The sequence below is a fragment of the Devosia psychrophila genome (assembly GCF_000971275.1).
Lineage (GTDB): Bacteria > Pseudomonadota > Alphaproteobacteria > Rhizobiales > Devosiaceae > Devosia > Devosia psychrophila.
On sequence record NZ_LAPV01000141.1, the window covers coordinates 57,104 to 113,603 of the forward strand.

Below are 56,500 nucleotides of genomic sequence, written 5' to 3' on the forward strand. Positions count from 1 at the left end.
GCAATCGTTCGCGCTGAAGGGAAGGCATCATGACCACCGAAACCGCTCCAACGAGCACGCCAGCACAGAACCAGGAACTCACCGTCCTGGGCGCGCTCAAGGCCAATATGCGGGACTATGGCCTGCTGCTTGCGCTGATCCTGATCATGCTGTTCTTCCAGTGGTCCACTGGTGGCGTGCTGTTCAAGCCGGTCAATCTGACCAATATCATCCTGCAGAACAGCTACATCATCGTGATGGCGCTGGGCATGCTGCTGGTGATCGTCGCCGGCCATATCGACCTTTCGGTCGGCTCGGTTTCGGGCTTCATCGGTGCGCTTGCAGCGATGCTGATGGTCGGCTGGCGGTTTCCGCCGGAATTTGCCTTCCTGGCCAATCCATTCGTGGCCGGCGCTATCTGCATCGTGGTCGGCGCGGCGATCGGCGCGGCGCAGGGCTACCTGATCGCCTATCACCGGATCCCGTCGTTCATCGTTACGCTGGCCGGCATGCTGATCTTCAAGGGCCTGTCGCTGGCACTGCTGGCCGGCAAGTCCGTTGGTCCGTTCCCGGCTGAATTCCAGCTGCTGTCGGCCGGCTTCATCCCGGACTTCATCGGGCCCACCACGCTGGTGCCCGCTGTCGCAGCCGTGCCCGCAAGTGACGGCGTGGCCGCAATCGCTGCCGTGCAGCCACTGGTGCTGCATACCACCACCCTGGTTATCGCCATCGTCGGCATCGTCGCCATGATGTTCTTCGCCATTCGTGGCCGCCAGCGTCGCAAGGCGCGCGGTTACGAGAGCGAGCCCTTCGTGCTGTTCGTCGCCAAGAACCTGGTGATCGCCGTATTGGTGCTGTTCTTCGTCTACATGCTGGCGTCGTATCGCGGCCTGCCGAACGTGCTGGTGGTGATGGGCCTGCTGATTGCAGCCTTCGTGTTCATCACCAAGCGCATGACCTTTGGCCGTCGCATCTATGCACTGGGCGGCAACCTCAAGGCGGCGGCGCTCTCGGGCATCAAGACCGAGCGGATGACCTTCTATGTGTTCGCCATCATGGGCGCGCTGGCGGCTCTCGCCGGCATGATCTATGCGGCCCGCCTCAATTCGGCGACGCCGAAAGCCGGCCAGGGCCTTGAGCTCGACGTTATCGCGGCCGTGTTCATCGGCGGCGCTTCGGCGCTGGGCGGCGTCGGCGCGGTTGCCGGTGCGGTGATCGGCGCCTTCATCCTCGGCGTGATGAACAACGGCATGTCGATCATGGGCATCAACATCGACCTGCAACAGATGATCAAGGGCGTCGTGCTGCTGGCAGCCGTGTTCTTCGATCTCTACAACAAGAACCGCGCCTGAGTTTATCAGGGCCGGAATGACGAGGCCGTCGGAGCGATCCGGCGGCCTTTTTGTTTGTCGGGGAGGTTGGAGAGGGTGCCCGCATTAGTTGACCTTGGCTTCCACCCGCTTCTTGAGGGCCTGGTTGAAGGATGCATATCCGCCGCCATCGCTGCCCTTTCCGTGCTTGAAAAAACCCTCGAACGGCCGCAGCAGCCAACCGGAAAATGTCTCGGTATTGGTGAGACGCGTCGTGCCATCCGGGTTGGAGGTGAGGGTGAAGGTGTGTGCGCCATTGAAGACGCCTGCATTGAACAGCTGGGCGGACCATTCCAGTTCCTCATTGGGCCGTACCGTGGTGACCGTGGAGCCAAAGTTAAAGCCCGGCATGCGCATGGCCAGCTTGCTGCCCATGGTGGCGATGCCGTCGACTTTTGAAAAAGTGCTCCACTCGCCATAAGTGGGGAAGTCGGTGAGCACGGCCCACACGTCGCTGGCGGGAGCTTGGATATCGATCGCAGTGCTGAGGATAACGCTCATGATTCAATCCTTTGAATGGTGGGTGGTGGGCGAGTGGGGACGTGCTTTGAATTAGGGCGCTGCGGCCAGCTTGATGCTGGGGCCATTGCCGGCCAGTTCGCCGAGGAATGACAGGATGCGCGGCGACACCAGGTCGGGCATTTCGGTGTGAGGATAATGGCCTGCGCCATCGACGATCAGGGTTTCGGCGTTGAGCTTGCCGGCCAGCATGCGGGCTTCTTCGACGGCATCGGTGAAGTCGGGATCCCTAGTGCCCATGACGATCAGGGCAGGCACCTTGGTCTGGTCGAGAATGGCGGCAGTATCAGCCTTGGACAGGCCGAGCATGGCGATCAGGGCGTCCATGCGGCCGGGCTCGCGCAGGTTCTCGGTGATGGCGGCCTCTACCTGCGCATGATCCGCAGGCTTTTTGGTGGGAAACAGGGTATCCCAATAGATGGTCCAGAAGCCGACGCGCCAAGGGCCGGCAAAGCCGATTTTCAGCGAGAGCTTCTGCACGAAAGTCGGTTCGAGATCGCGGACGATGGGTCCAAGCAGCACCACGCCATTGACCTGTTCGGGTGCATCCTGCGCTGCCCACAGGGCAGAGCCGGCGGCGAATGAATTGCCCATGATGGTGGCCGGACCGGCGCCAAGGTGCTTGAGCACGGCGACAGCGTCACGGCCGACTGCACGGGCCGAGTAGTCGTTCCAGGTCGCGCTGGTTTCGCCATAACCGCGGGCATCCATGGTGATGACGCGATAGCCGGCCTGCTGCAAAGCGGGGCGCAAGTAGCGGTATTCCGAGCGCAGGTCGCCCATGCCGGGGATGGCGAGGATTGCTGGACCATTGCCGCCCGTGTCCTCAAAAGCGATCTGGCCGCCCTCAGTGGTGATGAACTGCGTCTGGTTGGTGATGTTCATGATGCTACCCTTGGTTTGCTGTTCACGTCGCTGGTCTGGGCCGCGATCTGTGGTTGACGCTCACAAGGTAGCTGTCTTAATTTCGAATGGTAATTGAGCAAGAAACGATAACGTCGTTCCAAAAATGAATAACCTCGACTGGACGCTGGTTCGATCCTTTTTGGCCGTCGTTGAGGGCGGCTCTCTGTCTACAGCGGCTAAAAACATTGGCGCGACGCAGCCGACGTTGAGCCGGCACATTCGGGAACTGGAAACCGCGCTCGGGGTCATCCTGTTCACGCGTTCGGCACGAGGGCTGGAGCCGACCAGCCCGGCGCTCGGCCTGATCGAGGATGCGCGGGCCATGGGTGCCGCAGCCGAGGCGCTCAACCTCAAGGCTCAGGGACGCTCGCAGCAACTGCTCGGCAGTGTGCGGATCACCGCATCGGTCATCGTCGCCAACCTCATGCTGCCCCCGATTGTAGCGGCCTTGCGGCAGGCGGAACCGAGCATACAGTTCGAGATCGTGGCTTCGGACACCAACCAGAACCTGTTGCGCCGCGACGCCGACATCGCCATTCGCATGGCAGATCCGACGCAGAACGCCCTGATTGCCCGAAAGCTCGGGGAGACGCCGATCGGCCTGTTTGCCACCAAGGCCTATTTCGATCGCCGGGGGCGCGTGGCGTCAAAAGCTGATCTGCAGCGGCACGACCTGATCGGGCTCGATCGCGGCGATTTCCTGATCCGCGCTTTTTCAGCCTATGACATCGACCTGGCCCGCGAGCAGTTTGCCTTCCGGACCGATGATGGAATGCTGACCTGGAACCTGCTGCTGGCAGGCGCAGGCATCGGCGTCGGCCAGGTTATCCTGGCAAGACGTCATCCGGAACTCGAGCAGGTGGATAGCGGGATTGCCCTTAATCCACTGCCGGTCTGGCTGGTGATGAGCGAGGAAGTCCGCACCAACGCGCGCATTCGGCGGGTTGCAGATTTTCTGACGACGGCCCTCGGCGAGGTCCTGCGGGGCTAGGGTATCAGACCGATCAGGTCTCGATATCGGCGTCCTTGCGGCTGCCCCATTCGGTCCAGGAGCCGTCATAGACGGCGACGTCTTTGGCACCGGCAAGCCCGAGCGCCAGCGCCAGCGTCGAGGCGGTGATGCCCGAGCCGCAGGAGGTAATGATGGGCTGGGCGAGATCGAGGCCGCGGTCGGTGAACAGTTGCTGCAGCTCGGCAGCGGGCTTGATCTGGCCGGCTTCGGTGAGAAGGCTGACCGGAACGTTGAGGCTATTGGGGATGTGACCGCTCCGCAGGCCAGCGCGTGGTTCGGAGACCTCGCCGTGAAATCGCGGTGCGGGCCGGGCATCGGCTATCTGGGCCTGGCCGTCGCGGCTGCGGGCCCGGACTATTTCGAAATCCGCGACGCGCGCCGGATCGAAACTGGTTTCGAATATCTGGCGCGAGCGAGTGACCAGACCCGGCTCGGTGGCGCGGCGTTCGGCACGCCATTTGGGACCGCCGCCGGAGAGGATGCGGACGTCGGCGGCGCCCATGGCCTTAAAAGTCCACCACACGCGCGGCGCGGAAAACAGGCCGAGCTCATCATAGACCACGATGGTCATGCCGTCGGAAATGCCCAAGGCGCCGACCATGCGGGCGAAATCGCTGGGCGCGGGCAGCATATGGGGCAGCTCGGAAGTGTTGTCGGCCACCCCGTCGATGTCGAAAAACACTGCGCCGGGTATGTGGCCGTCGAGATATTCGGCCTGGGCGTTGCGCGCGGCATTGGGCATGTGCCAGCTGCCATCCAGCACGACCACATTGGGGTCGCTGAGATGGGCTGCAAGCCACTCGGTGGTGACGAAGGGGGATTCCATCGGGCGTCGACTCCTTCGGTGGGTCGTCAGTGGTAACGGCCTTTCGCCGTCTGCCGCAAGGGGGAGTGTGGTCCACACCACGTCCCTCCCTAAACTACCCCCACCCTTGTCCCCTCCCCACAAGGCGCGAAGCGATCAGAGAACCAGCAGGTCCTTGCTGGCGAGGCTGATGGTAATGGGTTCGTTGCGGGCGGGCGGGGCGGTGCGCTGGTCGTTGAAGGTGTCGAGGCTGATGATGTTGCGGCCGAGGGCGACGCGGAGGCGGATGACCGAGCCGAGGAAGGTGACGTCGGAAATGGTGCCGGTCAGCGTGATGTCATTGCCATCACGCGGGCCGACGGCCAGCACTTCTGGACGGAGGGTCAAGGAGATCGGGGCAGCGCTGGCTGCAGATGCCGGGAGGGCGCTGACGGTGACTGTCTGGCCATCGATCGCGACGGTGCGCGCGGCGGCATCGAGCACGGTGGCCTCGATGGTGTTGAGGTGACCGACGAAGGTGGCGACAAAGCGGGTGGCGGGCTTGTTGTAGATTTCGTGTGGGGCGCCGAGCTGTTCGATATTGCCGTTATTCATGACCACGATGCGATCGGAAATCGACAACGCCTCTTCCTGGTCGTGGGTGACGAAGACGGTGGTGATGCCCAGCTCAAGCTGGATGGCGCGGATTTCTTCGCGCAGTGAGACACGGATCTTGGCGTCGAGAGCAGAAAGTGGCTCATCGAGCAGGAGCATGCGGGGACGCGGTGCGATGGCGCGGGCGAGGGCGACGCGCTGCTGTTGGCCGCCAGACATTTCGTAGGGGTAGCGTTTTTCGAAGCCGGGCAGGCCGATCAGCTTGAGCATTTCATCGACGCGGGCACGGCGCTGTTCGGCGGGCATGCCGGCAATCTTGAGGCCGAAGCCGATATTGTCGCCGACGTTGAGATTGGGGAACAGGGCATAGGCCTGGAACACCATGCCCAGCTGGCGCTGGTTTGGCTTGAGGCCGGTGATGTCCTGGCCATCGACTTTGATCGATCCCGAGGTGGGGTGTTCGAAGCCGGCGATCATGCGCAGGATGGTAGTCTTGCCGCAGCCGGAAGGTCCGAGCAGGGAAATGAACTCGCCCTTGTCGAAGGCGAAGTTGACCGACTTGACCACGGTGGTGGTGCCGAAAGTCTTGGTGAGATTGTTGACTTCGAGAAAGGCGGCCATGATCAATCGGTACTCTCTCAGTCGGTTCTGGCAGAAGTGCGGGGGGCGAAGCGGCCGAGCACGTTGATCATGCCCATGGCGCCCCAGGTGATGATGAAGGAAATGATGGCAAGCGCCGCCGGCTCATAAGCCTTGTTGGTGCCGATGCCCACGAGATACGGGCCGAAAGCCGGCCGGTTGAGCAGCGACGCGATGGTGAATTCGCCGATCACGATGGCGAAGGTCAGGAAGGCGCCGGAGAGGATGGCGACCAAGATATTGGGCAGGATGATCTGGCCGATGATCTGGAGCTGGTTGGCGCCGGCGATCTGGGCCGCTTCAGTGAGCGTACCGATGTCGATGGTGCGCATGCCGTTGTCGACGGCGCGATACATATAGGGCAGCGCCAGCGTCACATAGGCGCCGGTGAGCAGGATGTCGGTGCCAAAAGCGCTGCTGGTGAAGGGGATGATCGAGCTGGAATTGTACAGGCGGATATAGCCGTAGACCAGAACCAGCGCCGGAATGATCAGCGGCAGCAGGGTGACGAATTCCATGACGGGGCGCAGCCAGGGCATGCGCAGGCGGACGAAATACACCGCCGGCACGACGACAAGGACCCCGACCACGATGGTGACGGCGCCGATGGCCAGCGAATAGCCGAAAGTGCCGTAAAAGCGCGGGTCGGAGAATACTGAGACGTAGGCGTCAAAGCTCAGCTCATTGCGGCGCATGCGCAGCGAGAAGATGAAGGTGGCGAGCAGCGGCACCAGGAAGTAGGCCGCGCCAAGGGCAAAAACCAGCCAGGCCCAGAACTTGTTGGGCTTCATTTCATCCACCTCTCGGCGCGTTTGGCGACAATCAGATAGATGACATTGGCCAGCGAGGTGATGACGATCATGCCAAGCGCCAGCGCGGCGCCGAGGCCAGGATTCTGCAGCGCATCGCCGCGGATCTGGTTGTAGAGCAGCACGGTAACGATGTTGAGGTTGGAGCCGGTGAGGGCCCAGGCGGTGGCGATTGCGCCGAAGGCATTGGCAAACAGCAGGCTGAGCGTGCCGAGGAAGCTGGGCCACAGGATGGGTAGGCCGACATAGCGCCAGAACTGCCACTGATTGGCGCCAAGCATCTGGGCGGCCTCGCTCCATTCCTTCTTGAGCCCGTCGACGGCTGGCGCAATGGTCAGCATCATCAGCGGGATCTGGAAGTAGAGATAGGTCAGCGTCAGGCCCCAGAAGCTGAACAGGCTGAAGCCGGCGCGGTAAAGATCGAGGTGGAACACATCACGCAGGACGATGGTGACGAGACCGATGCGACCGAGCGTGGCGATGAAGGCAAAGGCCAGCGGGACGCCGGCAAAATTGCTGGCGACGCCGGAAAAGGTCATAACCGCGGAGCGCAGGGGTGCCGGCAGGCGACCCCGGATGATGGCAAGCGTGATGGCGAGGCCGATCAACGCACCAAGAATGGCGGAAGCGCCGGAAACTCGGATGGAAATCGAGTAGGCAGCGAGAATTTGGTCGGTGAACAGGCCGCCGATATTGTCAAAGGTGAAATTGCCGGCCCTGTCGGTGAAAGCCGTGCCGATCAACGAGAGTGTCGGCATGAACAGGAACATCACCGCGAAGATGACGAAGGGCGCAACGGCCAGGTAATCCCAGGGGATGCGGCGGCGGGTCGGTCGGGATGTGCTGTCGGTCATGTTGCCCGTCGTGGCCCCAGTGTCGTCTATTCAGACAGTCCCCGGGGTTTGACCCGAGAACCATTGCAGCACCTGCCGCGCGGCGAGTGGCCCTCGGCTCAAGTCCGAGGGAGAAGCTGTGGGCGGGACAAGATTGCGCCCAAAACTGGATGCAGCAGATCCCCCTCGACGGGGGAGGTTGGGAGGGGGAGCGTGAGCCCCGATATTGGGCCAAACTTCCCCTCCCCTTAGCCCTCCCCGCAAGGGGGAGGGCGTCGACTGAAAACTCAGTCGCAGGTCAGACTACTGAACCGATGCGCCGACGGTGGTGTCCCAGCCGGTGGTGATGGTGGTCTTGTTGGCGTTCTGCTCTTCGATCGTGGGGAACACGGCCTTGGCGTAGTTGTCGGCAGCCGGCAGCTTGGCCATCAGTTCGGCTGGCAGGGTGCCGGCTTCGGACATGGCGTTGAAGCGGATCGGGTGGCAATAGCCAGCCAGCCAGCCGTTCTGGCCTTCGTCTGAATAGAGGTATTCCATCCAGAGCTTGGCAGCGTTCGGGTGCGGTGCATGAGCCGAGATGGCCTGCACGTAGACGCCGGCAACGACGCCGTCAGCCGGGACGACGACTTCGATTGGCGGGTTGCCATTGAGGTTGTCACGAGCGGCCAGCAGGTTGTAGTCCCAGTTGATGGCGATTGGGGTGGTGCCCTGGGCGATGGCAGCGGCTTCGGCGTCGACGGGGACGAAGTTGCCCTTGTCGTTCAGCGCCTTGAAGTACTCGAGACCTGCCTGGGCGCCGCCAGCGGCATCTGCGCCGGTCGACAGACCTGCTGCATAGACCGACAGGATGGCGTTGTTGGCAGTGCGCGGATCGCCAGCCAGAGCGACCGAGTTCGCGAATTCGTCCTTCTGCAGGTCAGCCCAGGACGCCGGGTTTTCGCCGGTGATGATGTCCTTGTTGATGCCGAAAGCCAGCACGCCGTAATAGTCGCCGTACCAGAAGCCGTCGGCATCCTTGGCGTCGGCCGGAATGTCGTCCCAGGTCGAGACCTTGTAAGCCTGCAGCAGGCCTTCTTCCTTGGCCTGGGGGCCAAAGGCGAGACCGACGTCGAGCACGTCGGGAGCCTGCGGACCGGTATTGCCGATATTGGCGCGGACGGCTTCGAGCTCGTCGGCCGAGCCGGCATCGGGGTTGAGTTCGTTGACGGTGATGTCGGGATACTTGGCCTTGAAGGCTTCGATCACGCCGCCGTAGTTGCACCAGGAGTGGGGCAGGGCGATGACGGTGAGCTGACCTTCGGTCTTGGCGGCTGCGTAAAGCGCCTCGAGATCGGCCTGGGCGAATGCGGGCGCAGTCACGGCGAGCACGGCTAGCATCGACACCGATGCGCCGAGCATATTCTTGATGGACATGTTCAGTCTCCCTGAAAAGTCGTTCGCGGTGCCCCATTGAGGGCATTCGGGCGAACTGAGCGGGAAGTAGAGAGGCAGTGTGACAGTGCAATGACGGTTTGCGGTAAGGCACATGACAGTAACAACTGCCGTGATATCAGCCGCTTATGTCTTGCTCATTGCCCCTATGCGTCCTCCCCAGTTGCAATTGTGACAGTGCCTGTTTGTGACAGTCTCGTCCAGATGGTCAAAAATTGACAAATCGACGTCTCAAAGAGCTGGGTAGCGCCTCTCGAGGAGCCGTGGACTGCCGCGAAACAGCAAGTGGGAATTGCTTTTTAAAGATGACAGGCGTAGTCCGGTTCGCAATTCATTCGGGAGTTTCGTCCATGTTCTCGCTCGGCAGGCGCTCGCTGCGCACTCTGGCTATTGCACTTACTTTGTCGGTTGCGCCGGTTGCAGCTTTTGCGCAGGCACCGGCTGATGCCGATGTGCTGGACAATTATGCCGATCTGGCGCTGGCCGGTTACGAAGATGCGTTGAGTACGACGAAGGCGCTTGATGCGGCGATTGACGCGTTGATCGCTACGCCGAGCGAAGCGACTCTGCAGGCGGCCAAGGATGCCTGGAAGGCGGCGCGCATTCCCTATCAGCAGACCGAGGCGTTCCGCTTCGGCAACCCGATCGTCGATGAGTGGGAAGGGCGCGTGAATGTCTGGCCGCTGGACGAAGGCCTGATCGACTATGTCGACGCAAGCTACGGCAGCGAGAGCGACAGCAACGCGCTTTATGTGGCCAATGTCATTGCCAACCCCAAGCTGCTGATCGACGGCGTCGAGCTGGATGCGACCAACATCACCCCGGCGCTGCTGCAGGACAACCTGCAAGAGGCGGCGGGCGTCGAGTCAAACGTGGCGACGGGCTACCATGCGATCGAGTTTTTGCTGTGGGGCCAGGACCTGAATGGCACCGGGCCGGGCGCCGGGGCGCGGCCGTTCACCGATTATTCGACGGCAGATCATGCCGACCGTCGCGGCGCATATCTCAAGGCGGCGTCGTCGCTGCTGGTCAGCGATCTCGAGGAAATGGTGGCCAACTGGACTGCCGATGGTGCTGCCCGCGCGGCACTGCCGGAACTGGGTATCTCGGCCATTCTTACTGGCATGGGCTCGCTGTCTTTCGGCGAAGTGGCTGGCGAACGCATGAAGCTGGGCCTGCTGCTGCATGATCCCGAAGAAGAGCAGGACTGCTTCTCGGACAACACGCATGTGTCCCATCTCAACGATGCGGTCGGCATTCGGAATGTCTATCTAGGCAAATATGTGCGCGTCGATGGTCGTGTGGTCGATGGACCTTCGCTGTCGGACGTGATCGCCGCCAAGGATGCTGCGCTCGACACCGAAATCAAGGCGCTGCTCGACGACACGGTGGGCAAGATGAACGTGATGGCCGACCGCGCCGAAGCCGGCGAGGCCTATGACCAGCAGATCGGCGAAGGCAATGTCGAAGGCAATGCCGTGGTGCAGGCCGCCATCGACGGGCTGATTGCCCAGACGCGCGGCATCGAGCGCGCCGTGGCGCTGCTGAAGCTGGGCGATGCCGTGACCATTGAAGACAGCGACAGCTTGAGCAATCCGGACGCGGTGTTTCAGTAATCGACAGACGTACTCCAAACCCGATGTCACCCCCGGCCTTGAACCTGGGCCTATCGTGAGATCGTGCCCCGACTGCGGGTCGCTCGTCCGAGCTATCTGGCGGCAAGACTGCTATCTCAGGGAGCATCCCGGCTTACGGCCCGGATGGCACCGAGTTTGTTGGTCGTTTGGCAAAAAAACCGGTAATAGCAACGCCCATGAAAACTCGCTTCACCATAGCTCTCGTCGCGCTGCTTGCCGGTGGGATGGTGTTTGCGCAGGACAGGGCGGTGCGCAGCGACCTGACCGCCGAAGATCTGGCGCGGGTGCAGGCTGTGACCCGGTCTACCACGGATTTTACCAAGCCCGAGGGCTCGGAGAAGAACTCGGCGGGCAAGGGGACTACGGACTTTTCGGTCAACGCGGACTCATTCAGCCATTTTCTCGATAATCTGAGTTTTGAGCAGGAAGAGCAGTTCAAGCTCGGCAATGCGCTGTTCCGCAAGATCTGGGTGTCATCGCCGAGTTCGACGCAGGCATCGGATGGGCTGGGGCCGCTGTTCAATGCGCGGGGCTGTCAGAGTTGCCATATCAAGGACGGGCGCGGCCACCCGCCATTTGAGGGCCAGTCCGAGAATGTCTCGATGTTCCTCCGGCTGTCGGTGCCGCCGGGCGAGAATGACACGCCGCTGGCGCTGGACGGGGTGGTTGCTGGCGAAGTGGGCGATCCGGTCTATGGCACGCAATTGCAGGATTTCGCAGTGCCGGGGTTGAAAGCCGAGGGGCGCATGGTGATCGACTATACGGACCTGCCCGTGACGCTGGGCGATGGCACGGTGGTGACGCTGCGGCCGCCAAGTTATTCGGCCGCTGACCTCAACTACGGCCCGCTGGCGGACAATGTGATGATATCGCCGCGCATTGCCAGTCCGATGATCGGGTTGGGGCTGGTAGAGCAGGTCCCGGCCGAGGATATTCTGGCGCTGGCTGATCCCGATGACCGGGATGGCGATGGTATTTCGGGCAAGCCCAATTTTGCGATAGAGCCTGTGTCCAAGTCAGTGATGCTGGGGCGGTTTGGCTGGAAGGCTGGAATGGCGAGCATCCGCAGCCAGTCGGCTTCGGCCTTTGCAGGCGACATCGGCGTTTCGACGCCGCTGTTCGACCTGCCGCATGGCGACTGCACCGAAAACCAGGCCGAATGCCTTGCCATGCCAACCGGCGAGCAGGCGCGGCTGGGGGTGTCGGAAGCGCCGGACCCGGTGCTCGACCTGGTGACGTTTTATGCGCAGACGCTGGGCGTGCCGGAGCGGCGCGATGTCGATGCGCCAGCGGTCTTGCGTGGCAAGGCGGCGTTTTATGGGGCCGGCTGTGCCAGCTGCCATATGCCAAAGTTCGTGACCAGCCGGGCGGCGGAGAATCCGGCGCATCGTTTCCAGCTGATCTGGCCGTATTCGGACTTTTTGCTGCATGACATGGGCGAGGGACTGGCGGATCACCGGCCCGAAGGGCTAGCCGATGGTTCGGAGTGGCGCACGCCGCCGCTGTGGGGCATCGGGCTGACGCAGACAGTATCGGGACACACATTTTTCCTGCATGATGGGCGGGGGCGCAGCCTCGTCGAAGCCATTTTGTGGCATGGCGGGGAAGCGCAAGCGTCGCGCGACGGGTTTGCCAAAATGTCCCAATCGACACGCGATGATGTTATCGCCTTTCTGGAATCGCTGTGATGCGCAAGCTGCTCGCTCTATTGCTGATGGTCTTGGCGCAGCCGGCATGGGCGCAATCGCCGACACCGGGCACGGTGCTGGATGCGGCGGTCAATCAGGTGATCCGGCCTGCGATGGCCGAATTCAAGCGTAGCGCCAGCGGGCTGGAAAGCGCCATGGGCGGGTTATGTGTGCTCCCCTCGGTGGACACGCTTGCCGTTGCGCATCGCCAGTTCGAGCAGGCGGCGCTGGCCTACGGGGGGATCGAATTCATTCGCATCGGGCCGCTGATGGAAGAAAATCGCGTCGACCGGCTGCTGTTTTTTCCCGACCGCAAAGGGATCGGGCTGCGGCAGGTGCAGGCTATCCTCGCCGAGAAGGATGCGACGGCATCCAGTGTGACGAGTCTGCGCGAAAAAAGCGTAGCGGCGCAGGGGTTTGGCGCGCTGGAATTTGTGCTGTACGGCACCGGCGCAGAGGAATTGTCGACGGTCGAGGGGCAATTCCGCTGTCGTTATGGGCAGGCGATTGCCGCCAATGTCAGTTCCATTGCCGATGAGCTGGCGATGGGCTGGTACCGCTATGACGGGGTGGCGGCGCATCTGACGCGGCCCGATCCGAGCTATGCGGATTACCGGACGCCGATCGAGGCGTTGGAGCAGATCGTCGGGCTGGTGTCGCATGGCATCGAGGGGACGCGGGACGCGCGGATCAAGCCGTTTATTGCCAATGGCGATGCGGCGGCCAAGCCCAAGCAGGCGCTGTTTTGGCGCTCTGGGCTGACCATGGCGATGATCGAGGCCAATGTGGAGGGCATGCGGCGGCTGATCGAGGTGTCGGGCATAGCGCGCGAGGTCGAGGAGAAGGACAAGGCACTGGACAACTCAATTGCGTTCGAATTTTCCAATGCCCAGAGGGCGATAGACCTGGTGACGCTGCCGGTCGAGCAAGCGGTGGCGGATGAGAAACAGGCGCATGCGCTGGATTATCTGGTGCTGGTGACCGGGTCGTTGCAGAACCAGATCGGCGAGCAACTGTCGGCGGCGCTCGGATTGTCGGTGGGCTTTTCGTCGCTGGACGGAGACTGATCATGTGGCAGCGCAGGGCGTTTTTGAAGGCTGCTGGCGTCGGTTTTGCTGCAAGTTTGTTGCCCCGGCAGGCGGTGGCGCTGGAGCGGAGCGAGTTGGTGTTTGCCAGTTCGGTGCAGACGGCGACGGGCGGTTATGGTGCGGTTTTGTTAGGCGAGCGGGGCGATTTGATCGCGTCGATTGACCTGCCGGACCGGGGGCATGACATCACAATCAGCCCGCAGGCCGGGCGCGGCGTGGTGTTTGCGCGGCAGCCGGGGACGTTTGCGGTGGTGTTCGATCCGGCCGGACGTGAGGCGCCGGTGACGCTGACCAGCGTTGAGGGACGGCATTTTTTCGGGCATGGCGTGTTTTCACCTGACGGTAGCCTGCTTTACGCCACCGAAAGCGATTTTGAGGCGGCTCAAGGGGTTATCGGCGTCTACGATGTCACCAACGGTTACCGTAGGATTAGCGAATTCCTCACGCATGGCACCGGGCCGCACGAGATGCTGCTGATGCCCGATGGCATCACTTTCGTGGTGGCCAATGGCGGGATCGAGACGCATCCTGACTTCGGGCGGGCCGAGCTCAATCTTGAGACGATGGACCCGTCGGTGGTGTTTATCGACCGACGCGACGGCAGGTTGATTGGGCAGCTACGGCTCGATGCGGGACTGCACCAACTGTCGATCCGGCACATGGCGGTGGATGCGCGTGGGCGGGTATGGTTCGGCTGCCAGTACAAGGGGACGCCGACCGACAGTCCGCAACTGGTAGGCTATGCGACGATGGATGGCGAGATCAGCCTCGTCGAACTGCCGCCGGGGACGCTGGCTGACCTGCGCAATTATGTGGGGTCGGTCGCGGTTTCGGCCGATGGCAAGACGGTTGCCGTTTCGTCACCCGAGGGCGACTTGCTGGTGGCGATCGATGCGGAAGGGAAGCGGCCGGTGCTGGTGGAGACTCTGCGCAATGGCTGTGGTCTCGCCGCCGATGGCATTGGCTTTGTCGCGACGAGCGGCGAAGGCGCGATGATCGGTATTGCCGGGGCCGAACGCGAAGTTCAGAAGTTCGACTTCCTGTTCGATAATCACATGTTGCGCGTCTAGACGGGCTCAGCCGCGGTCGATGGGCCGGTAGAGGCCGATCATGGTCTGGCGGGCGCTTGCCAGCCACTGGCTGACGATCTCGATGGTTGTCGGGGGGTCGCGGAAGTTGCGCATCATGTGCTCGGCGATGCGATACCCCTCGCGTATGATGAGGCGCTCATCGAGTTTCAGGCCTATCGATGGAACCCGCATGACCGCCTCCCGCGTATGGTTTATGAAACCTTAACGCGGAGCTGGGCGATGAGTCCGGGGCTAACTGAAATTATGGTTTATGGCGCAGGGGCCGGGCCGGAGCTTTCGCGAAGGACGAGTTCGACGGGCCAGAGTTCGTGGACGTCCTCGATCTTTTTGCCGGCCAGGATTTGCAGGATCAGTTCGGCGACGCGGGTGCCGGCCTGGCGGATCGAGGAGCGCGTGGTGGACATGCTGGGAAACATGTTGTCGGCGTTGAGATAGGGGAAGACGTCGTCATGTGCGATCATGGAGACTTCCTTGCCCAGTGTCAGTTCGGCCTGGCGGATGGCGCGGAATACGCCGAGGGCGGTCATCATGGAGCCAGCTATAAAGGCTGTGGGGCGGGGGCGCAGCTCGAGCATCGCCTGGGCGAGCCGGAACGCCACTTCATCGGTGAAAACCGAATTGCCCATCAGGGCCGGATCGAAGGGTACGCCGCGCGCCGAAAGTGCCGCAAGGTAGCCGATTTCGCGGTGTTCGGCGAAGGTGCGTCCCTTGATGCCATTGAGCAAGGCAATGCGACGGTGACCCAGATCGAGCAGGTGGCTGGTGGCGCGCTCGACGGCGCCGGTATTGTCGATATCGAGCCAGGCGACGGTCTCGCCGATATTGGTGCGGCCGTGCAGCACGAAGGGTATGTCGAGGTCCTTGAGCAGCCTGACGCGCTCGTCGACGATCTTGGGCGAGTGCAGCACGATGGCGTCGACCTTCTGGCTGGCGGCCAGGCGGCGATAGGCGGCCACTTCGTCCTGGTAGGAATCGACGGTGGTGACAAGGATATCGATTTCCTCGGTGGCCATGCGTCCGCCCATGCCGGCGAGAAATTCGCTCATGTGGGGACCCAGTTCCTCGGCGCCACGCAGCACGAGGCCGATGGCGCCGGAGCGACCGGTGGCAAGGCGCAGGGCGCTTGCATTGGGTCGATAGCCCAGCCGCGCCGCGGTTTCGGCGACCCGCAGGCGGGTGGTCTCATTGACTTCGGGATAGCCATTGAGTGCCCGGCTCACAGTGGTTTGCGACAGGCCGAGATGCTCTGCCAAATCTTTCAGTCTCATCGCTGCCAACTTGCCCCAGGCACGGCATGACCAGCGCGCATGGACAGCGCGCAAAAATAGCGGCGCGAAGCCCGGTCAGGCTTGCCTTAGGGCATGCAGGCCGCCTTGAACAGCGGTTCCTGCTTCCTCCTCCGTGGATCATTCAAAGCGATTTCAAATTTTGATGCAAGGCCCGAATTTGATGGCAATTTTCTGAGGTGCGTACATCGGGTCGAACAGATCGGTCCCTGTGCGACTTAGAACGGATTGGTCCATAAGCTATTGAGGGGGTTAGAATATCCGTACGGCGCATATAGAATTCCTAACAAGACGTTCACGAGGTCCTTGACAGAAATTCTCCGCTCTGGTTCTTTTTCATTCAAAGCGCTTTGGAAATTAGGCGGAACAGCCGCCGAAACGGAGTGCTTTTGTAGGGAGGGGTTATGTCCAAGGCTGGCGTCTGAGCGCCGGCGGGCATTTTTGCCTCCCTTGCAGTTGGATCATTCGGGAGGAAATCTAATGAAAATCAATAAGTTGCTCGTCGGGCTTTTGACGAGCGTGACTTTGGTAGCAAGCGTAGCCCAAGCGGCCGAACTGTCGATGGTGTCGGGCGATACAGGCACTGGCCTCGCCTTCCTGCGCAGCCAGCTCGACAAGTTCGAGGCTGAAACCGGCAATACCGTCACCGTGGTGCCGATGCCCTCGTCCACATCCGACCAGTTCGGCCAGTACAAGCTTTGGCTTGCGGCCGGCAATTCTGACATCGACGTGTACCAGACCGACGTGATCTGGGCTCCGCAGCTCGCCGATCAGTTCCTAGACCTTACTGATGCGGCCAAGGACGTCGTGGGCCAGCATTTCCCCTCGATCATCGAGTCGCAGACCGTTGACGGCAAGCTCGTTGCGCTGCCAGCCTTCACCGATGCGCCGGCCCTGTTCTACCGCAAGGACCTGCTTGATAAGTATAGCAAGCCCATTCCCACCACTTGGGACGAAATGGCTGCTACCGCGAAGGAAATCATGGACGCGGAGCGCACTGCCGGCAATGCCGAGATGTATGGCTTCGTGTTCCAGGGCAATGCCTATGAAGGCCTGACCTGCAACGCCCTTGAATGGGTGAAGTCCAACGGTGGCGGCCAGATCGTCGAGGCCGATGGCACGATCTCGATCAACAACCCCCAGGCTGCTGCCGCCATCGAGCGCGCAGCATCATGGATCGGCACCATCGCTCCTGAAGGCAACCTGGCCTACCAGGAAGAAGAAAGCCGTGGCGTCTGGCAGCTTGGCAACTCGGTGTTCATGCGCAACTGGCCTTACGCCTATGCACTCGGCGCTGGCGACGACTCGGCCGTGAAGGGCCTGTTCGACGTGGCTCCTCTGCCTGCCGGTGACGGAGAAGGCTCTGGTTCGGCAGCAACGCTGGGCGGCTGGAACGTCGCCGTTTCCAAGTATTCCTCCGATCCGGAAGAGGCGATCAAGCTCGCGCTCTACCTTAGCTCGACGGAAGTGCAGAAGGAACGCGCGATCAACCAGTCGAACCTGCCCACAATCGAAGCGCTATATGACGACGCCGACGTACTGGCCGCTTCGCCGTTCATGGCAAACTGGAAAGAAATCTTCCAGAACGCCGTGCCGCGTCCATCCGCTCCGACCAAGATCAAGTACAATGAGGTCTCCTCGCTGTTCTGGAGCGCCGTGCATAGCACCCTGTCCGGCAATGGCACTGCTGCCGAGAACCTCGAAGGTCTCGAAGCCGACCTGACCGACCTCAAGGGCGACGCCTGGTAAGTCCTCCCAGCGCCCAATGTCGGGCGGACGATCGGAGTTTTCCCGTCGCCCGCCTGGCATAGTGATCATAGAAAACTGGAGGCGGCTACGATGGCCACGGATGTGATGGCGGAGCCGGTCGCTGCGACTGGTGTGAAGATCAAGTCGGAGCTGATGCAGCAGCGCGTCCGCGCAGCGCAGTTATTCCTCTTGCCGATGTTGCTGGCACTTGCCGTCGTGGCCGGGTGGCCGCTGCTCCGGTCGATCTATTTTTCATTTACCGACGCTTCACTGAACGATCTTGACGGCGCCCAGTGGATCGGTTTTGGCAATTATCTGCGCTGGCAGACGCTGGAAAGCGGCGCCGTGCGTTATAGGGGCGTGCTTGCCGACCCGGCGTGGTGGAACGCGGTGTGGAACACTATGCGCTTTGCAGTAGTGTCGGTCAGCCTTGAGGCCGTGCTCGGCATGGGCGTGGCTTTGGTGCTGAACGCCGAATTCAGGGGCCGCGGCATCGTGCGCGCCGCCATTCTCATTCCATGGGCTATTCCGACCATCGTCTCGGCCAAGATGTGGAGCTGGATGCTGAACGACCAGTTCGGCATTCTAAACGACCTGGGCATGCGCTTGGGCCTGCTGAGCCAGAAGGTGGCATGGACGGCAACGGCGGAGACCGCCATGCAGGCGGTTCTGGTGGTCGATATCTGGAAGACGACGCCATTCATGGCGCTGCTAATCCTTGCCGGCCTGCAGATGGTGCCCAAGGATATCTATGAAGCGGCAGACCTCGACGGGGTGCATCCGGTCAAGCAGTTCTTCCGCATCACGCTTCCCTTGGTGCGGCCCGCCCTCATGGTCGCGATCATTTTCCGACTGCTCGATGCGTTGCGTATTTTCGACCTGATCTATGTGCTGACGCCCAATAGCTCTGCGACCAAGACCATGTCGGTTCTGGCGCGTGAGAACCTGTTCGACTTCGACAAGTTTTCATACGGCTCGGCAATGTCGACACTGCTGTTCCTGATTATTGCCATCCTGACCATTCTCTACATCTGGCTGGGCAAAGTTCGATTTGACGGGGGAGACCGCTAATGGGCGCGACAATCGATCTCTGGAAAATCGCCAAGACGATCATGTTCTATGCGGTGGTGGTGTTCATCGTCGTGGTCTCGGTGTTCCCGTTTTATTACGCCATCCTGACCAGCTTCAAATCCGGCACCGACATCTTCCGGGTCTCCTATTGGCCTGTGTCGTTCAGCTTCGACAACTACACCGCCGTGTTCAACCAGGGCAGCTTCCCGCGCAATCTGCTGAACTCGGTATTCGTGGCGTCGGTTACCGTGATCCTGGCGCTGTTCATGGCTGTCACGGCAGCGTTCGCGCTGAGCCGCGTGCGGTTCAGGGGGCGTGGCTTCCTGTTGATGGTTATCCTCGCCGTGTCGATGTTCCCGCAGATCGCGGTGCTGGCAGGCCTGTTCGAGGTGATCCGGTTTCTCGGCATCTACAACACGCCCTGGGCACTGATCTTCAGCTACACGATCTTCACGCTGCCGTTCACCGTGTGGGTGCTGACTACCTTCATGCGTGACCTGCCGATCGAGATCGAGGAAGCGGCCATCGTCGACGGGGCAACACCGTGGGTGATTATCACTCGCGTGTTCATGCCGCTGATGTGGCCGGCGCTGGTGACGACCGGCCTGCTCGCCTTTATCGGCGCGTGGAACGAGTTTCTGTTCGCGCTGACCTTCACCTCATCGAATGATACCCGCACGGTCCCGGTGGCCATTGCGCTGCTGTCGGGCGGATCTCAATATGAAATTCCGTGGGGCATCATCATGGCTGCCTCGGTAATCGTCACTGTGCCGCTTGTCGTCCTGGTGCTGATATTCCAGCGTAAAATCGTCAGCGGTCTGACCGCCGGCGGCGTCAAAGGTTAGGACTGATGTCCATTCGGGCCGGGCTGGCCTGCAAATGCCAATTTGCTGCGCTTCCGGTCCTCACGTACCAAAAGTACGCTCCGGTCCGGTTCTCTCAGATCGACATTTTCGTGTCAGCCTAACCAGAATGTCCAATCGGTCGGAAAAGGGAGAAAAACATGGCAAGCATCGAGCTTCGCAATATCCGCAAGGCCTTTGGCGCGGTCGAAGTGATCAAAGGCGTCGACCTGCAAGTTCGTAAGGGGGAGTTCATGGTGTTTGTCGGCCCGTCGGGTTGCGGCAAGTCCACGTTGCTGCGGCTGATTTCGGGGCTGGAAGACATCACCTCGGGCGAAATGCTGTTTGACGGCAAGGTGGTCAATTCGCTGGCACCTTCCAAGCGCGGCATCGCCATGGTGTTCCAGTCCTATGCGCTCTACCCGCACATGACGGTGTATGAGAACATGGCCTTCGGGCTGACGCTCGAAAAGGGCACCAGCAAGGATGAGATCCGCAAGCGCGTCGAGCGGGCGGCCGACATGCTGCAGATTGGCCAGTATCTCGATCGCCTGCCCAAGCAGCTTTCGGGCGGGCAGCGCCAGCGCGTGGCCATCGGGCGCGCCATTACCCGCGATCCGAAGGTGTTTTTGTTCGACGAGCCGCTGTCCAATCTCGACGCTGCCCTGCGCGTAGCGACCCGTATCGAGATCGCCAAGCTGCACGAGGAAATGAACAACGTCACCATGATCTACGTGACGCATGACCAGGTGGAAGCCATGACGCTGGCTGACCGCATCTGCGTGCTGCGCGATGGGCTGGTTGAGCAGGTGGGCACGCCCATGGAGCTCTACGAGACGCCAAACTCGGTGTTCGTGGCAGGCTTCATCGGTTCGCCCAAGATGAACTTTATCTCCGGTGACAAGGCCAAGCCATTCAATGCCGAAACGGTCGGTATCCGTGGCGAGCACATCACCATCGTGCCCTCGGGCGGCACCTGGAGCGGCACGGTTATCCATACGGAAAACCTTGGCGCCGACAGCTACGTCTATCTCGAAATGGGCACGGAAGAGCCGGTAGTTGTGCGCCTCGAAGGGGCTAATAGCTACAAGAGCGGCGACACGGTCCACATCTCGCCGATGGAGGGCAAAATTCATCGCTTCGACGGAGCCGGCAAGCCGATCCTATAGGCGATCACACTGTCAGTGACGGCCATATGGTCGTCACGATATCAGCCACAGCGTCATTCCCGCGAAAATGGGTATCTCTCCTGCAAAAAGGAGGGATTTCCGCTTTTGCGGGAATAGCGCAGAAAACCGCAGAACGGCTGGTGCCTCCCCACCGAGCCAATCAAACCAGGAGACTAAAATGGCTATCCGTACGCTTGTGTGGGGCGAGAACGTCCACGAGCAGAAGAACAAGGTCGTGGCGGAGAACTACCCCAACGGCATGCACAACCAGATCGCCAAGCTGCTGTCGGAAGACAGCAATCTGTCGATCAAGACCACGACGCTGCAGGAGCCCGAGCACGGCCTTACGGATGCGGTGCTGGCTGAGACCGACGTGCTGCTGTGGTGGGGCCATGCCGCGCATGACAAGGTCGATGACGTCGTCGTCAAGCGCGTCATGGAACATGTGTGGCAGGGCATGGGCCTGATCGTGCTGCATTCGGGACATCACTCCAAGGTGTTCAAAGGCCTGATGGGTTCGCCGGCAAACCTGCACTGGCGCGAAGCCGGTGAGCGCGAGCGCCTGTGGGTGGTCAATCCGGGGCATCCGATCGCCAAGGGCCTGCCGCCGTATTTCGAGCTCGAATACGAAGAAATGTATGGCGAGCCCTTCAGCGTGCCGGAGCCGCTGGAAACGGTGTTCGTGTCGTGGTTCCAGGGCGGCGAAGTGTTCCGAAGCGGCCTGACCTATCGTCGCGGCGCCGGCAATATCTTCTATTTCCGCCCAGGCCATGAAACCTATCCGACCTATCACGACGCCAATGTCGGCCAGGTGCTGCGCAATGCGGTAAACTGGGCCTATGACGGGACGCGCCATGCACATCTGATGAAGGCACCGAACACGCCAGTCGGCGAGGCGATCGAGCCGATCGAAGAGCGCGGTGCCAAGCTGAGCTCGTCCGATCATGCCGGCGAAGTGAAAGAATAATAGCGCGCATCAGGGTGTCGCCCCGACGCAGGCCAGGGTGCATCCCAGGGTGGCTACAGGCGGCTGATATCTTAGGATGGTTTCCGGCCTGCGCCGGAAAAACATCGCGTGTTTTGGAACATTGGGCCTTCGGGCCGACACAGGATTATAGAATATGCGGCTGCTCATTCTGGGTACCGGCGGCATGGCCAATCAGCATGCCAAGCATTTTGCGGCTATCGAGGGCGTAACATTGGCAGGCGGCGTCGACGTCGATCCGGCGCGCGTCGAGGCGTTTTGCACCACGCATAATATCGAACGGGGTTTTGGCTCGCTCGATGCGGCACTGGCCTGGGGCGAGTTCGACGCGGTGGCCAACGTGACGCCGGACAGCGTGCACCACCCGACGACGATGGCGGCGCTCAAGGCCGGCAAGCACGTGTTCTGCGAAAAGCCGCTGGCGACAGACCATGCCAAGGCCATGGAAATGACCGAGACGGCGGAAGCGGCGGGGCTGATCAACATGGTCAACCTTACCTATCGCAATGTCAGCCAGTTGCAGAAGATGCGCGAGATCGTGCAGTCGGGCGCGGTCGGCAAGGTCAAGCATTTCGAGGCGAGCTACCTGCAGAGCTGGCTGGTCAGCAAGGCCTGGGGCGACTGGCGCACTGAGTCGCAATGGCTGTGGCGCCTGAGCAAGAAGCACGGCTCCAATGGCGTGCTGGGTGATATCGGCGTGCATATACTCGATTTTGCGGCCTATGGCGCGGGCAGCGACTTTTCCAAAGTGTTCTGCCGGCTGGAGACGTTTGAAAAGGCCGAGAACAACAAGATCGGCGAGTATGACCTCGACGCCAACGACAGCTTTGCCATGACGGCGCAGCTGGAAAACGGCGCGTTGGGGGTGATCCATGCGACGCGCTGGGCGACGGGCCATTTCAACGAGCTGCGCCTGCGCGTATATGGGGAACTGGGTTCGGTGGAAGTGCAGCATCGCCATGATTGGTCCAAGCTGGTCACCTGCCTTGGTGCCGATGCCGAGACTGGAACCTGGACCGATGTCGAGGTCGATGCGGTGCCGACAAACTACATGCGCTTCGCCGATGCGGTGCACTCGGGCAAGAACATGGAGCCGAGCTTCCGCCACGCCACCAATATCCAGAAGGTGCTGGATCTGGCAACGGTGACGGATCGGGACCGGATGGAACATACGGTTTGATTTTTTGGCATTGAAGAGAAGAAGGCCCGCAGCGATGCGGGCCTTTTTGGTTTCAGGGCCGGATTTTTTCCAGATCTTCCAGAAGGCTAGGGTGCCTGGGCGCCCAGTTCAGCGCCTGCCTTGTATGGGCGCTTGATGCCGGCTGGTCGGCGGCAAAGATCGGGCCGAGTGGGCCATAGGTTTCCGGAGCCACCGACTGGACCGGTAGACCGAGGCGTCGGCCGATAATCGTGGCGATGTCGCTGACCTTGTCCCCTTCGTCGGCCACCGCGTGCCAGGCGGTTCCGGCCTCTGCGCTTTCCAGGGCGAGCCGGAACAACACTGCGGCGTCTAGCGCGTGAACTGCCGGCCAGCGCTGCTCGCCGTCGCCGGCATAGCCCGACACTCCAGACTGACGGGCAATGTTGGTCAGAAGGCCGGCAAAACCACCCATCCCGTTGTTATGAACGGTGCGCGGCAGGCGAATGGCCGAGCTTCGGACGCCACGGGATGCCAGGGCTAGAGTGGCGCTTACCGTGCGACCACGGCCGCCTACCGGTCCATCGATGGGGAGTGGATCGGTTTCCGTGGATGGGCGGCCCGCAATCCAGGGCGTCCCTGACACAGTTACCAGCGGACGATCGCTGCCGATCAGCGCTTCCCCCAAGGCCATCAGCGCCGCCGTCTCCTCGGCAATGGCTTTGTCCAAGGCGTCGGAGCTGCTGAAGTCGTTGCTAAACGCAAGATGGATCACGCCGTCTGCCTGCGCGGCGCCAGCCCGAAGCACGTCGAGATCGGCAAGCCCACCAGACAGCGGCTCGCCCCCGGCTCTTCGGACTAGCTCCATCGATGCTTCAGAGCGGGCAAGTGCGAGCACGGCGTGTCCGTGTCGAAGCAGTTCGGCGATGACGGCAGACCCGATCAGGCCCGTTCCGCCAGTGATAAAAACGCGCATCATTGTATTCCTTTTTAATGTCAGTGACTGACATATAACAATGATGACAGTGGCTGACAATGCCTCTATATCGACCTGATGCCTCCTAATTCAGAACATGCCCGCAAGCACCTGCGGCTCGCAGCTTTGGAGCTGTTTGCCGAAAATGGCTTTGACCAGACTACAACTGCCCAAATCGCAGCGCGGGCGGGACTGACCGAACGGACGTTTTTTCGGCACTTTCCCGACAAGCGGGAGGTGCTGTTCGAGGGCCAGGAGATTTTGAGCGCGGCCCTGTCGGACGCCACTATGCGAGCGCCTGCGGAACTGTCGCCGATGCAAACGCTGCATCTGGCCTGTGCCTCGGTCACCCAGTTGCTCGAGGATAATCGACCGTTTTCCGAGCCTCGCCAGCACATCATTGCGGCATCGCCGGCGCTGCTTGAGCGCGAAGTCGCCAAGCATGCGGCACTGGGTCGGAGCGTAGCGGCGGCGCTGCAGCGGCGGGGCGTCGAGCCGTTGCAGGCGACATTCGCGGCCCAGATTGGGCTGGCTGTGTTGAGCCACGCCATCGCCTTGTGGTTTGCAGACGCGTCGCTGCCGCTGAACGACTGCATCGAGCGGGCGTTTGCCGAGCTGCAGATGCTTGCCTCACCCGCAAAAAGCTCTTAGGGCAGCCTCGGTTTTTTGGTCGATCCCTTGCAACCAGTAGATAGCGTTACGACGTATCTACTCATCAAGGAGCGTCATCATGGGTATTATCGGGGCTATCATTATCGGGTTTTTCGCAGGGCTGGTCGCCAAGTGGATCACGCCGGGCGACAGGAAGCCGAGTGGGTTTATTTTGACGACGGTGCTTGGCATCATTGGTTCGGTGCTGGCGACGTGGCTGGGGCAGGCGGTTGGCTGGTATGGGCCGGGCGATGGGGCGAATTTCATCGGGGCTATCGTCGGAGCGGTGATTATTTTGCTGGCCTGGAGCCAGATTGCCCGGCGGGCTTAGATTACGTCGGATATTGCCGTACCCACCGGGCGGCACCTCCCCCTTGATGGGGGAGGCTGGGCGGGGGTGTGATTTAGCCCCTATATTCGGGCTAAACGCCCCCCTCCCTGACCCTCCCCTCGAGAGGGAGGGTGACGACTGATGATCCGTTGCGGAAAGCAAAGAAAAAGGGCGCCTGTTGGGCGCCCTTTTTCTTTGTGGAATGGCTTACTTGATCTCGGTAATGCGGCCGTCGGTGTAGGGGGTGTATTCGCCGCCGAGTTTGGCGATGTATTCGGCGACGACTTGCTCCAGTGGAGGTCCGAAGTCGTAGGGGTTTGCTCCCTCGGCAAAGGTGCCAAAGCCGTCGCCGCCGCCGCGGACGTAGTTGTTGGTGACGACGGTGTAGGTGGCGGCTTCGTCGATCGGCACCCAAGTGTCGCCTTCGCCCTTGACCAGCACGTCGCTGATGCGGCTGCCGGCAGGCTGCTTCAAATCAAACGAGTATTTGAGACCGGCGACCTGGGAGAAGCGGCCGGCGCCGTTTTCGACGTCGCTGACGCCGTTTTCGAGGGCTTCGATGACGTCGGCACCGCTGACATCGACGGTGGCGAGGGTGTTGGAGAAGGGCAGCACGGTCAGCACGTCGCCGACGGTGATTTCACCGGCGTCGATGGAGGAGCGGATGCCGCCGCCGTTCTGGAAGGCGATGGTGGCGCCCTGGTCGGCGACGCGGTCCAAAATGGCATCGGCAAGCAGGTTGCCCATCGAGCATTCCATGGCGCGGCACACTTCGCGAGCGCCTTCGAGCTTTTCGGTGGTGGTGCCGATGACTTCGCCGGTCATTTCGGAGATTGGGCCGGCCAGCGCTGCGAGCTGGGTCTTGAAGTCGTCATTGGCGGTGACCGATGCGTCGATCAGGAAGGGCTCGCCCTCGGCCTTGGTGACGGTGCCGTTGTCGTCCCAGGTGATGGCGATATCGCCGAGATATTTGCCATACTGGTTGGCCTGGACGACCGGCACTTCGACGCCATCAGGGTTTTTGACCATGGTGGGGTAGGGGCCGACAGCGCCTTCGGCGGTGTTGCTGAGCAGGGTGTGGCTGTGGCCGCCGACGATGACGTCAACCAGCGGCAGAGCTGCGGCGACCTGCTGGTCCACGGTATAGCCGATGTGGCTCAAGAGGATGATCTTGTTGACGCCGGCGGCGTCGAGCGCCTCGGAGGCGCCGCGGACATACTGGATCACGTCAGTGAATTCGACATTGGGGCCGGGCGAGGCGATGTCGGGCGTGTCTTCCGTGGTGGCGCCGATGATGCCGATCTTTTCGCCACCGACCTCGATGACGATCGAGCCCTTGATCTTGCCGGCGAGGCTTGGGTCTCGGGTGACGTCGAAATTGCCGCCGATGATGGGGAATTCGGCGGCGTCGATGAATTTCACGAATTCTTCCGGGCCGTCATCGAACTCGTGGTTGCCGGTGGCGACGACGTCGAAGCCCATCTGGTTGAAGAAGTCGGAGACCACCTTGGACTTGTAGGTTGTGTAATACAGCGAGCCCTGGAAATTGTCGCCGGCAGAGAGCAGCAGCGAGTTGCCATCGGCATATTTGGCGCGGGTATCGTCGATGATGGTCTTGAGGCGGGCAATGCCGCCGAAGCATTCGCCGGCCGCATCGGTCTCGGCATCGCAGTTGGAATCGCTGTCGGTGATCGGGTCGAAGCGGGAGTGAAAGTCGTTGATGTGGAGGATGTTGAGCGTGAAATCCGCGTGAGCTGCGCTGGAGAAGCTGGCGCAGAGGGTGAGCGCGGTGGCGCCCAGAAGTAGATGTTTCATCCCTGTATCCTTTGGTTTCTTGACGGCAGTCCAAACCCCGCGGCCGTCTGATGCTTGATGGCAATGCCTCCCGAACCGGGGGCAAGTCATTCCAACCACGGCGGTGAGCCGAGTTAACCAGCCTTTTGTGACAGTGAAAAGCGAAGGTTTTCAGCGAGGGCGGTGCAATCACGCTGCGGTCATGGGCGCCATGCAGGTGTGGGGCTTCACCGGCCGTCAACCATGGCGCAAAAGACCCGCCTAGCGGGGCGTGGGTACATTGGCGGTAAAGGTTGCGGGGCTATAGTTGCGCAGATCGACTGCCGGATCGAGGATTTCGCCAGCAATGAGCGCTGCCCTGCAAAGCCTGATGCGTGACGTGCCAGCGCGGCCGAGCGCGCCGCTGTTCGGTGGGCTGTTGGCATTCCTCGTCGTCGGGGGCTCGGGCGCTGCGGCATTCGTGGTGCTGTCCAGCATCATGATCTGGGCTGATACGGGCCTTGAAGACTGGTGGGTCAACACGGCCAGCTATGCGGTGCTGATCGTGCCGGTCTATCTGTTGCATCGACGCTATTCGTTCGATTCCGATGCTTCCCATTGGCAGGCTCTGCCGCGCTATATGGCAGTCCAGGGCATGGCGCTGGTGCTGGCTGCGGTGTTTTCTCTTGTCATTCACGGCGCGTTCGACTTGCCTACAGTGCTAGCCTCGATGTTGGTGATCGGGCTTACTTCGGGCGTTAATTTCATGGTGCTGCGCAGCTGGGCCTTTACCCGCGGGCAGTTGAGTGTTGCGGTTTCCGCGTAAGAGCGGGCTTTCAATAGCGGTTCAGTCAGGTATTCTCCGCGCCGATTGATTTGCGGGGAATTGCAGCATGAAAAGCGCTTTGATCGTTTACGGCGGTTGGTCGGGGCACGAGCCCGAAGAGTGTGCCACCATCTATCGCCGCTGGCTGCATGAGGACGGTTATTCGGTCCGCATGGCGACGGAAACCAGCGCCTTTGCCGATCCCTCGATCCATGACCTGAGCTTGATCATCCCGATCTTCACGATGAGCAAGATCGAGAAGGCCGAGGTCGAAAACCTGGTCAAGGCAGTCGAGGGCGGCGTGGGCCTGGCTGGCCATCACGGCGGCATGAGCGACGCGTTCCGCGACGCCGTGGACTATCAGTTCATGGTGGGCGGGCAATGGGTGGCGCATCCGGGCAATATCATCGACTACATCGTCGAAGTGACCGATCCGCTCGACCCGGTGATGGCGGGGATCAAGTCGTTTCCCTACACGTCCGAGCAATATTACATGCATGTCGACCCGTCGAACAAAGTACTGGCGACGACAACGTTCACGGGTGAGCATGCGCCGTGGATTGCGGGTGTGAAAATGCCGGTGGTGTGGAAGCGCCAGCATGGCAAGGGCCGGGTTTTCCATTCGACGCTTGGACACCAGGCGAAAGAATTCGATGTGCTGGAGATGGCAACAATCATGCGGCGTGGCATGAACTGGGCGGCCAGGCAGGAGTAGGCTGCGAAGGCGAGTCTTTGTTGGGTACCCCCACCTAGCCTCCCCCTGATGAGGGGGAGGGACAGATTGGGTTTGAGGCACAATCTCGGCCAATCCACTGCACGGATTCCTCCCCCTATCAGGGGGAGGCTAGGTGGGGGTACCCTCTACCACCTCAGAAAAAACCTGCCGAACACCGCGCCCACGGCGCCGACAATCAAAATGGCCAGGGTGTACCAGAGCGCCAGGAACATCATGCCGGTTTCGGTGCAGGCGAAGGCGTAGATCCAGGCGCCAGTGCTGCCGGCCATGATGCCGGCGGCAAAGCCTGCCAAGGCGGGCCGGGTGGGGGCCATGCGGCGCAGGGCCAGCATGCTTGCCAGCAGGACCGGCAGCGACAGGATCGGGATGTAGGTCAGGCTGCGGATGATGGAGGAACCCATGATCATGGGCATCATGTCATCGGCGCGAGCCAATTGAATGACCGCCAGCACCACCAGCAGCGCCACCAACGCGACGGCGGCGAGCCAGGGCCAGCGGGTGCGACCACCGGGGCGGGCGAGGACCAGCGTTGCGGCGAGGCCGAGCAGGGCCAACGCCAGCGTATAGCTGAACTTGGTCCAGTAAATCATGGTCACCGCAGCGGTTTGCATGTCCGGTCGCATACCAAGCAGCATCAGCATGGCGACAATGGCAAGCACGCCACTCAGCAGCAGGGCGCCGATCAGCTGTCGCTGCATCGCCATATGGCGAACCGGCTTGAGATGGGCAGCGAGGCGATCGATCAGGTCGTCGGTCATTTAGGACCTCCCGCGAAGCGCGCCGCGAGGGCTTTAAGGCCGCGATGGATCGAGACCTTGGCGGCCGTTTCAGTCATGCCATGGGCGGCGGCGGCTTCGGCCACCGAGGCGCCATCGATCTTGGTGCGGCGGATCAAATCGGAAGTACGAGTAGGTACGTTGTCGAGGACTGCGTCCAGGTCGCGCCGGGCGACGGCGTCGGTGTTGTCGTCATGGGCAAGGATTGGCGCGTCATCTTCCAGCGGCACGGTCAGGCGGATAGACTGGCGGCGAACGTGATCGACGAACTTGTGGTGCGCAATGGCGTGCAGCCAGGCGGTAAACGGCCGGTTGCGGTCATAGGTCATGCGGCGGGTGTGGATGGCCAGCAGAGTCTCCTGCACGAGATCCTCCGCGTGCGACGCAAAGGCGGGCGTCAGCCGCCGAGTGAAATAGGGCCGCAGATGCTTGCCGAGATCGGCGAGCAGCTTGCGATAGGCGGCAGCATCGCCGTCGAGCGAGGCGAGCATCAGCTCTCGCAGCCGCATCTCGGTCGGGTCAGCCTGCATTGCTCATCCATTCGTTCCCAGCGCGGGTATGGTTACATGCGTCGCGCGAAACAGGAAATGGGCGATCATCTCGGCGTGGCGCTGTAACCGCGGCGAGGCCCGCTGCGAATGGCACGGCGGTAACGGAAGAAATAAACATCCGTGCTATGCATCATTTGTCCGGTCTCCTCTCGTTACTGCTGGGGCAAGGCATAAAAATACTGCCTATGGGGGAACGATGAGCCAAGCAAATGCTGCGACCAAGCCCAAGGGACCGCTGATCTATCGACAGTCGATATGGACGCGCGTGACCCATTGGGTGTGGGCGATCTGCCTGTTCTTCCTGCTGTTGACCGGCCTGCAGATTTTCAATGCGCATCCGGCGCTCTACATCGGCCAGCAGTCGGGCTTTGAGTTCGAGAACTCCGTTTTCAAGATCGGCGCGGTCAATACCGATGCCGGACCGCGTGGCCAGACTACTGTGTTGGGCCAAAATTTCGACTCGACGGCACTCGGCCTGGGCATGAGCGGCAATGCCGAGCGGCCGGTGTATACTGGCTTTCCGGGCGGGGTAACCATTCCGTCCTATCGCGATCTCGGCACTGGCCGGGTGGTGCACTTCTTCTTTGGCTGGATATTCGTTGCGACGATCTTCGTCTGGTTTGTCGCCAGCTTCATCAACGGGCATATCCGCCGCGATATCGTGCCGAGGCCTTCTGACATTGCAGGTGTGCCCAAGGATGTGGTGGACCACGCGACCTTGCGCTTCAAGCATGGACGGACCTATGGGCCGCTGCAAAAGCTGGCTTATTTCGGGGTGTTTTTCGTCCTGTTTCCGCTGATTGTCGCTACCGGGCTGACGATGAGCCCCGGGATGAACTCCATTGCGCCGTGGCTGCTCGATCTGTTTGGCGGGCGGCAGACGGCCCGGACTATCCACTTCATTGTCATGCTGCTGCTGGTGGCGTTCTTCGTCATCCACATCCTGATGGTCTTTGCGGCAGGACCGATCAACGAGCTGCGCTCGATGATTACCGGCTGGTATCGCGCCAGTCCCGGCACGCCAAGCAGCGAAGGAGACAAGCCATGAGCCGGTTGATCACACGGCGTAATTTCCTGCGGACCTCCGCTGTCTCCGGCTCGGGACTGATCCTAGCCGGGTGCGACCAGTTCGATTTCCTGGCTGACAAGTCCGGACCAGCGCGCCAGATCATGGAGCGCGCCAATGTGCTAACCTACAGCGTGCAGCGCGCGGTAATCGGCGAGCAGACGCTGGCGCGGGAATATGCGGCCAGTGAAATCCGGCAAGGCATGCGGCCCAATGGCTCGGTCGATCCGACGACGCCCGAATATCTGGCGCTCAAGGAGGCGAATTTTGCCGGCTACAAGCTAACCATCAAGGGGCTGGTGGACCGCGAGGTCAGCTTCTCCCTGGCAGAATTGCGTAACATGCCGGAGCGCACACAGATCACGCGGCACGATTGCGTCGAAGGGTGGAGCTGCATTGCAAAATGGACCGGCACGCCGCTGGGGCCGCTGCTGGATATGGCGGGCGTCAAATCCACGGCGCGCTACTGCGTCTATCATTGCTTTGACAACATCCAGCGGACGCTGTCGGGCGACATTCTGTATTATACCAGCTCGGACTTGATCGACGCTTATCATCCGCAGAGCATCCTTAGCTATGGGCTGAACGACGAGGTGCTGCCGGTGTCCAACGGCGCGCCGATCCGGCTGAGGATCGAGCGGGCGCTGGGCTATAAGCAGCCGAAATACTTGCATACGATTGAGCTGGTCGATGACCTGACGCCGTTCGGCAAGGGTCGCGGCGGGTATTGGGAAGATACGGGTTATGACTGGTACGGCGGCATCTAGTGTAATCGCTAGTCAGCTGAGGCTGGCCTGCAAATGGTGGTCTTCCGGCGCTCACATACCTAGGGCGGCACTCGGAGCATAGGATAGCAACATCCACCGGGTTTTCCCTCGGGCTTGACCCGAGGGCCATTGGCCGCTTGTACCGGGCTGAGAGTAGCCCTCGGGTCAAGCCCGAGGGAGAAGAGGTGGGTGGTGAACCATGGTGACACAACCTCGTGGTTCGACAGGCTCACCATGAGATCTACTGAGGTTGGTGTTCAATCAATCGGACTGGTCCTCAATCTACCAAATCAGCGTTGGCGGTTTCGATCAGCGCTGTCAGCTTATCCAACTCAATAGCATATGCGCGGTAGCTCCTGATCCATCCGGCGGGCCAGTTGCCGAGTTGGCCGGCTGCTACGGCGGGGATGCGTTGGGCTAGCGGTTGGGCGGCGAGGTCTTCGGCCGTGCGGTCGCCCCACCGGTCATCGAGGAGGACTAGGTCGGCGGGTTGGAGATTGGCGTTTTCCCAGCTCAGGGTCTGGTAGCTGCTGTTGGGATCAACGGCGGGGGTAACGAGGTTCAGGCCCCAGGCGGCGAAGTCGGACAGCTCGCCAAACTCCGATGGAGCGGCGATGGAGATGCCGGTGGACGACGGCGATACGGCCATGACCGTGAGGCCCGGCTTTGCGGTGGCGGCGGCTTTGAAGCGGGTGAGAGCGGCGTCGAAGGCCGCCTTGTCGGCAATGATCTCTGGCGCGTCGAGATCGGCGCCCAGGCTTTTTGCCAGTTTGGTATAGTCCTCGATCATGGCGATGACGGAATTGCCCTGAGCGGGGCCGACGATGGGGGCGATGGCTTCGATGCGGTCGATGATGGCTGCGTCGCCGACGGCGCCATTGTAGAAGCCTTCGAGTGGCGCGTATTCGGTGAGGATCAGATCGGGGTCGAGAGCCAGAATGGCTTCGGCGTTGAGTTCGTACCAGCCCTTGCCGACGATTTCGATGCCGGTCAGGTCGAGGCCTTTGGTGGCTCGATCAACCGATGGCGCGCCATCGAGGAAGATGCCGATTGGCCTGTTGCCCAGTGGGATCAGGGCCGCAGCAGCGTTGGCATGGGCGATAATGCGGCTTGGTGGCTGGGGCAGGGTGATGGTCTTGCCGGCGCCGTCGGTATAGGTCCAGTCAGCCGCAAAAGCCGGCGTGGCGAGCAGAGCAGCGAGGATCGTCAGGGCTTTGAACATGGCCGAGCCATAGCACGGAGGTCATTCCTGTGGTGGCTGGAATCTACTCGGCGGCCTCCCGCGAGCTGTGGTTGCCTCGTTATCTCAGGATGGGTCCCGGCCTTCGCCGGGATGACATCGGGAATGGGAGGTGGCCCCGCGCAACCCCACCATGCGTGGGCCGGACTGGAATAACCTTGCTATTTCAGCGGGTGTGGCCCATATGAGCGGCATCGTCACTGGCGCATGGACCTTCAACGGATCCGCTGGCGCCAAGAATTTGGTGACGGACTTCACTTCTTATCCCCTGCGGTGAGCGGCGAAGTCAGCCCGGAAACAATCTGTCCGGGTTCGAGCCAGCACCCGCGCGATATATCCCTTTATCGCCCGATTGCATTTGTTGACCCGCCGACGCTTGTGCGTTCGGCGACAGGCGCGCTGCATTGTCCTGCGCGCCTGCAAGCGCCTTTCGGCGCAGAAAGACGTGTTCACTTGAACGATTTTACTTCCCTTGGTCTCCCCGAAATCCTGGTCGATAGCCTGACGGCGCATGGTTTCACCGTGCCGACCAAGATCCAGGAACTGGCCATTCCCAAGCTGCTCGAAGGCCGCGACGTGATGGGCATTGCCCAGACCGGCTCCGGCAAGACTGCCGCTTTCGGCCTGCCGATCCTGGCTGGTATTTTGACCCTGACCGGTCGTCCGAAGCCCCTGACCACGCGTGCGCTGATTCTGGCGCCGACGCGTGAACTGGCCGTACAGATCGACGAAAATATCCGCAAGTTCGCTGGCTCCAAGATGAAGCTCGACACCGTGCTGCTGCTCGGCGGCGTGTCGCGCTATCATCAGGTCAAGCGCCTCGAGCGTGGCGTCGATATTGTCGTCGCTACTCCTGGTCGCCTCAAGGACCTGATGGACGACGGCAAGATCAAGCTCGGCGAAACCCGCTGGCTAGTGCTGGATGAAGCCGACCGCATGCTCGACATGGGCTTTATTGCCCCGGTCCGTGCCGTGGTCAAGGCTATCGGCATGAAGCGCCATACCATGATGTTCTCGGCCACAATGGCCCCCGAAGTTGCTGACTTGGCCAAGAACCTGCTGCAGGAACCGGTTCGCGTCGATGCGTCGGTTGCCGGCTCCACCGTGGTCAAGATCGACCAGCGCGTGATCCTTTCGGGTGCCAAGGCCAAGCGCGGCGTGCTCAATGAGCTGCTGCTGAGCGAAACCGAAAACATGGAACGCGTGATCATTTTTGCGCGCACCAAGCATGGCGCCGACCGCGTCGCCAAGAACCTTGAGATCGACGGCCACAAGGCCGCAGCCATCCATGGAAACAAAAGCCAGAACGCTCGCCAAGCGGCGCTCAAGGGCTTTGCCAGCGGTGGCGTTCGCATCCTGGTTGCCACCGATATCGCGGCTCGCGGCATCGACGTTCCCGGCATCACCCATGTGGTGAACTACGAGCTGCCCGACGATCCGGAAAACTATGTGCACCGCATCGGCCGTACCGGTCGCAATGGCGCCTCGGGCATTGCCATCACCCTGTGTGACGGCACCGAGCGCGGCAAGCTGCGCGACGTCGAACGCCTGATCCGTCGCACCTTGCCCTATACCGGCGACCTGCACATGGCCAACGAGACCGGCGTGGTGGAAGCACCCCGTTCTGCCTACAAGAAGCCCAGCGGCGGCCGTCCGGCTGCCGGCGCGCGTAATGCCAAGGGCCCGCGCGCTCCGCAGGCCGATCGTCGTTCGCCGGCCGAGCGTCGTCCATTCGCGGAGTTTTCCAAGGAAACCGGTGGCAGAAGCCAGCCGCATCACCAGCCTTCGGACACGCCGCGTGGCCGTCCGGCCAGCGATGCGCCGCGTGCTGCCCGTCCCGATAGCGCGCCCCGTACCCGTCCGGAAAGTGCACCGCGCACGCGTCCGGATAGTGCACCTCGCACGCGTCCTGCGGAGGGCGCTGCGCCTGCTCGTGGCGTGCGTCGCGACATGGAAACCGGCAAGCCAATGGCTGCCAAGCCTGCTGCTGCAAAGCAGCGCTGGGGCAAGACCCAGAAGGACGCCGTGCGTAGTGCCGGCCGCTCCAATGCCGATCGCCAGCGCGGTCGTGCATAGAGGCGTCAGCCTTCACGGAATCGGATAAGAAAAGGGCGGCCCCAGTGGCCGCCCTTTTTGTTTGGAGTTTTTGCCATGACCACAATCGCAGTCATCGGACCCGGTGCCATCGGCGGGACGGTTGCGGCCTGGTTGGCGCAAAATCCGGATTTCAGGCTGACACTTTGCGCCCGCACGCCGCTGGACGACCTGCGGATCGAAACGCCGAATGGGGTGATCACCGCCAACCCAATGGTGTTGACCGACCCCTCTACGGCGCAGCCGGTCGACTGGGTGCTGGTGGCGACCAAGACTTATGATGTCGATTCGACAAAAGCCTGGCTGGATCGGCTGGTGGTGCAGGGAACCCGGGTTGCCATCATCCAGAACGGCGTCGAGCATGTCCGGCTGTTCGAGCATCTGGTGCCGGCTGATCAACTGGTGCCTGTCATCATCAACTTGCCGGCTGTGCGTACGGCGCTGGGGCGGATCGTGCAGAGCCGGAAAGGCTTCATCTGGGCACCGGCTGGCCATAGTGGCGACGAGTTCGCTGCACTATTTGCCCACACTGATATCGAGGCGGCTGCTGACGCCGACTTCCTGTCGCGTGCCTGGATAAAGCTGTGCGGCAATTGCGGCGCCATTGTTCCGTCGCTGACCCTGCGGGCCACCGGTCCCGTGTGGAGCGACGATCTTGAAGCCATCGTCCGCGGAGTGGCTGAAGAATGCGCGGCGGTGGGCCGGGCGGAAGGCGCGATTGTCCCGCAGAGCGTCGTGGATGGCACCGTTTCCAATGCCCGCGATTCCCGCGAGGGATCAATCGCCGGCTCGCTTCACGCAGATCGGCTGGCTGGCAATCGGATGGAGATTGACGCGCGCAACGGCGTCATCGTGCGGCTGGGGGCCAAGCACGGCATTCCAACGCCGATGAACAAGGTGCTGGTGACGCTGCTCGCTGCATCGGGAAGTCCGTGGGTGGCCGGAACCTGAGTGGGTGCCTATTCTTCCTACGCCACCGACGCCAGATACAGGATATCCCGCGTACCCGAGCTGTCCCGCGGCGTAGCGGGAGCCAGCCGGTCGAGGTAATTTTTGCTCCAATTATCGACACTGTGCTTGCGGGCGGCGGCCATCAGGGTTGTCCAGCGCTGCTTGCGCTCGTCGAGGGGCATGTCGAGCGCCATGCGCAGAGCTTCGGCGGTTTCGTCGGTGTCGAAGGGATTAACCAGGATGGCGTCGTCGAAGATTTCGGCGGCGCCGGCAAATCGGGACAGCACCAGTACGCCGGGGTCCTCCGGGTCCTGCGAGCCGACATATTCGTGGGCAACAAGGTTCATGCCGTCGCGCAGGGGCGTGACCAGCCCAACGCGGGCCAGCCGATAGAGGCCGGCGAGGCTGGGCTGGCCATAGGCGCGCTTCACATAGGTCAGCGGCGACCAATCGGGCTCGGCAAAGCGGCCCATGACGCGGCCGCACATGGCGTCGAGCGTGTCGCTGGTTTCTTGATATTCCTTGATGCTGTCTCGTGACGGGGGCGCTATCTGCAGCAAGTGAACCAGGCGGCGGAAACGGGCATTGTTGGCCAGCAGTTTTTCATAGGCTTCGACGCGCTGCGGCAGTCCCTTGGAATAATCCAGCCGATCAACGCCGAGGATCAACTCCTGCTCGCCCATGGCGCGCTCCATGCGCTTGAGCATCTTGTTGGCGGCCGAGCTGACCGCAAGTTTGGCGAATGCGTCTGGATCAGAGCCGATAGGGAAGGCGGCGACTTCTGTGCGGCCAAAATCCACCGACTCGAGGGGAGAGCCCGATAGCGTCGAGGGCGTTTGGTGTTCGGCGAATTCAGTGAACGCCGCGACGTCGCGGTTGGCCTGCATGCCAACGAGGTCATACCGCGACAGGTCCCGCATCAGCTCGCCGTGATGGGGGATGGCATAGAGCGCGTCGGTCGTCGGGAAAGGGATGTGCAGGTAGAATCCGATGCGATTGCGCACGTCAAGGTTGCGCAACTCTGTGGCCAGCGGGATCAGGTGATAGTCGTGCACCCAGATGATGTCATCAGGCTTCAGCTGCGGCAGCAGAGCGCGGGCAAACTGAGAATTGACGCGGCGGTAGCCCTCGTACCAATGCGCTTCGATGGTTGCGAGGTCTAGCCGGAGGTGGAAGCTTGGCCACAGGATGGAATTGGAAAAGCCGGCGTAATAGGCGTGGTGGTCTTCGCGATTGAGATCAATCTGCGCAACCGTCAGGCCGTCGATGTCTTCGAAACGCGCCTCGATCGATGGGGTCTCGACCAGCTTGCCGGACCAGCCGAACCAGAAGCCTTCGCGTTCGGCCAGCGTTTTGCGCAATGCAACAGCCAAGCCCCCCGCAGCCGGGCCTTTGCCCGGCGTGCGGTTCGATACAACGATAATGCGGCTCATGAACGCCCCCGTTCGGTCAGTCTCAATGCGTTATTGCTGCGGCGTCGCGATCACGGGCCACGATATCGCCCAGACCACGGATCAACGCGTGGACCGAGGCGACGTTTGGAATGCGCATGCGGGCTGCGGTTTCTCCATCGCCCAGTTTGATGCCGACGCCGCCCAAGTCCTGGGCCGCGATGAAGGCATCTTCGTCGGTGGTGTCATCGCCGATGAAAATGGGCGTGCGACCCAGGAAGGGTTCTTCGCGCATGAAGGCGCGCAGGGCCTCGCCTTTGCTGGCGGCACGCGGACGGGCTTCGAGCACCATTTTGCCGGGCACCAGGGTGAAGTCGGGGACGTTGTGGACGGCTTCTTCCATGGCGATGCGGACGGCGTCTTCGAGCTCGGGTGCTTGGCGATAGTGCAGGGCGACGGCGCCTTCCTTGGGCTCGAGAATGAGGCTGGGGTTGGCGATGACCAAGGATTCAAGGGCTTGGGCGATCTGCTCGGCACCGAGCACTGCGGCGGGATCGACGGTTTCGACGAAACCATCGGCGCGGCGGCGCTGGGTGCCGTGGGCACCGGCGATTGGAAGATGCAGCGGGGCTAAGTACTTGTCGATGTCGGAAATTTCCCGACCCGTCAGTACAGCGAAGGCGCTGTCGAGTTCCGTAACGGCGCGCTGAATCTGGTCAGCGAGGGTGTCGTCTACCTGGATGGAATCAGGGGTATCGGCCAGCTCGACCAGCGTGCCATCGAAGTCTGTGAAGATGGCGAGCAAGGGAATGGCCGGGGAAATGGCGTCGATCTGGGACATAACTGAGCCTTCCGGGATTGCGAGTCAGTGTGTCAACGCATTGCGACGGGAATGGTTCGGCGCCACATGGCTGTCATGCGGCATCGGCTATTCTGAACGGATTCTGAATGCGGCATTGCTGCGCCATGCAACGTTGCCGGACTAGAGCAGAGGCCAGCGTCACCCATGTCCGGATTGAACAAGATGTCCCAGCTGATCCTCACCGCGCTTTTTGCCATCGCGTTGAGCTTCCTGACCTTCGCCGCATCATTTGCCGAAGTGCCGCGCAGCGAATTCGCGCCGGTTGCCAGCCACGAGTAGCTGGTCAGGCGAGGGGGATGCCCTTGCTGCCCTTGCTGGCTTGATAGCTGCTGGACAGGTCGCCATAGAGCGCATTGAGATCGTCAAAGCGCGCCAGAAGGGTTTCCTTGTGGCTGCGGTCTAGGGCGGCGATCATTTGCGCGAGGTTGTGGCTGGTCCAGTATTGGTTGGTGCGGTTGTAAAGCAGGCGGTCGGCGGGCACCTCGCCGCGGTCCGGGTCGGGCACGGCGTAGACGCCCTTAAGTATTTGAATATCATATGGAATGGCGAAGCTGTCGCGGCTGTCCTGGTGGCTGAACAGGTAATAGAAGTTGTCGAATCCAGACCAGGTGATGCCCGAGAGGCAGAGCGAGCATGGCTCGTGCGTGGCGAGGAAAATGCAGTCCTTGACGTCGGGGCGCTGGTCGGCGGGGATTTCAAAAAATCGTTTGATGGCATGCATTTCGCCGTGCCACAGCGGGTTTTCGATCTCGTTATTGGTTTCGGCGACGACAACCGACAGGTCGGATTTGCGCAGGATGGCGGCGCCAAACAGCTTGTTACCGCGCGCCACGCCCTGACGCGTCACAGGGGCGATATCGTGCTCGATAATGTCCAGCATGCGTGAAATCAGATCGGCGTTTGTCATGTCATCCCGGAAGCGTATTTTGTTGACAGGGCGCAGGAAAGCCGTGCGCGGCCGGGCGCTGGCTCGATTGGCACTGCGTTAGCCGTTTTGTCACCGTTCGGTCACCAGATAGGGAATCTCGAACACATGCTCTTCGAGATTGTTACCGTCGCCACCCCGGTCCACGACGATGAAGTCGCTCTCGGCTTCGAGCGGAGTGAGGACACCGTGCCAGGTGTTCATGGCGATGTTGACGCCCTGGCCCAGTGACGGGCGGAAAGCGCGAAGGCGGGTCGGCGTGCCGCTGTCGTCTTCGGCGACGATGACCAGCCAAGAGGCGGTGCCGAGCGGATAGAAGGCTTGGCTGCCGAGGGGATGGCGCTCGACCAGGGTGAGGCTGAGCGGCAGGGTGTATGGCTGGCCGCGAAAGATCGATATGAGCGGGCGGGCGTGGACGCCGCCGAGCTCGACGCGGGCCAGATCGTGGTAGCGCTCGGTCATGCCGGCATTGATGGGATAGTGATTGGCGACGGCCAGTTCGATGACCTGCCCGAAGGAGGAAAAGGCCGACGCGGTGAGCGGTTCGATCAGGATGCTGCCCATGGTCAGAATGGCAGTTTCATGTGGCGGTTGACGTCCTTGTAGAGCAGGTAGCGGAAGCGGGTTGGACCGGCGTAACAGGCCTGCGGACAGAAGGAACGCAGCCACATGAAATCGCCGGCCTCGACCTCGACCCAGTCTCGGTTGAGGCGGTAGACGGCTTTACCTTCGAGCACATAGAGGCCGTGCTCCATGACGTGGGTTTCCTCGAAGGGAATGACCGCGCCGGGCTCGAGCGTGACGATATTGACGTGCATGTCGTGGCGCACATTGGCCGGATCGACGAAGCGGGTAGTGCCCCAGGTGTTCTTGGTGCCGGCCATCCAGATGATCGGCTCGTCCTGTTCATTGGCCACAAAGGCATCCGGCGTCTCGATGCCCTCGACGACCTCGTAGCGCTTGCGGACCCAGTGGAAGCGGACCGGCACAGTGCCCTTGTTGAGAAAGGTCCACTGGCAGCCGGGGGGCAAGAAGGCATAACCGCCGGGCTTGAGCAGATGGCTCTTGCCCTCGATGGTGACGGTGGCCTGGCCTTCGACGACGAAGAGCACGCCTTCGGCCAGCGGATTGGGCTCGGGCTTGTCGCTACCACCGCCGGGCATCACCTCCATGATGTATTGCGAGAAGGTCTCGGAAAAGCCGGAGAGCGGGCGGGCGATGACCCAGCAGCGCTCGTCGCGCCAATGGGGCAGGTATGACGTGACGATATCGGTCATCACACCGCGCGGAATGAGCGCATAGGCCTCGGTAAACACGGCGCGGCCAGTGTGAAGCGCAGTCTGGGGCGGCAGTCCGCCGGCAGGCGAGGCATAGGTGGAGTCGGCCATTGGGTTCCTAGAGCGTTCAGGCTGTTGGGCGATCATCGACGACAGCGCGGCTTGGGGCAAGGGGGGCTTCTTTCTTGCGTCTCGCTTTAGAGGAAGGGCCATCCGGCGACGGGTGAGGCACCGTGCCTTCGCCGACCTCTGAACCCCTCACCCGGCGCTGCGCGCCGACCTCTCCCCTCAGGGGCTAGGTGAAGTGGAGCTTCACCCCAAGACCGCCTGCAGGCGCAGCGAGGCAATACGTTCCACCTGCGCGGTGGCGGTGGCGAATTCCTGCTCGGTGCTGTTGCCGAGGCGGTGTTCGAAGGCGGCGAGGATGCTGGGTTTGGTGTGGTCGCGGACGGCGATGATGAAGGGGAAGTGGAATTTTTCGACATAGGCGGTGTTGAGCGCAGTGAATTTTTCGCGTTCGTCGTCGGTCAGGGCGTCGAGACCGGCGGACTGTTGTTCGGCGGTGGATTCGGCAGTCAGGCGCTTGGCGGCGGCGAGCTTGCCAGCGAGGTCGGGGTGGGCGCAGAGGACGGCGAGGCGTTCTTCGGGGGTGGCCAGGCGGAATTGCGTGCGCAACGCGAAATGCAAGCCGATTGCGGTGTCGTTGACCGGGGCCAGTTCGCCATCCCAGGCGCGTTCGGCGATCCAGGGGGAGTGCTCGAAGATCGAGCCGTAGCGGGCGACGAAATCACCTTTGTCGAGCTGGGAGGGGATGACCTCGGGGGCGACGTAGGGGTGTTCGCTTGCCCAGTGCTCGGCGATGGCGAGGCGGGTGGGGACCCAGACCTTGTCGAAGCCGGTGATGTAATGGACGAACTTCTTGAGGCCCTGGAAGCGGCCGGGCTGGCCGACGAGGCGGCAATGGAGGCCCAGCGACATCATCTTGGGACTGCCGGCCCGGCCCTCGGCATAGAGGACGTCGAACGTGTCCTTGAGGAACTGGAAATATTCCTCGCCATTGTCGAAGCCCGGCCCGGTGACGAAGCGCATGTCGTTGGTCGAGAGGCTATAGGGAATGATCAGGTGCGGCTGGCCCTGATAGACGCGCCAATAGGGCAGGTCGTCGTCATAGGTATCGGAAATATAGGCAAAGCCGCCGGCTTCCGAGACCAGGTCCACCGTCTGCAAGGATGAGCGGCCGGTGTACCAGCCCCTGGGGCGCTCGCCCGTTGCTATGGTGTGAACGCGAATGGCTTCGGCGATCTGCTGGCGCTCTTCGTCGGCGGGCATATCCTTGTGCTGTACCCATTTGTAGCCGTGGCTGGCAATTTCCCATCCGGCCTCCTGCATGGCATGGAGCTGGGCTGGAGCGCGCATCAGGGCGGTGGCGACTCCATAAACGGTGACCGGCAGATTTACCTCGGTGAACAGGCGATGCAGCCGCCAGAAGCCGGCGCGGGCGCCATATTCGTACATGGATTCTACGTTGGCGTGACGCTGGCCGGGCCAGGGCACCGAGCCGAGCACGTCGACGAGGAAGGCCTCGGAGGCGGCGTCGCCATGCAGGATATTGTTTTCACCGCCCTCTTCGTAATTGAGCACGAACTGCACCGCCACATGGGCGCCACCGGGCCAGTTGGCGTGGGGCGGGGTCTGGCCGTAGCCATGCATGTCGCGGGGGTAGCGCATCGAGTCTGCTCTCGTCTGGTTCGTGCGGATAGTATGAGTTCGGCGTCACAGAACAAGATGCACAAAAATGGACCAGATGGTAAAAAATGAGCATTGCGCAACGCGGTTGATGCGATAGTCTCACCCTGGGGTTACAGACGGAGCAGCACATGGCGGGTAGTGGACGCCTCACTACGCATGTTTTGGACACCATGCACGGCAAGCCGGCGCGTGGCATGCGGATCGAACTGCATTACGTGCATGACGATCATACGCACCACATCACCGACGGCTATACCAACGCCGACGGGCGGGTGGATGCGCCGCTGTTGACCCCGGAGCAGTTCGAAAAGGGCGAATACGAAATCCGCTTTCATGTGGGGCAGTATTACGAACGTCTGGGCACCGAGATCGAGACGCCATTCCTCAATGTGGTGCCGATCCGCTTCCAGATTTCCGAGGACAGCCACTATCACGTGCCGCTGCTGGTCAGCCCGTTTGCCTATTCGACCTATCGGGGGAGCTAGGCATGACCGAGGTTTCGGGCGCCATTCGCTTCATCCTGAACAACCAGGAAATCAGCCTGACCGATGTGAAGCCGGACACGACCTTGCTCGATTGGCTGCGGCTGGATCGGCGGTTGCGCGGTTCCAAGGAAGGCTGCGCTGAGGGTGATTGCGGCGCCTGCACCGTGCTGATTGGCAGGTTGCTGGGTGAAGAGATCATCTATGACTCGGTGACGGCCTGCATCCGCTTTGTCGGCAGCCTGCATGGATCGCATGTGGTGACAGTAGAGCATCTGCGCGGCAAGGACGGCGTGTTGCATCCAGTGCAGCAGGCGATGGTGGATCACCACGGTTCGCAATGCGGGTTTTGCACGCCGGGCTTCGTTATGAGCCTTTACGGGCTATGGATGCGCGACCCGGAGCCGAGCCAGACGGCAATCGAGAAGGCACTGCAGGGTAACCTCTGCCGGTGCACCGGCTATGCGCCGATCATCCGGGCGGCCAAGGCGATTTCCACCTATGGTGCGCCGCAGGGAGACCCGCTGTGGGCCGAGCGAATTGCGCTCAAGGGCAAGATCAAGGCGATTACCGACGGAAAGCGGGTCGAGATCGGCGAGGGCGCCGAGCGGATCGTGGTGCCGGCCAACCTCGATGATTTTGCGGCGTTTTATGAGGCCAATCCGGGCGCGACCATCGTCAATGGCTCGACCGATGTGGGGCTGTGGGTGACCAAGCAGATGCGCTCGATTGGGCCGGTGGTGTTCATCAACCATCTGCAGGAACTCAAGCGCATCGCCGAAAATGACAGCGAAGTGCGGTTTTACGCCGGGGTGAGCTATTCCGAAGCGCTGCCGGTGATGGCGGCGAATTTTCCAGATATGGGCGAGCTGTGGAACCGCATTGCCGGCGAGCAAATCCGCAACATGGGGACCATCGGCGGCAATATTGCCAATGGTTCGCCGATCGGTGACACGCCGCCACCGTTCATTGCGCTGGGGGCCAAGCTGCATCTGCGCCGCGGGGAGCATCGGCGCGAGATCAAGCTGGAGGATTATTTCATCGCCTATGGCAAGCAGGACCGGCAGCCGGGCGAGTTCGTCGAGAGCGTGACCATACCGCTGCTGCCGGTGGGCGAGCAGTTTGCCTGCTACAAGATTTCGAAGCGGCGCGAGGAGGATATCTCGACGCTGTGCGGAGCGTTCCGGGTTTTCGTCAACGACCATGGCATGGTGGGCATGGCGCGGATTGCCTTTGGCGGCATGGCAGCGACGCCGAAGCGGGCCAAGGCGGTGGAAGCCGCACTGGTGGGCAGGCCGTGGACGCAGGAGACTGTGGCGGCGGCGATGGCGGTGTTTGGCGAGGATTATCAGCCGATATCGGATATGCGTGCCAGCGCGGATTATCGCCTGCTGACGGCGCAGAACCTGCTGCAGCGGTTTTATCTGGACAGCACCGGGCACGGGCAGCGACTGCGGCGGGAGGTGGCATGAACAAGCACCAGGCGCCTATCGTCATCGCAGCGCTGCATACGTCGACCCGGCATGACAGCGGGCCGAAACATGTGTCGGGCACGGCGGAATATATCGACGACATGATCGAGCCGGCGGGCACGATGCATGCGTATCTGGCGCTGTCGACCAAGCCGCATGCCGAGATCGTTTCGATTGATTATGCGGCGGTGAAGGCGTTTGCGGGCGTCATCGGGGTGCTGACGGCGGAGGATATTCCGGGCGAGAATGACGTGTCGCCGAGCCATCGGCATGATGAGCCGGTGTTTGCCACCGACAAGGTGCATTTTTGGGGGCAGCCGCTGTTTGCGGTGATTGCCGAGACGCGCGATGCAGCGCGGCGGGCGGCGCATCTGGCCAAGGTCGAGTATCGCGAGCTGCCATTTGCGACCAATGTGCGCGATGCGCAGGCGGCGGGTGGCAAGCTAGTGACCGATCCGCTGAAGCTCGAACGCGGCGATGTCGAGGCTGGTTTTGCCAAGGCGCCGCATCGGGTCAAGGGCAGTATCGAGATCGGCGGGCAGGATCACTTCTACCTGGAGGGACAGATTTCGCTGGCCATTCCGGGTGAGGATGAGGACGTCACGGTGTTTGCCTCGACGCAGCATCCGAGCGAAGTGCAACTGATGGTGGCGCAGGTGCTGGGCATTCGCCACCATGCGGTGACGATCCAGATCCGGCGCATGGGCGGTGGTTTTGGCGGCAAGGAAACCCAGGGCAACCTGTTTGCGGCGGTGGCAGCGCTGGCCGCGAAAAAGTGGAACCGCGCCTGCAAGATCCGGCCGGACCGCGACGACGACATGACGGCCACCGGCAAGCGGCACGATTTCGTGGTCGATTATGACGTCGGCTATGACGATGACGGCAAGATTCATGTGGTGGATGCGGTCTATGGGGCGCGGGCGGGGTTCTCATCGGACCTGTCGGGGCCAGTGACCGACCGGGCGCTGTTTCATGCGGACAATGCCTATTGGTATCCGGCAGTGCGGGTGCAGTCGCAGCCGCTTTATACCAACACGGTGTCGAACACGGCGTTTCGGGGTTTTGGCGGACCGCAGGGGATGCTGGCGGCGGAGCGGTTGGTCGAGGACATTGCCTATGCGCTGGGGCGCGATCCGCTGGAGATCCGCAAGGCAAATTTTTATGGCACCGACACGGATAATGTGACGCCGTATCACCAGACGGTGGAGGACAATATCATCCATCGCGTGGTGGATGAGCTGGAGGCGTCGTCAGACTACCAGGCGCGGCGGGCGGCGATCATCAAGTATAATGCGGGCAGCCCGATCCTCAAAAAGGGCATCGCGCTGACGCCGGTCAAGTTCGGCATCTCTTTCACGGCCACCTGGTACAATCAGGCTGGCGCGCTGGTGCATGTGTACAAGGACGGGTCCATTCATCTCAGCCACGGCGGCACGGAGATGGGGCAGGGCCTCTATATCAAAGTGGCGGCGGTGCTGGCCGATGCGTTCGGTGTCGGTCTGGACGTGGTCAAGATCATGGCGACGACGACGGGCAAGGTGCCAAACACTTCGGCCACGGCGGCGTCGTCGGGTTCAGACCTCAATGGCATGGCGGCCTGGGATGCGGCGCGGCAGATCAAGGAGCGGTTGGTCAAGCATGCGGCCAAGCTGCACCAGGTCGCGGAATCCGAGATCGAGTGGGTGCAGGGCGGTATCCAGGCTGGAGACCAGTTCGTGCCGTTCGCCGAGCTGGCAGCGTCGGCCTATCTGAACCGAGTGCAACTGTCGGCTGCGGGGTTCTACGAGACGCCGAAGATCCATTGGGATCGGGCGACGGGGCGCGGGCATCCGTTCTATTATTTTGCCTATGGGGCTTCGGCGAGCGAAGTGACGATAGATACGCTGACCGGGGAATATACCGTCGATCGGGTGGATATCCTGCACGACGTGGGGCGCTCGCTCAATCCGGCCATCGACCTGGGGCAGGTCGAAGGCGGGTTCATCCAGGGTATGGGCTGGCTGACCACCGAGGAGCTGGTTTGGGACGCCAAGGGCGAACTGCGCACCAAGGCGCCGTCGACCTACAAGATACCGCTGGCCAGCGATGTGCCGCCGATTTTCAACGTGCGGCTGGCGGAATGGTCGATCAATAAGGAGCCGACCATTGGGCGCTCCAAGGCCGTCGGCGAGCCGCCCCTGATGCTGGCGATGAGCGTGGTCGAGGCGCTGTCGATGGCGGTGGCGAGCGTGGCGGACTATAGAATTGCGCCGCGGATGAATACGCCGGTGACGCCGGAGCGGGTGCTGATGGGTGTGCAGCGGATGAAACGAAGATGAGCATGGCGGTCATCTCGACATCACCCCCACCCTCATTCCCTCCCCACATGGGGGAGGGAGGCGCTGACTTTGGCATCGGAGTACCCCCACCTAGCCTCCCCCTGATAGGGGGAGGGACTTCTCCGCGTTTGAACCGCTATCGAGGCATACTCGATCAGCGCCTCCCCCTATCAGGGGGAGGCTGGGCGGAGGTATCCCCTTCGAAATGGGTCTGCCGCCCATGACCCGCAGCTCTGAGCTCACCAGCTTCCTCGTCACAAACACCGACGTCATCGTCTGCGAACTGACGTCCGTGCGGGGTTCTTCCCCACGCGAGCAGGGGACGTTTATGTTGGTGGGCCGGAGCGCCTTGTTCGGAACCATCGGCGGCGGGGCGCTGGAATATATGGTGATCGAGCATGCGCGGCGGCTGATTGCCAATGGGCAGGCGGAAGACGCGATGGATGTGCCGCTGGGGCCGGAGATCGGCCAGTGCTGTGGCGGCCGGGTTGGCGTGAGCTTGGCTTATGCCGACGCTGACAAGCGGGTTGAACTGGCGAAACTGGTGGCTGAGGTAGATGCGGCGCTGCCGCATGTCTATGTGTTTGGCGCCGGGCATGTCGGGCGGGCGCTGGCGCAGATATTGGCGATTTTGCCGGTGCAGCTTGAGGTGATCGACACGCGGCGGGAGGAGTTGGAGTTGCTGCCGAAGGGGATTACGGCGAGGATTGTGGCAATGCCCGAAGCGGTGGTGCGATCGGCGCCCCAGGGCAGCAGCTTCGTGATCCTGACTCATGATCATGCGCTGGATTTCCTGATTGCGCAGGAAGCGCTGGCGCGGCTCGATGCGCCCTATGTCGGCATGGTCGGCAGCCAGACCAAGCGGGCGAAATTTTCTAGCTGGTTCAAGACGGAAGGTGGCGATGCCCGAGCCCTCGAACGACTGGTTTTGCCGATCGGCCAGCACGGCCTTGGGGATAAACGGCCGGCGGTTATCGCGGCACTGGCGGCGGCGGAAATTATGGTCCACATTGGTCAACGGGAAGCTGAGAATGTGCGGGCACGCACCCCCAAGTCATTGGGGGTGGTGATTGGACGCTAGTATGCCGCATCGGCTTGAATTGACCGGTATTACCAAGGCCTTCCCAGGCGTTCTCGCCAATGACAATGTCAGTTTTTCGGTACGGCCAGGCGAAATCCACGCCCTGCTGGGCGAAAACGGCGCCGGCAAATCCACCCTGGTCAAAATGATCTACGGCATCATGCAGCCGGACGCGGGCGAAATCCGCTGGGACGGCGCGCCGGTGGTGGTGGCCAATCCCAAGGCCGCCCGCAAGCTCGGTATCGGCATGGTGTTCCAGCATTTCTCGCTGTTCGAGGCGCTGACGGTGCTGGAGAATATCGCGCTGGGTATGGATGCGAAAATCCCTTCGCGCGAGCTCGAAGCGCGCATCCGAGAGGTGATGACCAAATACGGCCTGCTGCTCGATCCGCACCGCACCGTAGCGACGCTATCGGTGGGCGAGCGCCAGCGCATCGAAATCGTGCGGGCGTTGTTGCTCGATCCCAAGCTATTGATCATGGACGAGCCGACCTCGGTGCTGACGCCGCAGGAAGTGGCGCAATTGTTCGAGGTGCTGCGCAAGCTGGCGGCGCAGGGCTGTTCCATTCTCTACATTTCCCACAAGCTGCATGAAATCAAAGCGCTGTGCGACACGGCGACGATCCTGCGCGGCGGCAAGCTGGTCGATACCTGCGACCCAACGCAGGAAACCTCGCGCTCGATGGCCGAGAAGATGATCGGCGCGGGGCTCAAGGATATCGTGCGGGCCGAGGGGCGCAGCATGGGCCTGCCCAAGCTGGTGGTATCGCGGCTTTCGACCAAGAAGACCGGCCATTTCGAAGTGCCGGTCGATAGCATCAGCTTCACCGTCAGGGCGGGCGAAATCTTCGGCATTGCCGGCGTAGCAGGCAATGGGCAGAACGCCTTGCTCGATGCTCTCTCGGGCGAAATTCTGGGCGACGACAAGGACGCCATTACCATCGACGGCTACGGCATCGGCCTGCTCGACACCACCGGGCGGCGCAAGCGCGGGCTTTGCGCTGTGCCCGAAGAGCGCAATGGCCACGCGGCAGTGGGCGACTTTTCGCTGAGCGACAATTCGATCCTGACGGCGCGTGACCGGCTCGGCATGGTGATGATGGGGCTGATCAATTCGGGCGCGGCGCGAACCTACACCGGCAAGGTGATCGCGGACTTTGCCGTCAAGGCGCTGGGGCCGTCGTCGATGGCGGGGTCGCTGTCGGGCGGTAATTTGCAGAAGTATATCATGGGCCGCGAAATCCTGCAGAAGCCCAGCGTGCTGGTGGTGAGCCAGCCGACCTGGGGGGTCGATGCGGGCGCGGCGGCGGCGATCCATCAGGCGCTGGTTGACCTCGCGGCAGCCGGTTCGGCTATCGTGGTGATCAGCCAGGATCTCGATGAGTTGCGGGCGCTGTGCGACACGCTGGCGGTGGTAAACATGGGGCAATTGAGCCCGGCCCGGCCGGTGGCCGAGGTGAGTATCGAAGAGATTGGCCTGCTGATGGGTGGCGTGCACGGTGCGACGGAGGCTTCCCATGCAATTCCGGCTTGAGAAGCGGCGCGAGCCATCGAAGTTGATGAGCTATGCCACCCCGGTTGCGGCGGTGCTGCTGACCATGGTGTTGGGCGCCGTGATTTTCTCGGTAATCGGCTATGACGGCATCGGCGCGGTGCGGGAAATTTTCCTGACGCCGCTGACCAATTCGTACAAGTGGCAGGACCTTGGGGTGAAAGCCGCGCCGTTGATCATCATCGGGGTCGGGCTTTCGATCGCCTATCGCGCCAATGTGTGGAACATCGGCGCCGAGGGGCAATATATCGTCGGCGGGCTGGCTGGCACCGGTATTGCGCTGCTGACCTGGGGCATGACCGGCTGGTGGATACTGCCACTGATGGTGCTGGCCGGGATGCTCGGCGGCATGGCCTATGCGTCGATACCGGCGCTGCTCAAGACCCGCCTCAACGTCAACGAAATCCTGACTTCGCTAATGCTGACCTATGCCTCGGTGCAGTTGATCTACTATCTGATCCGCGCCCCGTGGAAGGACCCGATGGGCATGGGCTTTCCCCAGACCCGGCTGTTTTCCGAAGCGGCGCGGCTGCCGACGATCATACCGGGCACCATCGTGCATCTGGGCGTGCCGATTGCCGTACTGGTCGGGCTGGTCGCCTGGTTTATCATGAGCAAGTCAGTGTTCGGCTATCGCATGCGCGTGGTCGGCGCGGCGCCTCATGCCGCGCGCTATGGCGGGTTTTCCGAGAACAGGACAATCTGGCTGGCCATGCTGGTCAGCGGGGGTCTCGCAGGTCTTGCGGGCGTGCTGGAAGTGGCCGGACCGTTCCAGCGCATGGTGCCGGGCTTCCCTACCAACTATGGATTTACCGCCATCATCGTGGCCTTTCTCGGACGGCTTAACCCGCTGGGCGTCATCGTCGCCGGTGTGGTGCTGGCCATCACCTTTGTCGGTGGCGAGGTGGCTCAGACCACCATCGGGCTGCCCAATGCGGCGACCGGCATTTTCCAGGCAATGATGCTGTTCTTCCTGCTGGCCGGCGATATCCTCATCAAATACCGGCTACGGCGCGTCATGCCGCAGGCCACGGCGGGGACAGCATAATGGATTTGATGCTTGCCATTCTGATCACCGTCGTCGGGGCCTCGACCCCGATCCTGATCGCCGCTCTCGGCGAGCTGGTGGTGGAACGCTCCGGCGTGCTCAACCTCGGCGTCGAAGGCATGATGCTGATCGGCGCCATTGCCGGCTTCGTGGTGCAGTTCCATACCGGCAATTCCTACCTGGCACTGCTGGCCGGGGCCGGCGCGGGCGTGTGTGCCTCGCTGATCTTCGGGTTTTTGACCCTGTCGCTGTCAGCCAACCAGACGGCGACGGGGCTGGCGTTGACGATTTTTGGCACCGGCTTTTCGGCGCTGGCCGGCTCTTCCTATTCGGCCAGGCCGGTAACGCTGATGCGGCCGCTGTTCCCGGCCGAGTTTGCGGCCAGCCCGTTTACCAAGGTGCTGTTCGGCTATTCCTTCCCGGTGTATTTCGCCTTCATCATGGTGGCGGCGATCTGGTACTTCCTGCATCGGACGCGCGCCGGGCTGATCCTGCGTGCCGTCGGCGAGAACGACCAGTCGGCGCATTCGATCGGCTATTCGGTGATCGGGGTGCGCTATATGGCCGTGATGTTTGGCGGCGCCATGGCCGGCATTGCGGGGGCGTGCTTCCCGCTTCTGCTGACGCCACAATGGGCCGAACGGATGACCGCCGGTCGCGGCTGGATCGCCGTGGCGCTGGTGGTGTTTGCCTCGTGGAAGCCATTCCGGCTGCTGGCTGGCGCCTATCTGTTCGGCCTCGTGATGACCATGGAGCTTTACGCCAAGGCTGGCGGCGGGCCGCTTTCGGTCATTCCATCCGAACTTTGGGCGGCGTTGCCCTATCTTGCCACCGTCGCCGTGCTGGTGCTTATCTCGATCCGCCGCGACGCCTCCACCAATGCCCCGGCCTGCCTCGGCAAGCCGTTTTTGCCCTCTAATTGATACGCCGCCAAATGAGCGTCTCAATCGAAACTACCGTCATCCAGGAGAAAACCATGACAATCTCACGTCGTAACTTCGTCAAGATCAGTGGCGCCGCCATGGCGCTTCCGCTGATGGGCTCGAGCGCCTTCGCGCAGGTGGAAAAGATCAAGATCGGCTTCATCTATGTCGGCTCGATCAATGACAATGGCTATAACTATGCCCACAATCAGGGCCGCCTTTATGTCGAAGAAAAGCTGGGCGACAAGGTCGAGACCGTGTTCGTCGAGAACGTACCGGAAGGCCCCGATTGCGAACGTGTCATCCGCGAACTGGCCCAGCAGGGCTGCAACCTGATTTTCGCCACCAGCTTTGGTTTCGGCGACAGCCTGGTCAAGGTCGCGCCGCAGTTCCCCGACGTCGCCTTTGAGCACGCCACCGGCTATATGAGCGGCCCGAACATCGGCCTCTACAACGCCCGCTTCTACGAAGGCCGCGCCGTTTGCGGCACCATTGCCGGCCATCTCTCGGTCACCGGCAAGGCTGGCTATATCGGTTCGTTCCCGATCCCCGAAGTGGTGATGGGCATCAACGCGCTGGCGCTGTCGGGCCGTCGCATCAACCCTGCCTTCACCGTCAAGCCAGTGTATATCTCGACCTGGAATGACCCGGCCAAGGAAGCCGACGCGGCTCGCGCCATGATCGACCAGGGCATCGACATCATTGCCCAGCACACCGACGGCCCCGCCGCGCTGCAGGTTGCTGCCGAGCGTGGCATCGTCGGCGGCTTCGGCCAGGGCGCCGACATGAGCGCCTTTGCTCCCGAGACCCAGCTGACTGCCATCATCGACCATTGGGGCCCGCATTACCTGGCGTCGGCCGAAGCCGTTCTGGCCGGCACCTGGGCTCCCGGCAATACCTGGGAAGGCCTCAAGGAAGACGTCGTGCAGATGGGCCCGTACAATGCCAAGGTCCCGGCTGACGTCGTCGCCGACGCCGAGAAGATCAAGGCCGGCCAGATCGATGGCTCGTTCCACATCTTCACCGGCCCGATCAACGACAATACCGGCGCCGAGCGCGTCGCTGCCGGCGTCACCATGACCGATGCCGAACTGCTGTCGATGGACTGGTATGTCGAAGGCGTCGAACAGCCTGCATAAGGCTTGGTTTGATCGAGTTGAGGGGCGGGTTTCGGCCCGCCCTTTTTTACGAGTGCAGCGCTCTCCCTCATCCGGCGCTGCGCGCCACCTTCTCCCCGATGGGGAGAAGAATAGAGGGATCGTGCCTTTCCCTCGCCCCATCGGGGAGAGGGTGGATCGCCCCCTTGGGCGAGACGGGTGAGGGGGCTGCTCTCCGCGAGAAGGACATAACGAATGCCGGAATATGCGATTGCTTATGAGTGGCTGATGTTTGCGGTGCGCTGGCTGCATGTCATCACGGCTATCGCCTGGATCGGCTCATCGTTTTACTTCATCGCGCTCGACCTTGGCTTGCGCAAGACGCCGAGCCTGCCGCCGCTGGCCTATGGCGAGGAGTGGCAGGTGCATGGCGGGGGCTTTTATCACATCAATAAATATCTGGTGGCGCCGGAGTTTTTGCCGGAGCACCTGACCTGGTTCAAATGGGAAAGCTATTGGACCTGGCTGAGCGGTTTCATGCTGCTGGCGCTGATCTACTACGTGGGCGCGGATATTTACCTGATCGATCGCAATGTGCTGGACCTGGTGCAATGGCAGGCGATTTTGCTGTCGATCGCCTCGATCGTGCTTGGCTGGGTGCTGTATGACGGGCTGTGCAAATCGCCGATCGGCAACTCGACGACGGGGCTGATGCTGGTGCTGTTCGGCATCCTCGTGGCGATGAGCTGGGGTTATACGCAGCTGTTCACCGGGCGGGCGGCGTTGCTGCATATGGGCGTGTTTACCGCGACCATCATGGCGGCCAATGTGGCGATGATCATCATCCCCAACCAGAAGATCGTCGTGGCCGACCTCAAGGCAGGCAGGGTGCCGGACGCGAAATATGGCAGGATCGCCAAGCAGCGCAGCCTGCATAACAACTACCTGACGCTGCCGGTGATTTTCTTCATGCTGAGCAGCCACTATCCGCTGGCGTTTGCGACGCAGTGGAACTGGATCATCGCTTCGCTGATCTTCCTCGTCGGCGTGGTGATCCGGCACTATTTCAACACGCGCCACGCGCGGAAGGGCAATCCGCACTGGACCTGGCTGGTGGCCGTGGTGCTGTTCATCATCATTGCCTGGCTATCGACTGGGCCCAAACTGCCGAATTCGGCGGGAGAGGTGGTGGCGTCTCGGGCGTCCGAGAGCTTTCTTGCAGCAAGCCATTTCCCTGCAGCCAGCCTAGCCGTACAGACCCGCTGCGCCATGTGCCATACGGCCGAGCCGGCGTGGCCTGGCATATTTGAACCGCCCAAGAATGTGATCCTCGATAATGACATTGCTATCGCCAACCACGCCAAGGATATCGCCATGCAGGCGGGCTATGCCCATGCCATGCCGCCGGGCAATGTCAGCGAAATGACGCCCGAGGAGCGGGCGCTGCTGGTCGAATGGTTCCGCGAAGGCTCGGGGCGATGAGCCAGACCATATTGCGCGGGCGGGTGCTGAGTTTTGTCAGCGAGCCGCAGGCTATCGACGATCACGCGAGCTATCGCTATTGGGAAGACGCCGGCGTGGTGATTGTCGATGGCAAGATCGCGGCGGTCGAGCCGTGGGACGCCATTGCGCCGCTGGGGGGCGACTATATCGACCATCGGCCGCACCTGATCTTGCCAGGCTTCATCGACATGCATCTGCATTATGTGCAGAGCCAGATGATCGCCTCCTATGCCGGCTCACTGCTGGAATGGCTCAATACCTACACCTTTGTGGAAGAACAGAAGTTCAGCCAGCAGGGCCATGCGGACGCGGTTGCGACGGCGTTCTATGACGAGTTGGTGCGCAATGGCACGACGACTGCTGTAGCCTATTGCTCCAGTCATCCGCGCAGCGTGGACGCCTATTTCGCCGAGGCGGAAAAGCGCAACATGCTGATGGTCGGCGGAAAGGTGATGATGGATCGCAATGCGCCCGGCGCACTATGCGATACGGCGCAGTCGGGCTATGACCACACCAAAGAGCTGATCGCGCGCTGGCATGGTCGGGCGCGTGGGCTGTATGCCATCTCGCCGCGCTTTGCCATTACCTCGACGCCAGCTCAGATGGAGGCGGCGCGGGCCTTGGTGGCCGAGCATCCAGAGGCCTATGTGCAGACCCATCTCAGCGAGAACGCCGACGAGATTTCGTTCTCAATGGAGCTGTATCCCGGCTCGCCAGACTATACCGGCATCTATGAGGACTATGGCCTGCTCGGTCCCATGACCCTGTTGGGGCATTGCATCCACCTCAATCACCGCGAGACGGGCGTGCTGGCCGAGACCGGTTCGGTGGCGGTGTTCTGTCCGACGTCGAACCTGTTTCTCGGCTCGGGGCTGTTCGATCGGGAGCGGTTGATCAAGCATGGCGTGCGTATCGGCGTCGCCACCGATATCGGCGGTGGCACCAGCTATTCCATGCTGCGAACGTTGGACGAGGGCTACAAGATTCTGCAACTGCGCGGACAGCGGCTCAACCCGTACGCCTCGTTCTATATGGCGACACTGGGCAACGCCCGGTCGCTGTCGCTGGAGGGCACTATTGGCGCCGTGGCGCTGGGAAACGCTGCCGATCTGGTGGTGCTGAACGCCGCGGCAACACCGGCCATGGCGATGCGCATGGCGACCGTCAGCAGCCTGGCCGAAGAACTGTTCCTGCTGCAAACCATGGGCGACGACCGCTCGGTGGCGGAAGTCTATGTCGCTGGCGCAAGGGCGAAGTCTACTTTAGGCGGGTTGTGACGGTTCGACGCATGACTTAAGTTTGGTCGGTCCGCACAAAAAGGAAGCAGAAATGAGCGATTACCTGACGAAATCCGGCCTTTCAGTTCACCCACTGCTGGTCAATTTCGTCGAAAAGGAAGCGCTCACTGGGCTGTCCGTGACGGCAGAGCAATTCTGGTCTGGTTTTGCGGCGGTGATTGCCGAGCATGCGCCGACCAATGCTCGCCTGTTGCAAAAGCGGGATGAATTGCAGAGCCAGATCGATGACTGGCATCGCAAGTATGGCCCGGTTTCCAACAATCCGCAGGGCTACGAGTTTTTCCTCCGCGACATCGGCTACCTGGTGCTCGAGCCAGGCGATTTCACAATCGAGACGTCGGGGCTCGACCCCGAGATTAGGTCGCTGTGCGGGCCGCAACTGGTGGTGCCGGTATCCAATGCGCGCTATGCGCTCAATGCTGCCAATGCGCGCTGGGGTAGCCTCTACGATGCACTCTATGGGACGGACGTCGTCAGCCGCGATGGCGAGCTGGCGCCGGGCAAGGGCTACAACGCAGCCCGCGGCGCTGCGGTGGTGGACCGGGCAGCGAGCTTCCTCGATGAGAGTTTCCCGCTAGCGTCTGGCAGCCACCGCGACGTCACCGGCTATCATGTGATCAAGGATGGCGACGTCCGGCACCTTGAGGTCGATACGACTGCCGGCCGCACCGGGTTGCGCGATCCGGGTGCTTTCGCCGGCTATGGCGGCACGCAGGAAAGCGGCCAGCTAGTGCTGCGCCACAATGGTTTGCATGTGATCCTGGTGATCGAGCCGGGCAGCGTCATTGGCGGCACGCACAAGGCGGGCCTGAGCGATGTGGTGGTCGAGGCGGCACTGACGACGATCCAGGATTGCGAGGATTCGGTTGCGGCGGTCGATGCCGAGGACAAGGTTGGCGTTTATCGCAACTGGCTGGGCCTGATGAATGGCACGCTGGTCGATACATTCGAGAAGGGCGGCCAAAGCGTCACCCGCAAGCTCAATGAAGACCGCAGCTGCAAGGACGTCAACGGCCAGCCGCTGGTGCTGAATGGCCGCTCGCTGCTGCTGGTGCGCAATGTCGGCCACCTGATGACCACGGACGCTGTACTGTGGAAGGGCAAGCCTATTGGTGAGGGGTTGATGGACGCGGCACTAACTGTGCTTTGCGCCATGCAGGACAAGGTCAACAGCAGCACCGGCGCCATCTACATCGTCAAGCCCAAGATGCACGGTCCCGAGGAAGTGGCGTTTGCCTGCGCTATGTTCGCTTCGGTCGAGCAGATGTTGGGCCTTAAGCCCAACACGGTCAAGATTGGCATCATGGACGAGGAACGCCGGACTTCGGCCAACCTCAAGGCGGCGATTTACGAAGCGCGGGCGCGGGTGTTTTTCATCAATACCGGCTTCCTCGATCGCACCGGCGACGAAATCCACACCTCGATGGAAGCGGGTGCCGTGTTGCGCAAGGACGAGATCAAGTCCGAGCGCTGGATTGCCTCATACGAGGATCGCAACGTGCTGATCGGGCTGGCCTGTGGCCTTTCGGGGCGGGCACAGATCGGCAAGGGCATGTGGGCGCGGCCGGACGACATGGCGGCGATGATGGACAGCAAGGCCGCTCATCCAAATGCCGGCGCCAATACGGCCTGGGTGCCGAGCCCGACGGCGGCGACGCTGCACGCGTTGCATTATCATCAGGTTGACGTGTTTGCTGCGCAGACGCGCCGCCATAATCAGTCGATCCCGCCGCTGAGCGAGCTGTTCTCGATGCCGATGCAGGCGCCGTTTTCGCTGAGCCGCGAGGAAATTACCCGCGAGCTGGAAAACAATGTGCAGGGCATTCTCGGCTATGTCGTGCGCTGGGTGCAGCAAGGCGTTGGCTGTTCAAAGGTGCCGGACATCAACAATGTCGGGCTGATGGAAGACCGCGCAACCTGCCGGATTTCATCGCAAGCGGTGGCAAACTGGCTGCGGCATGGGCTGGTGAGCCGCGACGAGGTAACATCCACCTTTGAGCGCATGGCCGGCGTGGTGGACCAGCAGAACGTGGGTGATCCGGTCTATCGCCCGATGGCGGAGAATTTCGGTTCGGTGGCGTTCCAGGCGGCGCTGGACCTCGCTTTGCACGGCGCCGACCAGCCGAGTGGTTATACCGAACCG

The 56,500-nt window shown here is 61.8% G+C and carries 52 protein-coding genes (2 of these 52 cut by a window edge); 32 read left to right on the forward strand and 20 right to left on the reverse strand.

Annotated features, from left to right (window positions below; all coding sequences use genetic code 11):
- Both mmsA and mmsB read left to right on the forward strand, forming a co-directional pair.
- Positions 1-33: the 3' end of a multiple monosaccharide ABC transporter ATP-binding protein gene (gene mmsA, locus WH91_RS15365; RefSeq protein WP_046171888.1), read on the forward strand. Its footprint begins 1,500 nt before the window's first position; 33 of the gene's 1,533 nt are visible here — the last part of the coding sequence; its start codon lies off the left edge, out of view; its stop codon occupies positions 31-33.
- Positions 30-1,331 (forward strand): multiple monosaccharide ABC transporter permease, encoded by a 1,302-nt coding sequence (gene mmsB / locus WH91_RS15370; RefSeq protein WP_046171889.1) that lies wholly within the window; start codon positions 30-32, stop codon positions 1,329-1,331. The genes mmsA and mmsB overlap by 4 nt, the downstream gene beginning before the upstream one ends.
- Positions 1,332-1,415: 84 nt before the next feature.
- Here the strand turns inward: mmsB and WH91_RS15375 are convergent, their stop codons facing one another.
- Positions 1,416-1,850, reverse strand: a complete 435-nt coding sequence (locus WH91_RS15375; RefSeq protein ID WP_046171890.1) for an SRPBCC domain-containing protein — start codon at positions 1,848-1,850, stop codon at positions 1,416-1,418.
- 51 nt (positions 1,851-1,901) lie between these two features.
- Positions 1,902-2,753 (reverse strand): alpha/beta fold hydrolase, encoded by an 852-nt coding sequence (locus WH91_RS15380; protein WP_143078056.1) that lies wholly within the window; start codon positions 2,751-2,753, stop codon positions 1,902-1,904.
- Between the two features lie 124 nt (positions 2,754-2,877).
- On the opposite strand from WH91_RS15380, the gene WH91_RS15385 reads away from it, so the two are divergent.
- Positions 2,878-3,765: a LysR family transcriptional regulator gene (locus tag WH91_RS15385; RefSeq protein ID WP_046171891.1), complete on the forward strand. Its 888-nt coding sequence runs from the start codon at positions 2,878-2,880 to the stop codon at positions 3,763-3,765.
- Between the two features lie 13 nt (positions 3,766-3,778).
- Here the strand turns inward: WH91_RS15385 and sseA are convergent, their stop codons facing one another.
- The 5 genes from sseA to WH91_RS15410 all read right to left on the reverse strand — a co-directional run bounded on the left by sseA (position 3,779) and on the right by WH91_RS15410 (position 8,879).
- Positions 3,779-4,612, reverse strand: coding sequence for a 3-mercaptopyruvate sulfurtransferase (sseA, locus tag WH91_RS15390; protein WP_046171892.1), 834 nt, complete (start codon positions 4,610-4,612; stop codon positions 3,779-3,781).
- A 135-nt stretch (positions 4,613-4,747) separates the two neighbouring features.
- Positions 4,748-5,806 (reverse strand): ABC transporter ATP-binding protein, encoded by a 1,059-nt coding sequence (locus tag WH91_RS15395; RefSeq protein ID WP_046171955.1) that lies wholly within the window; start codon positions 5,804-5,806, stop codon positions 4,748-4,750.
- Between the two features lie 17 nt (positions 5,807-5,823).
- Positions 5,824-6,615 carry an ABC transporter permease gene (locus WH91_RS15400; protein WP_046171893.1) on the reverse strand — a complete coding sequence of 264 codons (792 nt, stop codon included), beginning with the start codon at positions 6,613-6,615 and terminating at the stop codon, positions 5,824-5,826.
- The gene (locus WH91_RS15405) at positions 6,612-7,487 is read right to left on the reverse strand and encodes an ABC transporter permease (protein WP_046171894.1); all 876 of its coding nucleotides are present in this window, start codon (positions 7,485-7,487) and stop codon (positions 6,612-6,614) included. Before WH91_RS15405 ends, WH91_RS15400 begins: the two co-directional genes overlap by 4 nt.
- Before the next feature lie 282 nt (positions 7,488-7,769).
- The gene (locus tag WH91_RS15410; protein ID WP_052952871.1) at positions 7,770-8,879 is read right to left on the reverse strand and encodes an ABC transporter substrate-binding protein; all 1,110 of its coding nucleotides are present in this window, start codon (positions 8,877-8,879) and stop codon (positions 7,770-7,772) included.
- A gap of 368 nt (positions 8,880-9,247) precedes the next feature.
- Between WH91_RS15410 and WH91_RS15415 the strand changes: the two genes are divergently transcribed.
- From WH91_RS15415 to WH91_RS15430, 4 genes are all read left to right on the forward strand, one after another.
- Entirely contained in the window at positions 9,248-10,513 is a 1,266-nt protein-coding gene (locus tag WH91_RS15415) for an imelysin family protein (RefSeq protein WP_046171895.1), read from the forward strand.
- 197 nt (positions 10,514-10,710) lie between these two features.
- Entirely contained in the window at positions 10,711-12,222 is a 1,512-nt protein-coding gene (locus WH91_RS15420; protein ID WP_082102202.1) for a di-heme oxidoreductase family protein, read from the forward strand.
- On the forward strand, positions 12,222-13,289 hold the full coding sequence (locus WH91_RS15425; RefSeq protein WP_046171897.1) for an imelysin family protein: 1,068 nt from the start codon (positions 12,222-12,224) through the stop codon (positions 13,287-13,289). The genes WH91_RS15420 and WH91_RS15425 overlap by 1 nt, the downstream gene beginning before the upstream one ends.
- Positions 13,290-13,291: 2 nt before the next feature.
- On the forward strand, positions 13,292-14,380 hold the full coding sequence (locus WH91_RS15430; protein ID WP_046171898.1) for a DUF1513 domain-containing protein: 1,089 nt from the start codon (positions 13,292-13,294) through the stop codon (positions 14,378-14,380).
- A 6-nt stretch (positions 14,381-14,386) separates the two neighbouring features.
- Here the strand turns inward: WH91_RS15430 and WH91_RS15435 are convergent, their stop codons facing one another.
- Positions 14,387-14,572 carry a hypothetical protein gene (locus WH91_RS15435; protein ID WP_046171899.1) on the reverse strand — a complete coding sequence of 62 codons (186 nt, stop codon included), beginning with the start codon at positions 14,570-14,572 and terminating at the stop codon, positions 14,387-14,389.
- A 77-nt stretch (positions 14,573-14,649) separates the two neighbouring features.
- The gene (locus WH91_RS15440; protein ID WP_046171900.1) at positions 14,650-15,669 is read right to left on the reverse strand and encodes a substrate-binding domain-containing protein; all 1,020 of its coding nucleotides are present in this window, start codon (positions 15,667-15,669) and stop codon (positions 14,650-14,652) included.
- Positions 15,670-16,167: 498 nt separating this feature from the next.
- On the opposite strand from WH91_RS15440, the gene WH91_RS15445 reads away from it, so the two are divergent.
- From WH91_RS15445 to WH91_RS15470, 6 genes are all read left to right on the forward strand, one after another.
- The gene (locus tag WH91_RS15445) at positions 16,168-17,436 is read left to right on the forward strand and encodes an ABC transporter substrate-binding protein (protein ID WP_046171901.1); all 1,269 of its coding nucleotides are present in this window, start codon (positions 16,168-16,170) and stop codon (positions 17,434-17,436) included.
- Positions 17,437-17,526: 90 nt separating this feature from the next.
- The gene (locus tag WH91_RS15450; protein WP_046171902.1) at positions 17,527-18,507 is read left to right on the forward strand and encodes a carbohydrate ABC transporter permease; all 981 of its coding nucleotides are present in this window, start codon (positions 17,527-17,529) and stop codon (positions 18,505-18,507) included.
- Positions 18,508-18,548: 41 nt separating this feature from the next.
- Positions 18,549-19,352 (forward strand): carbohydrate ABC transporter permease, encoded by an 804-nt coding sequence (locus WH91_RS15455; RefSeq protein WP_425285335.1) that lies wholly within the window; start codon positions 18,549-18,551, stop codon positions 19,350-19,352.
- 158 nt (positions 19,353-19,510) lie between these two features.
- Positions 19,511-20,518 (forward strand): ABC transporter ATP-binding protein, encoded by a 1,008-nt coding sequence (locus tag WH91_RS15460; protein WP_046171903.1) that lies wholly within the window; start codon positions 19,511-19,513, stop codon positions 20,516-20,518.
- A 178-nt stretch (positions 20,519-20,696) separates the two neighbouring features.
- Positions 20,697-21,485 (forward strand): ThuA domain-containing protein, encoded by a 789-nt coding sequence (locus WH91_RS15465; RefSeq protein WP_046171904.1) that lies wholly within the window; start codon positions 20,697-20,699, stop codon positions 21,483-21,485.
- A gap of 154 nt (positions 21,486-21,639) precedes the next feature.
- Positions 21,640-22,683 (forward strand): Gfo/Idh/MocA family protein, encoded by a 1,044-nt coding sequence (locus tag WH91_RS15470; protein ID WP_046171905.1) that lies wholly within the window; start codon positions 21,640-21,642, stop codon positions 22,681-22,683.
- Between the two features lie 52 nt (positions 22,684-22,735).
- Here WH91_RS15470 and WH91_RS15475 read toward each other — a convergent pair whose 3' ends face one another.
- On the reverse strand, positions 22,736-23,617 hold the full coding sequence (locus WH91_RS15475) for an SDR family oxidoreductase (RefSeq protein WP_046171906.1): 882 nt from the start codon (positions 23,615-23,617) through the stop codon (positions 22,736-22,738).
- A gap of 78 nt (positions 23,618-23,695) precedes the next feature.
- Between WH91_RS15475 and WH91_RS15480 the strand changes: the two genes are divergently transcribed.
- Positions 23,696-24,268 carry a TetR family transcriptional regulator gene (locus tag WH91_RS15480; RefSeq protein WP_046171907.1) on the forward strand — a complete coding sequence of 191 codons (573 nt, stop codon included), beginning with the start codon at positions 23,696-23,698 and terminating at the stop codon, positions 24,266-24,268.
- Positions 24,269-24,347: 79 nt separating this feature from the next.
- Positions 24,348-24,599 (forward strand): GlsB/YeaQ/YmgE family stress response membrane protein, encoded by a 252-nt coding sequence (locus WH91_RS15485; RefSeq protein WP_046171908.1) that lies wholly within the window; start codon positions 24,348-24,350, stop codon positions 24,597-24,599.
- 207 nt (positions 24,600-24,806) lie between these two features.
- Here WH91_RS15485 and WH91_RS15490 read toward each other — a convergent pair whose 3' ends face one another.
- Positions 24,807-26,414 (reverse strand): bifunctional metallophosphatase/5'-nucleotidase, encoded by a 1,608-nt coding sequence (locus tag WH91_RS15490; protein ID WP_046171909.1) that lies wholly within the window; start codon positions 26,412-26,414, stop codon positions 24,807-24,809.
- 325 nt (positions 26,415-26,739) lie between these two features.
- Between WH91_RS15490 and WH91_RS15495 the strand changes: the two genes are divergently transcribed.
- Positions 26,740-27,198: a GtrA family protein gene (locus WH91_RS15495; protein ID WP_046171910.1), complete on the forward strand. Its 459-nt coding sequence runs from the start codon at positions 26,740-26,742 to the stop codon at positions 27,196-27,198.
- A gap of 67 nt (positions 27,199-27,265) precedes the next feature.
- Positions 27,266-27,913 carry a ThuA domain-containing protein gene (locus WH91_RS15500; RefSeq protein ID WP_046171911.1) on the forward strand — a complete coding sequence of 216 codons (648 nt, stop codon included), beginning with the start codon at positions 27,266-27,268 and terminating at the stop codon, positions 27,911-27,913.
- 146 nt (positions 27,914-28,059) lie between these two features.
- Here WH91_RS15500 and WH91_RS15505 read toward each other — a convergent pair whose 3' ends face one another.
- Both WH91_RS15505 and WH91_RS15510 read right to left on the reverse strand, forming a co-directional pair.
- Positions 28,060-28,692 carry a DUF1109 domain-containing protein gene (locus WH91_RS15505; protein WP_046171912.1) on the reverse strand — a complete coding sequence of 211 codons (633 nt, stop codon included), beginning with the start codon at positions 28,690-28,692 and terminating at the stop codon, positions 28,060-28,062.
- Positions 28,689-29,240 carry a sigma-70 family RNA polymerase sigma factor gene (locus WH91_RS15510; protein WP_046171913.1) on the reverse strand — a complete coding sequence of 184 codons (552 nt, stop codon included), beginning with the start codon at positions 29,238-29,240 and terminating at the stop codon, positions 28,689-28,691. Before WH91_RS15510 ends, WH91_RS15505 begins: the two co-directional genes overlap by 4 nt.
- Positions 29,241-29,457: 217 nt before the next feature.
- On the opposite strand from WH91_RS15510, the gene WH91_RS15515 reads away from it, so the two are divergent.
- Positions 29,458-30,309 carry a cytochrome b/b6 domain-containing protein gene (locus WH91_RS15515; protein WP_046171914.1) on the forward strand — a complete coding sequence of 284 codons (852 nt, stop codon included), beginning with the start codon at positions 29,458-29,460 and terminating at the stop codon, positions 30,307-30,309.
- Positions 30,306-31,094: a molybdopterin-dependent oxidoreductase gene (locus WH91_RS15520; RefSeq protein WP_046171915.1), complete on the forward strand. Its 789-nt coding sequence runs from the start codon at positions 30,306-30,308 to the stop codon at positions 31,092-31,094. The genes WH91_RS15515 and WH91_RS15520 overlap by 4 nt, the downstream gene beginning before the upstream one ends.
- 277 nt (positions 31,095-31,371) lie before the next feature.
- Here the strand turns inward: WH91_RS15520 and WH91_RS15525 are convergent, their stop codons facing one another.
- Positions 31,372-32,316, reverse strand: a complete 945-nt coding sequence (locus WH91_RS15525; RefSeq protein ID WP_046171916.1) for an ABC transporter substrate-binding protein — start codon at positions 32,314-32,316, stop codon at positions 31,372-31,374.
- A 471-nt stretch (positions 32,317-32,787) separates the two neighbouring features.
- Between WH91_RS15525 and WH91_RS15530 the strand changes: the two genes are divergently transcribed.
- Both WH91_RS15530 and WH91_RS15535 read left to right on the forward strand, forming a co-directional pair.
- A complete protein-coding gene (locus WH91_RS15530) occupies positions 32,788-34,410 on the forward strand; it encodes a DEAD/DEAH box helicase (RefSeq protein ID WP_052952872.1) in 1,623 nt (540 codons plus the stop codon).
- Positions 34,411-34,485: 75 nt separating this feature from the next.
- Entirely contained in the window at positions 34,486-35,379 is an 894-nt protein-coding gene (locus WH91_RS15535) for a 2-dehydropantoate 2-reductase (protein ID WP_046171917.1), read from the forward strand.
- A 17-nt stretch (positions 35,380-35,396) separates the two neighbouring features.
- Here the strand turns inward: WH91_RS15535 and WH91_RS15540 are convergent, their stop codons facing one another.
- The 6 genes from WH91_RS15540 to puuE all read right to left on the reverse strand — a co-directional run bounded on the left by WH91_RS15540 (position 35,397) and on the right by puuE (position 41,562).
- Positions 35,397-36,812: an alpha,alpha-trehalose-phosphate synthase (UDP-forming) gene (locus WH91_RS15540; protein ID WP_046171918.1), complete on the reverse strand. Its 1,416-nt coding sequence runs from the start codon at positions 36,810-36,812 to the stop codon at positions 35,397-35,399.
- Between the two features lie 22 nt (positions 36,813-36,834).
- Positions 36,835-37,611: a trehalose-phosphatase gene (gene otsB / locus WH91_RS15545; RefSeq protein ID WP_046171919.1), complete on the reverse strand. Its 777-nt coding sequence runs from the start codon at positions 37,609-37,611 to the stop codon at positions 36,835-36,837.
- A 304-nt stretch (positions 37,612-37,915) separates the two neighbouring features.
- A complete protein-coding gene (locus WH91_RS15550; RefSeq protein WP_046171920.1) occupies positions 37,916-38,539 on the reverse strand; it encodes a nucleoside deaminase in 624 nt (207 codons plus the stop codon).
- Positions 38,540-38,629: 90 nt separating this feature from the next.
- Positions 38,630-39,121 carry an ureidoglycolate lyase gene (locus WH91_RS15555; protein ID WP_046171921.1) on the reverse strand — a complete coding sequence of 164 codons (492 nt, stop codon included), beginning with the start codon at positions 39,119-39,121 and terminating at the stop codon, positions 38,630-38,632.
- A 2-nt stretch (positions 39,122-39,123) separates the two neighbouring features.
- Positions 39,124-39,945, reverse strand: a complete 822-nt coding sequence (locus WH91_RS15560; RefSeq protein WP_046171922.1) for a bifunctional allantoicase/(S)-ureidoglycine aminohydrolase — start codon at positions 39,943-39,945, stop codon at positions 39,124-39,126.
- Between the two features lie 201 nt (positions 39,946-40,146).
- Positions 40,147-41,562, reverse strand: coding sequence for an allantoinase PuuE (puuE, locus tag WH91_RS15565; protein WP_046171923.1), 1,416 nt, complete (start codon positions 41,560-41,562; stop codon positions 40,147-40,149).
- Between the two features lie 149 nt (positions 41,563-41,711).
- Between puuE and uraH the strand changes: the two genes are divergently transcribed.
- The 11 genes from uraH to WH91_RS15620 form a co-directional block, all read left to right on the forward strand.
- Entirely contained in the window at positions 41,712-42,068 is a 357-nt protein-coding gene (gene uraH / locus WH91_RS15570) for a hydroxyisourate hydrolase (protein WP_046171924.1), read from the forward strand.
- Between the two features lie 2 nt (positions 42,069-42,070).
- A complete protein-coding gene (gene xdhA / locus WH91_RS15575; protein WP_046171925.1) occupies positions 42,071-43,537 on the forward strand; it encodes a xanthine dehydrogenase small subunit in 1,467 nt (488 codons plus the stop codon).
- Positions 43,534-45,855 carry a xanthine dehydrogenase molybdopterin binding subunit gene (gene xdhB, locus WH91_RS15580; RefSeq protein ID WP_046171926.1) on the forward strand — a complete coding sequence of 774 codons (2,322 nt, stop codon included), beginning with the start codon at positions 43,534-43,536 and terminating at the stop codon, positions 45,853-45,855. The genes xdhA and xdhB overlap by 4 nt, the downstream gene beginning before the upstream one ends.
- Before the next feature lie 220 nt (positions 45,856-46,075).
- Complete coding sequence (xdhC, locus tag WH91_RS15585; protein WP_046171959.1) at positions 46,076-46,936, forward strand: xanthine dehydrogenase accessory protein XdhC; 861 nt, start codon at positions 46,076-46,078, stop codon at positions 46,934-46,936.
- 1 nt (position 46,937) lies between these two features.
- Positions 46,938-48,470, forward strand: a complete 1,533-nt coding sequence (locus WH91_RS15590; protein WP_046171927.1) for an ABC transporter ATP-binding protein — start codon at positions 46,938-46,940, stop codon at positions 48,468-48,470.
- Entirely contained in the window at positions 48,454-49,536 is a 1,083-nt protein-coding gene (locus WH91_RS15595) for an ABC transporter permease (protein WP_046171928.1), read from the forward strand. The genes WH91_RS15590 and WH91_RS15595 overlap by 17 nt, the downstream gene beginning before the upstream one ends.
- On the forward strand, positions 49,536-50,459 hold the full coding sequence (locus tag WH91_RS15600; protein WP_046171929.1) for an ABC transporter permease: 924 nt from the start codon (positions 49,536-49,538) through the stop codon (positions 50,457-50,459). Before WH91_RS15595 ends, WH91_RS15600 begins: the two co-directional genes overlap by 1 nt.
- 53 nt (positions 50,460-50,512) lie before the next feature.
- Positions 50,513-51,598 carry a BMP family ABC transporter substrate-binding protein gene (locus tag WH91_RS15605; protein WP_046171960.1) on the forward strand — a complete coding sequence of 362 codons (1,086 nt, stop codon included), beginning with the start codon at positions 50,513-50,515 and terminating at the stop codon, positions 51,596-51,598.
- Between the two features lie 213 nt (positions 51,599-51,811).
- Entirely contained in the window at positions 51,812-53,038 is a 1,227-nt protein-coding gene (locus tag WH91_RS15610; protein WP_046171930.1) for a urate hydroxylase PuuD, read from the forward strand.
- Entirely contained in the window at positions 53,035-54,336 is a 1,302-nt protein-coding gene (gene guaD / locus WH91_RS15615; RefSeq protein WP_046171931.1) for a guanine deaminase, read from the forward strand. The genes WH91_RS15610 and guaD overlap by 4 nt, the downstream gene beginning before the upstream one ends.
- 52 nt (positions 54,337-54,388) lie before the next feature.
- On the forward strand, positions 54,389-56,500 hold the 5' portion of the coding sequence (locus tag WH91_RS15620; protein WP_046171932.1) for a malate synthase G. It continues 48 nt past the right edge of the window; only the first 2,112 of its 2,160 coding nucleotides appear in the window; the start codon lies at positions 54,389-54,391; its stop codon lies beyond the right edge, outside the window.

Excerpts from the sequence above, each read along its gene's own strand:
- mmsB (WP_046171889.1), top strand. The coding sequence starts at position 30 with ATGACCACCGAAACCGCTCCAACGAGCACGCCAGCACAGAACCAGGAA.
- WH91_RS15375 (WP_046171890.1), bottom strand. The coding sequence starts at position 1,850 with ATGAGCGTTATCCTCAGCACTGCGATCGATATCCAAGCTCCCGCCAGC.
- WH91_RS15380 (WP_143078056.1), bottom strand. The coding sequence starts at position 2,753 with ATGAACATCACCAACCAGACGCAGTTCATCACCACTGAGGGCGGCCAG.
- WH91_RS15385 (WP_046171891.1), top strand. The coding sequence starts at position 2,878 with ATGAATAACCTCGACTGGACGCTGGTTCGATCCTTTTTGGCCGTCGTT.
- sseA (WP_046171892.1), bottom strand. The coding sequence starts at position 4,612 with ATGGAATCCCCCTTCGTCACCACCGAGTGGCTTGCAGCCCATCTCAGC.
- WH91_RS15395 (WP_046171955.1), bottom strand. The coding sequence starts at position 5,806 with ATGGCCGCCTTTCTCGAAGTCAACAATCTCACCAAGACTTTCGGCACC.
- WH91_RS15400 (WP_046171893.1), bottom strand. The coding sequence starts at position 6,615 with ATGAAGCCCAACAAGTTCTGGGCCTGGCTGGTTTTTGCCCTTGGCGCG.
- WH91_RS15405 (WP_046171894.1), bottom strand. The coding sequence starts at position 7,487 with ATGACCGACAGCACATCCCGACCGACCCGCCGCCGCATCCCCTGGGAT.
- WH91_RS15410 (WP_052952871.1), bottom strand. The coding sequence starts at position 8,879 with ATGTCCATCAAGAATATGCTCGGCGCATCGGTGTCGATGCTAGCCGTG.
- WH91_RS15415 (WP_046171895.1), top strand. The coding sequence starts at position 9,248 with ATGTTCTCGCTCGGCAGGCGCTCGCTGCGCACTCTGGCTATTGCACTT.
- WH91_RS15420 (WP_082102202.1), top strand. The coding sequence starts at position 10,711 with ATGAAAACTCGCTTCACCATAGCTCTCGTCGCGCTGCTTGCCGGTGGG.
- WH91_RS15425 (WP_046171897.1), top strand. The coding sequence starts at position 12,222 with ATGCGCAAGCTGCTCGCTCTATTGCTGATGGTCTTGGCGCAGCCGGCA.
- WH91_RS15430 (WP_046171898.1), top strand. The coding sequence starts at position 13,292 with ATGTGGCAGCGCAGGGCGTTTTTGAAGGCTGCTGGCGTCGGTTTTGCT.
- WH91_RS15435 (WP_046171899.1), bottom strand. The coding sequence starts at position 14,572 with ATGCGGGTTCCATCGATAGGCCTGAAACTCGATGAGCGCCTCATCATA.
- WH91_RS15440 (WP_046171900.1), bottom strand. The coding sequence starts at position 15,669 with ATGAGACTGAAAGATTTGGCAGAGCATCTCGGCCTGTCGCAAACCACT.
- WH91_RS15445 (WP_046171901.1), top strand. The coding sequence starts at position 16,168 with ATGAAAATCAATAAGTTGCTCGTCGGGCTTTTGACGAGCGTGACTTTG.
- WH91_RS15450 (WP_046171902.1), top strand. The coding sequence starts at position 17,527 with ATGGCCACGGATGTGATGGCGGAGCCGGTCGCTGCGACTGGTGTGAAG.
- WH91_RS15455 (WP_425285335.1), top strand. The coding sequence starts at position 18,549 with ATGTTCTATGCGGTGGTGGTGTTCATCGTCGTGGTCTCGGTGTTCCCG.
- WH91_RS15460 (WP_046171903.1), top strand. The coding sequence starts at position 19,511 with ATGGCAAGCATCGAGCTTCGCAATATCCGCAAGGCCTTTGGCGCGGTC.
- WH91_RS15465 (WP_046171904.1), top strand. The coding sequence starts at position 20,697 with ATGGCTATCCGTACGCTTGTGTGGGGCGAGAACGTCCACGAGCAGAAG.
- WH91_RS15470 (WP_046171905.1), top strand. The coding sequence starts at position 21,640 with ATGCGGCTGCTCATTCTGGGTACCGGCGGCATGGCCAATCAGCATGCC.
- WH91_RS15475 (WP_046171906.1), bottom strand. The coding sequence starts at position 23,617 with ATGCGCGTTTTTATCACTGGCGGAACGGGCCTGATCGGGTCTGCCGTC.
- WH91_RS15480 (WP_046171907.1), top strand. The coding sequence starts at position 23,696 with ATGCCTCCTAATTCAGAACATGCCCGCAAGCACCTGCGGCTCGCAGCT.
- WH91_RS15485 (WP_046171908.1), top strand. The coding sequence starts at position 24,348 with ATGGGTATTATCGGGGCTATCATTATCGGGTTTTTCGCAGGGCTGGTC.
- WH91_RS15490 (WP_046171909.1), bottom strand. The coding sequence starts at position 26,414 with ATGAAACATCTACTTCTGGGCGCCACCGCGCTCACCCTCTGCGCCAGC.
- WH91_RS15495 (WP_046171910.1), top strand. The coding sequence starts at position 26,740 with ATGAGCGCTGCCCTGCAAAGCCTGATGCGTGACGTGCCAGCGCGGCCG.
- WH91_RS15500 (WP_046171911.1), top strand. The coding sequence starts at position 27,266 with ATGAAAAGCGCTTTGATCGTTTACGGCGGTTGGTCGGGGCACGAGCCC.
- WH91_RS15505 (WP_046171912.1), bottom strand. The coding sequence starts at position 28,692 with ATGACCGACGACCTGATCGATCGCCTCGCTGCCCATCTCAAGCCGGTT.
- WH91_RS15510 (WP_046171913.1), bottom strand. The coding sequence starts at position 29,240 with ATGCAGGCTGACCCGACCGAGATGCGGCTGCGAGAGCTGATGCTCGCC.
- WH91_RS15515 (WP_046171914.1), top strand. The coding sequence starts at position 29,458 with ATGAGCCAAGCAAATGCTGCGACCAAGCCCAAGGGACCGCTGATCTAT.
- WH91_RS15520 (WP_046171915.1), top strand. The coding sequence starts at position 30,306 with ATGAGCCGGTTGATCACACGGCGTAATTTCCTGCGGACCTCCGCTGTC.
- WH91_RS15525 (WP_046171916.1), bottom strand. The coding sequence starts at position 32,316 with ATGTTCAAAGCCCTGACGATCCTCGCTGCTCTGCTCGCCACGCCGGCT.
- WH91_RS15535 (WP_046171917.1), top strand. The coding sequence starts at position 34,486 with ATGACCACAATCGCAGTCATCGGACCCGGTGCCATCGGCGGGACGGTT.
- WH91_RS15540 (WP_046171918.1), bottom strand. The coding sequence starts at position 36,812 with ATGAGCCGCATTATCGTTGTATCGAACCGCACGCCGGGCAAAGGCCCG.
- otsB (WP_046171919.1), bottom strand. The coding sequence starts at position 37,611 with ATGTCCCAGATCGACGCCATTTCCCCGGCCATTCCCTTGCTCGCCATC.
- WH91_RS15550 (WP_046171920.1), bottom strand. The coding sequence starts at position 38,539 with ATGACAAACGCCGATCTGATTTCACGCATGCTGGACATTATCGAGCAC.
- WH91_RS15555 (WP_046171921.1), bottom strand. The coding sequence starts at position 39,121 with ATGGGCAGCATCCTGATCGAACCGCTCACCGCGTCGGCCTTTTCCTCC.
- WH91_RS15560 (WP_046171922.1), bottom strand. The coding sequence starts at position 39,945 with ATGGCCGACTCCACCTATGCCTCGCCTGCCGGCGGACTGCCGCCCCAG.
- puuE (WP_046171923.1), bottom strand. The coding sequence starts at position 41,562 with ATGCGCTACCCCCGCGACATGCATGGCTACGGCCAGACCCCGCCCCAC.
- uraH (WP_046171924.1), top strand. The coding sequence starts at position 41,712 with ATGGCGGGTAGTGGACGCCTCACTACGCATGTTTTGGACACCATGCAC.
- xdhA (WP_046171925.1), top strand. The coding sequence starts at position 42,071 with ATGACCGAGGTTTCGGGCGCCATTCGCTTCATCCTGAACAACCAGGAA.
- xdhB (WP_046171926.1), top strand. The coding sequence starts at position 43,534 with ATGAACAAGCACCAGGCGCCTATCGTCATCGCAGCGCTGCATACGTCG.
- xdhC (WP_046171959.1), top strand. The coding sequence starts at position 46,076 with ATGACCCGCAGCTCTGAGCTCACCAGCTTCCTCGTCACAAACACCGAC.
- WH91_RS15590 (WP_046171927.1), top strand. The coding sequence starts at position 46,938 with ATGCCGCATCGGCTTGAATTGACCGGTATTACCAAGGCCTTCCCAGGC.
- WH91_RS15595 (WP_046171928.1), top strand. The coding sequence starts at position 48,454 with ATGCAATTCCGGCTTGAGAAGCGGCGCGAGCCATCGAAGTTGATGAGC.
- WH91_RS15600 (WP_046171929.1), top strand. The coding sequence starts at position 49,536 with ATGGATTTGATGCTTGCCATTCTGATCACCGTCGTCGGGGCCTCGACC.
- WH91_RS15605 (WP_046171960.1), top strand. The coding sequence starts at position 50,513 with ATGACAATCTCACGTCGTAACTTCGTCAAGATCAGTGGCGCCGCCATG.
- WH91_RS15610 (WP_046171930.1), top strand. The coding sequence starts at position 51,812 with ATGCCGGAATATGCGATTGCTTATGAGTGGCTGATGTTTGCGGTGCGC.
- guaD (WP_046171931.1), top strand. The coding sequence starts at position 53,035 with ATGAGCCAGACCATATTGCGCGGGCGGGTGCTGAGTTTTGTCAGCGAG.